This is a genomic window from Brachybacterium sillae (assembly GCF_025028335.1).
GTDB lineage: Bacteria > Actinomycetota > Actinomycetes > Actinomycetales > Dermabacteraceae > Brachybacterium > Brachybacterium sillae.
Genome location: NZ_JAFEUW010000001.1, coordinates 2168667 through 2225187, shown reverse-complemented (window position 1 = coordinate 2225187; position 56521 = coordinate 2168667). Strand labels below are relative to the sequence as shown.

The following is a 56521-nucleotide window of genomic DNA, read 5'->3' as shown; positions in this document are numbered from 1 at the left end:
GTGATCAACCCGTCGGGGACGGGCAGGCCCGTGCGGGCCCACCGGGCCGCGAAGAGTCGCTGCGTGCAGGAGGTGACGATGGTCCAGGTGGGGCGATCGAGGTCCCGCGCTGCGGCATCGAGTGCGGCGAGGAGGTCCTCCGTGCCGGGCAGGGCGTGGACCTCGTCGACGTCGGCGACCTCGAGATCCTCGATGCGGGTGAAGGCCCACTGCATCTCGGCGTCGTCCATGTCGGGGAACACCCGCCGCAGCACGCCCCGGGCGGGGGTGCCGTGGAAGCGATGGTCGAAGCGCTCGGCGCTTCCGAGTTCCTGGAACAGTCGGTTCCACGACCGCACCACCGCATCCCCGGAGTCGACGAGGGTGCCGTCCATGTCGAGCAGCAGAGCGGCGGCGGTGAGGTCGAGGGCTCCGGAGACAGACGTCATGGCGCCTACGCTCTCACGTCGTGGGGGTGGCCCGCGCATCGGGCGGCCCGACGGGCGCCGGACGCGAATCCCTAGCATGGGGGCGTGTCCCCCGCCGTGCCGCCCCGCTCCGCCACCTCATCCCCCGCCGGGCATGATGCGGCCGACGAGGCCGACGAGGCAGTCACCTCCCGCTCCGGCGTCGCGGGCGGGGGGAACGCGGATGCCTCGCAGCAGGAGGGCCTGCGGGCGATCCGGCACCGCGGACTGTCCGTCGGTCTCGCGACGGGCCTGTACGGCATCTCCTTCGGTGCCCTCGCCACCGCCTCCGGTCTGGACCTCGCGCAGGCCATGGTGTTGTCGATGGTGATGTTCACCGGTGGCGGACAGTTCGCCTTCGCCGGGGTGGTCGGCGCTGGCGGGTCGGAGGTCGGCGCGGTGGTGGCGACGCTGCTGCTGGGTCTGCGCAACACCGTCTACGGGGTGGTGATGTCCCGGGTGATGCCCCGCCGCCCGGCGCTGCGGGCACTCGCCGCGCAGCTGACGATCGACGAGTCCACCGCCACCGCTCTCAGTGGCCGCACCCCCCGGGAGCAGCGGGCCGGGTTCTGGGCCGCCGGGGTGGCGGTCTGGGTGTTCTGGGCGCTGTTCTCCCTGCTCGGGGCCCTCGCGGGGCAGGCGATCGCGGATCCCGCTGCCTGGGGTCTGGATGCCGCAGCGGCGGCCGCGTTCCTCGCGCTCCTCTGGCCGCGACTCGTCTCCCGTGACGCCGTGGCGGTGGCGGTGGCCGCCGCGTTCGTGGCGCTGCTGGTGACGCCGATGCTGCCCGCAGGCCTTCCCGTGCTTGCCGCCGGTGGGGCCGGGGTCGCCGCCGGGCTGCTGCTGGGCCGCCGCGCCACCGGGTCCCGGTCTGCGACGGAGGGGGCGGCATGAGTGCGCTGTGGGTGGCGGTGATCGTGGTGTCGGTGGCGTCGTTCCTGCAGAAGTGGATCGGCTATCAGGTGCCCGCCTCTCTGCTGGAGCGCCCGGTGGTCGCGCGGATCACGACGTTGCTGCCGCTGGCGCTGCTGGGGGCACTGGTGGCGGTGCAGACCGCCACGGCGGGGCCGCTGGTGGTGGCGGATGCCCGGCTGCTCGCCCTGGCGGTCGCGGCGGTTCTTCTGTGGCGCCGGGCGCCGTTCCTGGTGGTGGTGATCACCGCGGCCCTGACCGCCGCGGCTGCCTGGGCCCTCGGGCTGGGCTGAACCGCGGGTCACGCGGCGGTCAGCGGCGTGCCGTGCGCTCGAGCGCGATGGCGCGGCGCATGGCCTCGCGGGCGTGGCGACGGTCCCCCAGATCGTCGTAGGCGCGGGCCAGCCGCACCCAGTCCGGCCAGGTGGCGTCGGGCCCCGCGGCGACCTCCCGCGCCCGGTCGAACTCCTGTCGGGCGAGCTCCTGACGCTGCGGCCGCGGCAGATCGTGCCGCAGACCGCCCCGACCGGCCGCATGATCCACCGGCACCGCCGCCACCAGATGCGCGGAGGCGAGCCCGAACCGCACCTCCCGCCATGTCACCCACACGCTCAGCAGCAGGAACAGCAGGGTCGCGAGGGCGAGGCCCCCTCCGACCACTCCCCCGGCGCGCCAGAACCCCCAGGCGATCCAGCCGAGGCCCCAGCAGTAGGCGGCGGTGACGAGGACCAGACCCGCCACCAGCAGGGTGCCGCGCACCTCAGCCGAGGTCCATGTACTGATCGAGGCCGATGGTCAATCCCGGCCAGGAGCCGACCTCCCGCACCCCCAGCAGCACCCCGGGCATGAAGCTCACCCGGTCGAAGGAGTCGTGGCGCAGGGTGAACTGCTCACCCTCCCCGCCGAAGACGACCTCCTCGTGGGCGGTGAGACCCCGCAGCCGCACCGCATGCACGTGAATGCCGTCGAGCACGGCACCCCGGGCACCTTCCGGGTCCTGCCGGGTGGCGTCGGGCACCGGCCCGAGCCCGGCCTCCGCCCGACCGCGGGCGATCGCGGCGGCGGTGTGCCGGGCGGTGCCGGAGGGGGCGTCGAGCTTGTCGGGGTGATGCAGTTCGATGATCTCGGCGCTCTCGTAGTAGCGGGCGGCGATCTCCGCGAAGCGCATCGCCAGCACCGCACCGATGGCGAAGTTCGGCGCGATCAGCACTCCCACCTGCGGGTGGTCCTCGAGGGCGGTGCTGACCTGCTGCAGCCGCTCCTCGGTCCATCCGGTGGTGCCGACGACGACGTGGATGTCGTGGTCGATCGCCCAGAGCACGTTGTCGAGGGCGGCGTCCGGCACGGTGAGGTCCACCGCCACCTGGGCGTCGGCCTCGGTGAGGGCGGAGAGGTCATCCCCGTGGCCGATGCGCGCGACGAGGTCGAGATCCTCAGCGGTCTCGATCGCCCGGCAGGCGGCACTGCCCATGCGGCCGCGGGCGCCGAGCACGGCCACCCGCAGCGGGCTGCCACCGGCGGTTCCGGGTTCCTGGTCCTCAGCGGGGCGGGGGGCGGAGAGGCTGTCGGTCATGGGGATCCTTTCTAACGCGGAGGCCTCAGCGGGCCTCGGGGTCCGTCGCCTGCGGGCCGACGTCCACCCGGGTGGTGAAACGGCCGGCGAGGCGCTCGGCAAGCTCCTGCACCTGGTCACGCGTGACCGCGGCGATCGCGGCGATGGTCTCATCGACGGTGGAGTAGCGGCCGTGGACCAGTTCGGCGGTGCCGAGGCGGCCCATGCGGGAACTGGTGTCCTCCAGGCCCAGTGCCAGCGATCCGGTGATCTGCCCCAGGGCGCGGCGCATCTCCGCCTCGGTGACCCCGTGCCGGCCCATCTGGGCGAGTCCCTCACCGAGCAGCTCCACCACCTGGGCGGTGCTCTTGGGGCGACAGGCGGCGTACATGCCGAACAGGCCGCTCTCCCGGTACCCGGCGGTGAAGGAGTAGACGCTGTATGCCAGGCCCCGCTCCTCCCGCACATGCTGGAACAGGCGCGAGCTCATGCCGCCGCCGAGGATCGACATCAGCACCCCGAGGGCGTGGCGGTCCTCGCTGGTGGCCGGCAGACCCGGCCCACCGAGGTAGATGTGCGTCTGCTCGGTGTCGCGGTGCAGCACGTGCGCGGTGAGCTCGGTGACGTCGGCCAGGCCGTGCGGCTGGGCGGGGCGGGTCAGCGGATGCGCCGCGGGCAGGCGGCCCTCCTCCAGCTCCCACCCACCGGCGCGCAACCCCTCCAGCAGCATCGCGCGCAGCTGCTCGTGGTCGACGTCGCCGACGGCGGTCACGACGAGGTTGTCGGGCCGGTAGTGGCGCTCGTAGTGGGCGCGCACGTCCTCGGCGGTGAGGGCGGAGACCGTCGCGGGGGTGCCGCCGACGGGCCGCCCCAGGGGGGTGTCGGGGCCGAGCACCCGCGCCAGGAACGTCTCGTAGCCGACATCGGTGGGGTCGTCCTCCGCCATCGCCAGCTCCTCCAGGATGACCTCGCGTTCGGTGGCGAGGTGCTCTGCCGTGAGGGTGGAGGAGGTGACCATGTCGGTGAGGACGTCGACGGCGAGCGGTACGTCGGCGCTGCGCACCCGGCCGTAGTAGAAGGTGTGCTCCTTGGCCGTGACCGCGTTGGACTCCCCGCCGATCTCATCGAAGACGGTGGCGATGTCCAGGGCCGTGCGCCGCTGCGTCCCCTTGAACAGCAGATGCTCCAACACATGGGTGCTGCCGGCATGCTCGGGCGCCTCATCGCGTGATCCCACCGGCAGCCACAGTCCGATGCTGGCGCTGCGCACGGAGTCGTCGGTCTCGGTCAGCAGCCGCACGCCGCCGGGGAGAACACTGCGCCGCACCACGTGGGCGCCATCGGCGGACAGCACCACGTCACTGCGGGGGTCATCGAAGGGAAGGTCGCGAGGCATCGGTCGATTCTCCCACGACGCCGCCCCGCCCCGGGATTCCGGGACGGGGCGGCGTGCGATGTGGTGCGCGGGCGGTCACCGCGGAGGCGACTGCCCGGGGAGGGTCACTCCGCGGTGGGGGCGTCGTCCTCGACCGAGGCGGCCGTTGCGGTCTCCCCTGCCGGGGTCTCCGCGGCGGCGGACTCGTCCTCCGGCACGGCCAGGCTGATCTTGCCGCGGGCGTCGATCTCGCGGATCTCGACCTCGACCTTCTGGCCGACGGACACGACGTCGTCGACCTTCTCCACGCGCTTGCCGCCGTTGAGCTTGCGCAGCTGCGTCACGTGAAGCAGGCCGTCCTTGCCCGGGGTGAGGGAGACGAACGTCCCGAAGTCCACGACCCGCACGACGGTGCCGAGGTAGCGCTCGCCGACCTCCGGCACCATCGGGTTGGCGATGGCGTTGATCGCGCTGCGGGCGGCCTCGGCGGCGGGACCGTCGGTGGCGCCGATGTACACGGTGCCGTCGTCCTCAATGGTGATGTCGGCGCCGGTGTCGTCCTGGATCTGGTTGATGATCTGCCCCTTCGGGCCGATGACCGCACCGATCTTGTCAACCGGGATCGTCACGGCCAGGACGCGCGGGGCGTTCGGGCTCATCTCATCCGGGGTGTCGATCGCCTCGGCGAGGACGCCGAGGATGTGCAGCCGGGCCTCACGGGCCTGGGACAGCGCGCCGGCCAGCACCGAGGCGGGGATGCCGTCGAGCTTGGTGTCGAGCTGGATGGCGGTGACGAAGTCCTTGGTGCCGGCGACCTTGAAGTCCATGTCGCCGAAGGCGTCCTCGGCCCCGAGGATGTCGGTCAGGGCGGCGTACTTGGTCTCGCCGTCGACGGTGTCGGACACCAGACCCATGGCGATGCCCGCCACCGGCGCCTTCAGCGGCACACCGGCGTTGAGCAGCGACAGGGTGGAGGCGCAGACCGAGCCCATCGAGGTCGAGCCGTTGGACCCGAGGGCCTCGGAGACCTGACGGATCGCGTACGGGAACTCCTCGCGGCTGGGCAGCACCGGCACGATGGCGCGCTCGGCGAGCATGCCGTGGCCGATCTCGCGGCGCTTCGGGGAGCCGACGCGGCCGGTCTCACCGGTGGAGTACGGCGGGAAGTTGTAGTGGTGGATGTAGCGCTTCTTGTCGATCGGCGTGAGCGAATCGATCTGCTGCTCCATCTTCAGCATGTTCAGCGTGGTGACACCCAGGATCTGGGTCTCGCCGCGCTCGAACAGCGCCGAGCCGTGCACGCGCGGCAGCACCTCGACCTCGGCGGCCAGCTGACGGATGTCGCGCAGTCCGCGGCCGTCGATGCGGGTGCCCTCGGTGAGGATCCGCTGGCGCACGACCTTCTTGGTCAGAGCGCGGAACGCCCCGGTGATCTCCTTCTCACGGCCCTCGAGGGCCTTGCCCTCGCCGCCGAGCTCCTCGGTGACCGCGGCCAGCAGCTCCTCGGTCGAGGTCTCCCGCTCCTGCTTGCCGGCGATGCGCATGACCTCGGCGAGCCGGTCCGTGGCGGCACCCGCGACGATGTCGTAGGCGTCGTCCTGGTAGTCCAGGAACAGCGGGAACTCGCGCACCGGCTTGGCGGCCTTCGCGGCCAGCTCCTGCTGGGCCTCGCAGAGGCTGCGGATGAAGACCTTGGCGGCCTCCAGACCCTCGGCGACGACCTCCTCCGTCGGGGCGATCGCACCCTGCTCGGTGATCAGCGTCCAGGCGTGGTCGGTGGCCTCGGCCTCGACCATCATGATCGCGACGTCGTCACCGACGATGCGGCCGGCCACGACCATCGAGAACACGGCCTCCTCCAGCTGGGAGAAGGTCGGGAAGGCGACCCACTGGCCACCCTCGGCGGTCGGCATCAGGGCGATGCGCACGCCGCCGATCGGGCCGGAGAAGGGCAGGCCGGAGATCTGGGTGGAGGCGGAGGCGCCGTTGATGCCGACGACGTCGTAGGCATCGTCCGGGTTGACGGCCATCACCGTCAGCACGACCTGGACCTCGTTGCGCAGGCCCTTCACGAAGGCCGGGCGCAGGGGGCGGTCGGTGAGGCGGGCGGCGAGAATCGCGTCGGTGGTGGGGCGGCCCTCGCGGCGGAAGAACGAGCCGGGGATGCGGCCGGCGGCGTACATCCGCTCCTCGACATCCACGGTGAGGGGGAAGAAGTCGAACTGGTCCTTCGGGCGGTTCGACACCGCGGTGGCCGAGAAGACCATGGTGTCGTCGTCCAGGTAGACGCTGACCGCTCCGGCGGCCTGCTGGGCGAGACGACCCGTCTCGAAGCGGACCTCGCGGCGGCCGAAGGAGCCGTTGTCGATGACGGCGGTGGTGGCGGTGATCTCAGGGCCTTCCATGGCCATAAGGGTTCTCCTGTCAGGTGGGGTGGGTGCCCCGGTCCTGCACGGCCATCGCCAGTGGCTCTCGGAGCGCGGGGCTCCGCGGGTCACTGCCGAGGACCGGGCCCGATCCGGGGCGGGACGTGAGGTGGACGGCCGGACGGTCGCCCACACACAACCGCCGCCCGCCCCGAGGGGCGAGCGGCGGACGGGTTCAGCGGCGCAGACCCAGACGCTGGATCAGCGAGCGGTACCGCTCGATGTCGACCTGCTGAAGGTACTTCAGGTGACGCTTCCGCTGGCCGACCAGCAGCATCAGGCCGCGGCGGCTGTGGTGGTCATGCTTGTGGGTCTTGAGGTGCTCGGTGAGGTACTTGATGCGGTGCGTGAGCAGCGCGACCTGCACCTCCGGGGAGCCGGTGTCGCCCTCGGACGTCCCGAACTCCTTGATGATGTCCTGCTTGGTCGCGGAATCGAAGGCCACTGGCTCTCCTCATTCTGTCGTTGCGCGGCGCACCGGGGCCTGTTCACCCGGGCTCTCTCTGCGAGCCACCCCCGAACGAGGGCATGGCTCTCCGCGGCCGATCACACGGCCTTTCCAACCTACCAGGAGGGAGCGCCGGCCCGGGAGGCCCGCTCGGCCAGGGTGCGGCGGGTCACAGCCACGTCCTCGTGCATCTGTTCCACCAGTGCCTCCATCCCGTCGAAGCACAGGGTCGGGCGCTGATAGGCGATGAACTCCAGGCGCACGAGGTCGCCGTAGAGCTCGAGGTCGAGGTCGTCGAGCACATGCGCCTCGACCATCCGCGGGGCGGGATCGTCGGGGTTCTCCCGGAAGGTGGGGTTGGTGCCGATGGAGACGGTGCAGGCGCGGCGCTCCAGCGGCGGATGGGCCGCGGCGTTCGACGGGTGCTGCTCCAGCACCGTGAGGTAGGCGGCATAGACGCCGTCAGCGGGGACGAGACCCTCCGGGGCCGGGCCGAGGTTCGCGGTGGGGAAACCCATGGTGCGACCGCGACGGAAGCCACCGCGGACGGTGTCGGTCACCCGATGGGGCCGGCCCAACAGCTCCTCAGCACGCGCCACGTCTCCGCTGAGCAGTGCCTCGCGGATGATCGACGATGACACGCGGCCGTCGCAGTGGGCAGGGCCGACATCCTCCACCAGGAGCGCGTCGAAACCATGGCGCCGCCCGAGCTCCTGCATCATGTCGAAGCCGCCCTCGTTCCCCCGACCGAACCGCGTGTCACGTCCCAGCACGACGGCGCGGGCGCCGAGCCCCTCCACCAGGAACCGGAGGACGAACTCCTCGGCCGAGTGCTGCGCGAACTCCCACGTGAAGGGGAGGTCGAGGACGCCCTCCGCTCCGTTCTCCAGCAGCAGCCGGTCGCGTTCCGCATAGGAGGTGAGGAGCGGCGGGTCTCCGGGGGTGCCCATGACGTGGCGCGGATGCGGATGGAAGGTGACGGCCACGGGCCGCAGACCGCGCTCACGGGCGGCGCGTGCGAGAAGACCCAAGACCTCCTGGTGGCCTCGGTGGACGCCGTCGTAGTTGCCGATCGCCACCGCCGTGCCGCCCAGATCCGCGGGCACCTCGGGCACGCTGTGCCAGATCGGGGCAGGGGTCACCAGGGCGGGTTCCTTCCGGGAGGACATGGGGCCCCAGGGCATGGGGCGCAGTCACTGTAGCGCCCGCGGGTGGGCGGTGCCTGCGCGGCGGCCGGGAGATTGCGATGCGTTCCACGGCGCGGCCCCCTCACACCCGCGATGGTTCTCCGGTACCCTGCCAGAACCGCAGCGGCCATGGGAGAACGTCTCCCCGCACGCGCCACCCCCCGGCGCGCGTCCGGTCGCAGGAAGACCGGAGAGCATGTCGAACCTGAGTTCGGCGGGCCCCCTCCACGGCCCGTCCCCCGTGCACCGCGGTCGAGGCAAGCGCCTCGCCCTGGTGATCGCCGCGATCCTCGCCGTCCTCGCCCTGTCCCTGACGGGTGGCGCCTTCGCCTACGCCCAGAAGTTCAGCGGCCGCGCTCTGCCAGGCACCACCGTGCTGGGTCAGGACGTGTCGGGAAAGAGCGGTGAGGAGATCGCCGCCCTCGTGGACCGCACCGCCAAGGACGTCACCGTCACCGTGGACGCCGGTGGGACCGAACGTCAGGCCACGCTGGCCGACCTCGGTGTGACCGTCGACCCGACCGCGACCGCGGCCACCGCGGTGAACCACGACGGCTCCGTGCGCGAGGTCGTCGGCGCGACGTGGCGCGGTGAGCGTGTCGTCACCCCCGTGGTCTCGGTGGACGAGAAGGTCACCGCCGCCTATGCCTCCGGTCTGGTGCCGGAGGACCGCACCCGCCCGGTCGACGCCGCCGTCGTGTACGACGAGGAGACCGAGTCCTGGTCGGTGACCCCGGGCCGCGCCGGCCAGGGCGTGGACCCGTCCGCGTTCGTCGCCGCGGTGCGCGCCCAGGCCCCGGCACTGCAGGACTTCTCCGTGACGCAGGAGATCGCCGAGATCGCCCCGCGCATCACCGACGAGGAGGCCACCGCCATCGCCGACAAGGCCAACACCCTGCTGGAGCAGGAGATGGCCATCACGGGGCCCGACGGATCCACCCACCGCATCTCCAAGGACCGCCGCGCCGAATGGGTCTCCATCGCCCCGAACGCCGCCGGTGACGCGCTCGACATGACCGTGGACAAGGAGGCCGTGGCCGCCTGGGTGAAGGAACGCGCCGCCAAGGACACCGTGAAGCCGAAGGACGGCATCGAGCAGGTCGACGCCAACGGCAAGGTCGTCTCCGTCGTGGCGGAGAAGAAGGACGGCCGCGAGATCACCAACTCCGCCGCGGTCACCGACAAGGTCGTGGCGTCCCTGACCGGCGCCACCCCGCTGGAGGCGGCGTTCGAGGCGAAGACCCTCCCCGCGAAGGTGACGCAGGCGGCCGCACCGACCCCGACCCCGGCGCCGAGCCCCAGCCCGTCGGCGAGCCCGTCGGCCTCCCCCTCGCCGTCCGCATCTCCGAAGGCCTCCCCCTCGGAGACGCCCTCCGCTCCGGCGGAGACCGGTGGCGAGAAGTGGATCGACATCAATCTGACGACCAACACGATCACCGCCTACGAGGGGTCGAAGATCGTCTACGGGCCGCGGCTGATGGTCGATGGCGGCACCGGGCACGAGACCGTCGAGGGTTCGTTCGAGATCTACCTGCGCTACACGAAGCAGGACATGACCAACGCGTCCCGTTACGCGGAGGATGACCCGCGGTACTACTACACGCCGGACGTCCCCTACGTGCAGTACTTCAAGGGCGGCTACGGCATCCACGGCGCCCCGTGGCGCAAGACCTTCGGGCCGAGCGTGCCCGAGGCCAAGGGCTCCCACGGCTGCATCAACCTGCCGGTGTCGGACGCCAAGTGGTTCTACGAGTGGGCCTCCAAGGGCACCCGGGTGGAGTCGCACCGCTGACACCCGGCCCCGCGCCGGAGTCCCACACCCGGGTGAGGGCGCGGCACCGCTGGAGCGCCCTCCTCCCCACCTGCTCACCGCACTGAGTGACGACGCGCCCCTCCCCTCGTCGGGAGGGGCGCGTCGCGCTGTCCACCCACTCCACCCGAGCTTTCACCGCAGCCCGCCCTCGAACAGGACGACAACGGCGGGATCCAGGCCCCATCACGCCCCTCCCTCCCGCTCGACGAAGAGGACCCCACCGAGGTCGGCGTGGGATGCCCCGGAGCGACCGAGAGGGGCACGCATCGGGGCCCCATCCGTCAGCTGCGCGCGGGCTCCGGGACCACGAGCACAGGCCGGAAGCGCCGGCCGCGCTCCCGGGAGATGATCGCGACGAGACGGCCGTGGGTATCCACCGCCGCAACGGTGTCGCCCGTGGTCTCGTCGGCACCGGATCGCATCCCGTCTGCTTCCTCCCGCGGCGTGATGCTGCCTCGCTCGACCCCACGCACCTCGATCCGCTGACCGGTGCCGAGGGCTGCTGCCTGCTCCTCGCTCACGCTGAGCCCGGGCAGCACGCGGGTGGCGACCGCTCCCAACCCCAGGAGGGGCAGCGTGGACGGGTCAGGGTCCCCCTCGCCTCGGGCCGGGATGTGCGCGCCCTCCTCCACGGGGAAGGGGCCGACGCGGGTGCGGCGCAGCGCCGTGAGGTGTCCTCCCACGCCCAGGGCGGTTCCGAGGTCGCGGGCAATGGCGCGCACATACGTCCCGGAGGAGCAGGTGACGCGCACGTCGAGGTCGACGAACGGAGCAGCGTCGCGGCGCTCCAGCACCGTGAGCTCGCTGATCCGCACGGGCCGCGCAGCCAGCTGCACGTCCTCCCCGGCGCGGACGCGGGCGTACGCGCGCTGCCCGTCGATCTTGATGGCGCTGACGGTGGAGGGCACCTGCTGCACGTCTCCGCGCAGCGGCGCCAGCGCCGCCTCGAGGGTCTCGGCGCTCAGGTCTGTCACCGGCAGCACGGGCCCGAGAGGTTCACCCTCCCGGTCGTCGGTGGTGGTGGCCTGTCCCAGACGGATCGTGGCGAGGTAGGTCTTGTCGAGGCCCACCAGGTGGGTCAGCAGCCGGGTGCCCTGCCCGACCCCCAGCACCAGCACGCCCGTGGCCATGGGGTCGAGGGTTCCGGCGTGGCCGACCTTACGGGTGCCCAGCAGCCACCGCACCCGCGCGACGACGTCGTGGCTGGTGCGGTCGGGAGCCTTGTCGACCAGCAGCACCCCGTGGGGGCCGGCCGTGGGATCGGGTCGGCTCACCGGCCGCCGCGGGAGGGATCGTCGCCCTCGATGGCGTCGCCGTCGAGTTCCTCGTCGCCGTCGATGTCCTCGACGTCCTCGAGGTCCTCCTCATCGCGGGGGCGGCGGTACGGGTCGGCGTCCCCGGCGTAGCGGGCGCCCTCCTGCTGCCGGGCGAGTTCCGCGTCGCGGTGACGGGCCTCCACCAGCAGGTCCTCGATGGTGCGGGCACTCTCCGGCAGAGCGTCGGGAATGAACTCGAGGGTCGGGGTGAGGCGGACACCGGTCTGACGCCCGACCTCACTGCGCAGCATCCCCGTGGCGCTCTTCAGCGCGGCGGCGGTGCCCTCCCGCTCCTCATCGCTGCCGAAGACGGTGTAAAACACGGTGGCGTGCTGGAGATCGCCGCTGACCCGGACGTCGGTGATGGTCACGAAGCCGAGCCGCGGGTCCTTCACGCGGGTGTCGAGCTGCGTCGCGACGATCTGCTGGATGCGATCGGCGAGGCGGCGGGCGCGGGGGTTGTCGCTCATGCGAAGTCCTTCCAGGGGAATCCGGGCTCGGGATCCTGACGGCCCAGCCTATCGGGCCGACGCGGCAGGCTGGTCCGCCTGTCGCTGGTCCGCCTGTCGCTGGTCCGCCTGCAGCTGGTCCGCGAGCGCTGCGAGCCGCTCCCCCTCCGGGTGGTCGGCGGGTACGGCCAGCACGACATCCCGGTCGATGGACCGGTCGACGCGGTGGCGGAAGTCGTCACCGGTGGGCAGTACCCGGAATCCGGCGTCGGTGAGCACCTCGGCGGCCCGGGCGGGTGGGGTGCTGTGGCGGTTGATCGCCAGAGCCATCCCGGCGTCGCGGCGCAGGAGGCCGCGCCAGGCGGGAGCCGCGGCGGCCAGCAGGTCCAGCGGGGAGCGACGCCACACGCCGTCGGCGCGGCCGCCGTGCTGCACCCCGTACGGGAGGTCGGCGACGAGCGCGTCCACGGACCGGGCCGGCACCAGCGCGTCGAGGGCAGCGGTGTCGCAGCCGAGCACCGTGACGGTCTGCTCCTCGCCGCGGCGCTGCGCCGCGCGGTCGGTGGCGATCCGGACCTCGAGGCGGGTACCGAGGCGCTTGCGGGCGACGGTCAGAGCGCCGTGGTCGAGGTGGTGCGGCAGCCGCTGATCCTTCAGCCAGGTTCCGAGGAACACGCGGTACTGCTCGACGTCCTTGGCGTCGACCTCCGCCCCGAGGGGGCTCAGACCCAGGCGCAGCGCCCGGTTGAGGGTGGTGCCGCGCCCGCACAGGGGGTCGAGCAGACGCAGGGTGCCGTCGAGCAGCCCGGATCGGTGGCCGCTGAGGGCCGCGGCGAGAGCGATCAGCAGGGCGGTGAACTGCTCGTTCGTCTTGCCGGGGTATTTCAGGGTGGTCTCCAGCGCACTGGGGTGGCGCAGGCTCCAGGCGGGCTCGAGGGGTTCGAGCAGCTCGCGCTCGGCGTTCCCGGCGCCGACCGGGTGCGGCAGGAAGACCCCCTGCACGGCCGAGGTGGCGGGCAGCAGCTGCAGCACCTGGTCGCGCGGGGCGGGGGTCTCCACCGTCATCAGCTCCAGACCCGCCCGGGGGGCGTCCCGGACGAGGACAGGCTGGCCGAGGTGGGCACCGAGCACCCACCGCAGCTCGGCGGTGACCAGCGGCCCGGCGGTGTCGGCGTACACCCGGTTCGTCGACGGCGCCCGCAACACCCGCAGGGAGGTGCCACCGGGGCCACCGACGGGGCTGCTGTCGGCCGGGGTCGGGCCCCCTCTCGCGGGACGGTCCGCGGTCATATCAGGTTCCTCCGGGTCGGGCCGCTCGGGATCGCGCTCTTCCGGGGCGGACGCACCACCCGGACCGTGCCCGATGCGGTGACCGGGCGCGCGGACCGGCGGGGGCCTGCGCGCAGGCCCCCACCGGAGCGGTCACTTGGTGGTGACGCGCGGCTTCTCCCGCATCTCGTAGGTGGTGATGAGGTCCTCGACCTGGAGATCGTTGAACGACCCCAGGTTGATACCGCACTCGTAGCCCTCGCGGACCTCGGTGACGTCGTCCTTGAACCGCCGCAGACCGGCGATCTCGAGGTCCTCCGTGATGACCACACCGTTGCGGGTGATGCGGGCCTTCGCCCCACGGCGGATCTCGCCGCTGCGGACGATGGAGCCGGCGATGTTGCCGAACTTCGACGAACGGAAGATCTCGCGGATCTCCGCGGTGCCCAGCTCGGCCTCCTCGTACTCCGGCTTGAGCATGCCCTGCAGGGCCTGCTCCACCTCTTCGATGGCCCGGTATATCACCGAGTAGTACTTGATCTCGACGCCCTCGCGGTCGGCGTACTCGGCGTTCTGTCCCTCGGCACGCACGTTGAAACCGATGATCACGGCGTCCGAGGCGACGGCGAGGTTGATGTTGTTCATCGTGATCGCGCCGACGCCGCGGTCGATGATCCGCAGCTGGACGTCCTCGCCCACATCGATGCCGAGCAGCGCCTCCTCCAGGGCCTCCACCGAACCGGCGGCGTCGCCCTTGAGGATGAGGTTGAGGGTCTCGACCTTGCCCTCGGACATGGCCTTGTTGATGTCCTCGAGGCTGATGCGCTTGCGGGCCTTGGACAGGGCCGCGGCACGCTGCGCCGCCTCGCGCTTCTCGGCGATCTGCCGGGCGGTGCGCTCGTCCTGGGCGACCAGGAAGGAGTCGCCGGCCCCGGGCACGGAGGTCAGACCGAGCACCTGCACCGGACGCGACGGCCCGGCCTCGGTGACGTTCTCCCCGTGCTCGTCGAGCATGGCGCGCACACGACCGTGGCCGGTGCCGCAGACGATGGCGTCGCCCACGTGGAGTGTGCCCTGCTGCACCAGCACCGTGGCGACCGGGCCACGTCCGCGGTCCAGGTTCGCCTCGATGGCCACACCGCGCGCGTCCTTGTTCGGGTTCGCCCGCAGATCGAGGGCGGCGTCCGCCGTGAGCAGCACCGCCTCGAGCAGGCTGTCGATGTGCAGGTTCTCGCGGGCGGAGACGTCGACGAACATGGTGTCGCCGCCGTACTCCTCGGCGATCAGGTTGTACTCCGTCAGCTGCTGGCGGATCTTGTCGGGGTTCGCCTCGGGCTTGTCGATCTTGTTGACCGCCACGACGATCGGCACGTCGGCCGCCTGCGCGTGGTTCAGGGCCTCGATCGTCTGCGGCATCACGCCGTCATCCGCGGCGACCACGAGGATCGCGATGTCGGTGACCTGCGCACCACGGGCACGCATGGCGGTGAACGCCTCGTGACCCGGGGTGTCGATGAACGTAATGGCACGCTCTTCGCCCTCGTGGTCGACGCTCACCTGGTACGCACCGATGTGCTGGGTGATGCCGCCGGCCTCGCCTTCGACCACACGAGAGTGGCGGATGGCGTCGAGCAGGCGGGTCTTGCCGTGGTCGACGTGACCCATCACGGTGACGACCGGTGGACGCGGCAGGCGGTCCTCGTCGTCCTCGGCCTCCAGCTCGGCGTCGAGGTCGATGTCGAACTGCTCCAGCAGCTCGCGCTCCTCATCCTCCGGGGAGACGATCTCGATCCTGTAGCCGAGCTCCTCGCCGAGCAGCTGGAAGGTGTCCTCGTCGAGGGACTGGGTGGCCGTGGCCATCTCGCCCATGGCGAAGAGCACCGTGATCAACGACGCGGGGTTGACGTCGATGCGGTCGGCGAAATCGGTCAGCGAGGCACCGCGGCGCAGACGGATGACGGTGTTGCCGTCACCGCGCGGGATCTGCACACCACCCGGCGCCGGAGCCTGCATCTGCTCGAATTCCTGGCGCTTGGCGCGCTTCGACTTGCGCGAGCGGGCCGGCTTGCCACCGCGCCCGAAGGCACCCTGGGTGCTGCCGCGGCCACCGCGACCACCGCGGGGGCCACCCCCGGGGAAGCCACCGCCACCGCCGGGACCACCGCCGCTGCGCGGGCCACCGCCACCACCGGGCCGACCGCCGCCGCGGCCGCCACCGGGGCGACCACCACCGGGACGGGCATCGGCCAGGCCACCCTGGGCATGCTGACGCATGATCCCGGGCGTGGGCATGCCGGGGCGCGCACCGGGAAGGGGACCACCGGGACGGGGCGCACCATCACGCTGCTGCGGACGCGGACCTCCGGCGCCGGCACCGTCACGCTGCTGCGGACGCGGACCTCCGGCGCCGGCACCGTCACGCTGCTGCGGACGCGGGCCACCGGGCCGCGGCATCCCCTGGCTGGACGCGAAGGGATTGTTGCCGGGGCGGGGCGCCCCACTGCGCTGCTGCGGACGCGGGCCACCGGGCCGCGGCATCCCCTGGCTGGACGCGAAGGGGTTGTTACCGGGGCGGGCACCGCCGGGACGCGGGGCCGACTTCTCCTCCCCGCCGCGACCGGCGGACGGCGAGGTCCGACCACCGGGCTTCGGGGCACCCGGGGTGGGGGAACCACCGCGACCCGAGGACTCCTCGGAGGCGGGGGCTGCCGGCTGCTTGGCCGCAGCGCCGGGGGTGGGGGCACCGGGCTTGGAGGCGCCGGGCTTCGCGGCACCGGGCTTGGGGGCGGCCGGCGAGGCCGCACCGGGCGTCGGGGCACCGGGCTTCGTGGTGTCACCGCGCTGCGGGGCATCGCTCGCGGACGCGCCGACGGCGGGCTTGGCGGGGGATGCCTCGGGCTGCGGGGCCTTCGCGGCGGCATCAGCAGTGCCGCCGGGGGTGGCACCGGGCTTGGGGGCGCCGGGGCGGGCACCGCCGGTGGGCTTCGCCGCACCGGGCTTCGCCGCACCGGGCTTGGCGGGCGCGGCATCACCGGAGCCGCCGTCACCGGCGGCGGGGAACTGCTCCCGCAGACGTCGGGCGACGGGCGCCTCGATGGTCGACGAGGCCGACCGCACGAATTCGCCCATGTCCTGCAGCTTCTGCAGAACGATCTTGCTGGGCTGTCCGAGCTCCTTCGCGAGCTCGTGGACGCGGACCTTTGCCACTTCTCTCCTGTCTCGGTCCGCGCGACAGGAGGGCGCGGACCATTAGCTCCAGTGGGTGCTCATGATCGAGTACTCATCGGATGTCCATTGCTTCGTCTCCACGCTTCCGAGTGGGTGAGGTGATCACGGACTCGAGGTCCCGGGCCAGATGCCCGGTGTCCACCGCGGACCGGAAGGACCGGGCCGCGGCTCCGCGCCGCAGGGCGCGATCGAGACACGTGGCGTCCGGGTGCAGCCACGCCCCTCGCCCCGGCGCCGACCCCGTGGGGTCGTGCCGCAGCTGCGGCGTGCCGCCGTCCGGGCTGTCGACCCGGACCAGACGCACCAGCTGCTCGCGCTCGGTGACCTGTCGGCAACCGATGCACGTCCGCTGCGGACCCGCGGCGGTGGAGCGATCACTCACTCCCCCACCTCCGATCCGAGCGGCCCCGGGACCGACGCGACGGCGGGATCGCCGACGGGCGGGCACGGGGGCACAGCCCACCCAGCATAGCCCGAGGCCGTGCGCAGGCGGGGTGCCGAGGTCAGAACCGGGTGACGGGCCTCACCGACGGGCGGGCCGGTCGCCCGTCCCGTCGCCGCTGGTCGCCCCGGACGGGTCGGCCGTCGCGACAGCCCGGCTCTCCTCACCCTCGGCGCGGATGTCGATCCGCCAGCCGGTGAGCTTCGCAGCCAACCGCACGTTCTGCCCCTCCTTGCCGATGGCCAGGGAGAACTGGTCGGCGGGCACGACCGCCCGGACGGTGCGGCCGACCTCGTCGATCACGACGACGCTGCTCACCGTCGCCGGGGACAGAGCGTTGCGGACGTACGCGGCGGGGTCCTCATCGAAGTCGACGATGTCGATCTTCTCCCCGTCGAGTTCGTTCATCACCGCCCGCACGCGGGCGCCCATCGGCCCGATGCAGGCGCCCTTGGCGTTGACGCCCGGGACGGTGGCGCGCACGGCCATCTTGGTGCGGTGACCCGACTCACGGGCGAGACCGGCGATCTCGACGGTCCCGTCGGCCACCTCCGGCACTTCGAGGGCGAACAGGCGCCGCACCAGGTTCGGGTGGGTGCGGGAGAGGGTGATCTGCGGTCCCTTGGGGCCGCGACGCACCTCGGTGACGTACGCGCGCAGGCGGCGGCCGTGGGAGTAGTCCTCCCCCGGCACACGCTCATGCGGCGGCAGCACAGCCTCAACGCTGCCGAGGTCCACGAGCACCAGGCGCGGGTCGCGGCCCTGCTGGATGACGCCGGAGACGACGTCGTCGGCACGGTCGGCGTACTCCCCGAGCACCGCATCGTCCTCGAGGGCGCGGATGCGCTGGAAGATCACCTGCCGGGCGGTGGCGGCGGCGACCCGACCGAAGTCCTCCGGGGTGTCGTCCCATTCCTCGACCTCGCCGTTCTCGTCGAGGGCGCGGGCGATGACGCTGACGGTGCCGGTGCGCTCGTCGATCCGCACCTCGGCGTCCTTCACCGGGTGATCCGTGTGCTGATACGCCACCAGCAGCGCCTGCCGGATCGCGTCGATGAGCACATCGATCCGGATCTCCCGCTCCTGCTCCAGGGCGCGCAGCGCCCGCATGTCGATGTCCATCTCAGCGCTCCTTCGCCGGTGCGTCACCGGGCTCGTCGTCGTCAGGGGTCGGGGTGCCCCCGGTGGGGGCGGCGTCCGGGGAGGTGGCGCCGCTGAGGTCCACCTCGACGCGGGCGGAGGCGAGGTCGGCGAAGTCCACCTGTACCTGCGGCGGCAGCCTGCGGCCGATGGGTCGCCCCTTGGCGTCGCGGTCACGGCGCGGCGCGAGGGTCAGCACGCCGTCCTCGGTGGCGTCCTCCAGCCGGGCCAGGAACGGCTCCCCGGAGAGGTCGTGCCCGTCGCGCACCTGCACCCGCACGAGTCGGCCGCGGGAGCGGCGGGCGTGACGCAGGGTGGTCAGGGGGCGTTCCGCCCCGGGGGTGGTGACCTCGAGCAGGGAGGGGCCGGCGCCCAGGAGGTCCTCCGTCTCGACGAGGTCGGAGATCTCGCGGGAGACGTCGGCGAGGATGTCGGAGTCGACACCGCCGGGCTCGTCACCGGCGAGGTCCACGGTGATCACCGCAGTGGTGGTGGCGCCGGGTCGGACGGTCACGTCCTCGACGAGCAGACCCCGGTCCCGAAGGAGGGGGTCGACGCGTTCACGCAGCTGCGCAGCGGTCCCGTGCGGGTCATCAGAGGTCACGGCCCACTCTCCTTCGTCTCGATTGTGCGGGGGCACCGCGGGCCGGGCGAGGAATGGGGGTCCACGCGGTCGCTCTGCGGCCTGCGTCTACTCTAGCGCGGGTGACACAATCGGCGGGTGCCCCGACCCAGCCTCGTCACCACAAAGGACCCCTCGCGTCGCGGCCCGTCGTCACCCGACCCGTCGCGTCGTTCCCTCCTGCAGGGCGCAGTGGCGGGTGTCGTGACCATGCCGGTGCTGGCCGCCTGCGGATCGGTGCGGGTGGGCAGCCCCGCCCCGCAGACCCCTCCTCCGCCGGGGATCGATGACCTGTATCGGCGGGACCTGCTGGAGGCCGTGGAGTCGGCGTGGGCGGCGGCAGGCACCCCCGCAGGCGCCGCACCGGCGGTGGCGTCGGCCCTGGAGGAGTTGCGGGCGGCGCTGCAGAGGCATCGGGAGGCGCTGCGCACCGGGGCGGAGGCGGAGGCCGCCGCGTCGGCCGAGTCGTCCTCGGCGGCGGCGGGCTCCCCTGCGGCGAGTCCCGTGGCGACCGACCCGGCTGCGCTGCGGGGCCGCCTGGTGGCGCTGCGGGAGATGTGTGCCGATGCGGCCGTGCAGATCTCGGGGCGTCTGGCGCGCCCGGTCACCGCGGTGGGCGCCCACGCCACGTGGGCGGCGGTCCGGCTCGCGGCACTGGAAGCGCGTGCAGCAGGCGGAAGCTCGACCGCGGAACCGACCGTCCCGGCTCCGCGACCGGCGGAGCGACTCACCCCGACGCGGGAGGTGCCGGCGTGGGATCCGCCGTCGATCGGGGCGGAGCAGGACTACCACCACATGCTCGACCTGGCCCAGCAGGACGAGTGGTTCGCCGCCTGGCTGCACGAGGTCATCGCGGCGCGCTCCACCGGGCAGGCCCGCAACGACGCCCTGACCCTGAGAGACCGTCACCGGACGCGGGCGGAGGAGCTCGCGGGCATCGCCCGGGCCGATCAGGCACCGGTGGCGATGCCGCAGGCGGTGTACGCGCTGGGCGGGGACGACGCCGACGATGAGGCCCTGGCCCGGCGCGCAGTGAGCGTGTCGGCCGGGCTGATCGCCACGCATGTGGCACTGGCGGGCGCGGCGCCCTTCGAGCGCCGTGCCGTGGCTGTCGCCGCGGCGTATGAGGAGGCCACCTGGGCGGGGCCCAGGGTGCCGTCGCTCGCGCCGCTGCCGAGTCTGCGCCTCGGGGAGTAGGCCGGGGCGCTCCGCTGGCCGCTGTGCGCCTCGCCCGACCGTCCGCGGTGCCGGTCCGCCGCCCCGCCGGAGTGCACGGATTGCGCGTCTCGTGTCCAGAAAGTGGAAACGAGACGCGCAATCCGTGCAGGGTTGCGGTGTACGCCACCCGGCCGCGGCGTACTTCGCCCGGTCACCGCGTGTCGGGCGGGGTGCCCGGCTCAGGCGCCGCGCACGACCTCCTGCACCTGGGCGACGACCTCCTGCGAGGTGGTCTCGGTGACCTCGCCGGTGGCGCGGTCACGGATCTCCACGACTCCCTGCGCGAGCCCGCGGCCGACGACGATCGCGGTGGGCACGCCGAGGAGTTCAGCGTCCTTGAACTTCACGCCCGGGGAGACCTTGGGGCGGTCGTCGTAGATCACCTCGAGGCCGGCGTCCTCGAGTTCCTCGGCGATGCGCTCGGCCTCGGTGAAGACGGCCTCGTCCTTGCCGGTGGCGACGATGTGGACGTCGGCAGGCGCCACCGCCCGCGGCCACACCAGGCCCTTCTCGTCGTGGTAGGCCTCGGCGATCGCGGCGACGGCGCGGGTGACGCCGATGCCGTAGGAGCCCATGGTGACCGTGACCTGCTTGCCGTTCTCGTCGAGCACCTGCAGGCCGAGGGCGTCGGCGTACTTGCGGCCCAGCTGGAAGATGTGCCCCATCTCCATGCCGCGGGTCAGGCGCAGCGGCCCGGAGCCGTCGGGGGCGGGGTCGCCATCGCGGATCTCCGCCGCCTCGATGTAGCCATCGGGGGTGAAGTCCCGCCCGGGCACCACATCGAGGGTGTGGGTGTCCTGGGCACGCGAGCCGACCACCCAGCGGGTGCCGTGCGCTGCCCGCGGATCGATCAGCACCTTGACACCGCTCTCGCTGTCCTCCCCCAGGCCGATGGGACCGGTGAAGCCCTTCACCAGTGCGGGGTGCTTTGCGAAGTCCTCCTCGGTGAACGGCACCGCGACGGACGGGGCGAGGGCGACCTCGAGGCGCTTCTCATCGACCTGCCGATCGCCGGGGATCATCACCAGCAGCGGCTGGGTGGTCCCGTCAGGGTGGTGGAGCATGTAGATGAGGGCCTTGAGGGTGTCGGCGGCGTTCCAGGGGCGGCCGTCCTCACGGGGCTCGTGGGCATTGAGGTGCTCCACCAGGGCGTCGATGGTTCCGGCGCCGGGGGTGGTGACCTCCCGGGCGGCGGGCAGCTGCGCGATCTCCTCGGCGCTCAGGGGGGCGGGGGCGACTGTGGTGACGGCCTCCACGTTCGCGGCGTACCCGCCGTCGGAGACGACGAAGGTGTCCTCCCCCACCGGCGTCGGATGCAGGAACTCCTCGGAGCGAGAACCACCCATGGCCCCGGCATCGGCCTGGCAGATGACAGTCGGCAGACCCAGGCGCTCAAAGGTGCGGGTGTAGGCCTCGCGCTGTCGGTCGTAGCTGGCCGCGAGTCCGGCATCGTCGACGTCGAAGGAGTAGGCGTCCTTCATGACGAACTCCCGAACGCGCAGCAGGCCCGCACGGGGTCGGGCCTCGTCACGGAACTTCGTCTGGATCTGGTAGATCATCGCCGGGAGGTCCTTGTACGAGGAGTACAGGTCCTTCACCAGCAGGGTGAACATCTCCTCGTGGGTGGGGGCGAGGAGGTAGTCGGCGCGCTTGCGGTCCTGCAGACGGAAGATGCCATCGCCGTACTCGGTCCACCGACCGGTGGCGTCATAGGGCTCCTTCGGCTGCAGGGCCGAGAAGAGGATCTCCTGACCGCCGATGGCGTCCTGTTCCTCACGGACGATTTGCTCCACGCGGCGCAGCACGCGCAGGCCCAGGGGCAGCCAGGTGTAGATCCCGGGGGCGCTGCGACGGATGTACCCCGCCCGGACCAGGAGCTTGTGGCTGGCGACCTCGGCGTCCGCCGGGTCCTCCCTCAGGGTGCGGAGGAAGGCGGTGGACATGCGCAGCATCAGGGAGCCTCTCGACGACGGGAAGGGGTGGGTTCATCGTAGTGCGGGCAGCCCCGGGGCAGACTGGCGTCGGGGAGATCACCCCACCCCGGCTCTTCTGCCCCTCCACGCCGTGGTTCATCGCCGCGGCCGTCTGCGGCACCCTGCAGGCACTGATCAGTCTGTCCTGGGGTGCCGGAGGCACGGCCCCGTGGATTGACCGCGCTGCTGCAGTCCTGACGATCCTGCCCACCACCGCAGAGCCGTGGCTCCAGGCGGATTCCGACCGTGCACCGCACACGCCCTGCGATGCTGTCAGAACAGGATCGTCGACAGCTCTCCCACCTGGTCGAACCCTGCGGCGGTGTAGGCACGGCGCGCAGGCTCGTTGAAGTCGTTGACGTACAGGCAGACCCGGGGGGCATGGTCGCGGCGGACCATCGGCACGAGCGCCGCCATCGCCGCCCGGGCCAGGCCCCGGCCACGCAGCTGGGGGTGTGTCCACACACCGTGGATCTGCGCCACCCCGCTGAACACCGCCCCCACATCGGCTTTGAACACCACGGTGCCCGCCTGCTCCACCACATAGGTGCGTCCGGACTCCACCAGCCATCGCACCCGCGCGCGGTATCCGAGGCCACCGTCGCGGGCCGTCGGATCCACGCCGACCTCCTCGCGGAACATCGCGATCGCGGCGGGAGCCACCAGGTCGGCCTCTCCCGCCACCGCTGGTCGCAGCCCGGGGTGCGGGTCGACCCGCGGCTCCGCGAGGGCTTCGAGGACCGGCTGGGACCAGCGGTACTCCCGCACCCGGGGCTCCCAGACCGGGGCGAGCAGCCCCCACAGGGCCTCCGCCTCGGCGCGCGGCCCCACAAGCGAACTGGCCCGCAGCGGCTCGCCGAGCAGCAGGTCCGCGAACGCCCGGGCGGTTCCCTGCGTGGCCGGGTCGCCCCCGGTGATCCCCACGGGGAACACGTTCACCCCGTGCCACAGCACAGCAGGGTCCGCACCACGCTCCACCACCTGCGAGAACTCGCGGGACACGGCGGCGCTGTGACTGAGCTCCTCCAGCCGCGTCCCGGCGAGGGCGGTCTGTGCAGGATCGGCGGCGAGCCGCCGCAGCGCGTCGGCGGTGGCCCCGACCCTCACGGGCCGCACCCGCGGGCCGCGTCCGCGCAGCATGCCTTGGCCGATCCGACTCAGCGGACCGACACCGACGGGGCTCCCGCGTCGGTGTCCTCGCCCATCTCCGCGGCGATCCGGTTCGCCTCCGCCAGCAGGGTCTCGACGATCTCCGCCTCCGGAACGGTCTTGATGACCTCGCCCTTGACGAAGATCTGCCCCTTGCCGTTGCCGGAGGCGACCCCGAGGTCGGCCTCACGGGCCTCACCCGGTCCGTTCACCACGCAGCCCATCACCGCCACCCGCAGCGGCACGTCCAGATGCTTCAACCCCTCGGTGACCTTCTCGGCGAGGGTGTACACATCGACCTGGGCGCGGCCGCACGACGGGCACGAGACGATGTCGAGGGTGCGGGGGCGCAGGTTCAGGGACTGCAGAATCTGCACCCCCACCTTCACCTCCTCCACCGGCGGGGCCGACAGCGACACCCGGATGGTGTCGCCGATGCCCTCCGACAGCAGGATGCCGAACGCCACGGACGATTTGATGGTGCCCTGGAAGGCGGGCCCGGCCTCGGTGACACCGAGGTGCAGCGGCCAGTCGCCCTTCTCGGACAGCTGCCGGTAGGCCTCCACCATGATCACCGGGTCGTTGTGCTTCACGGAGATCCCGAAGTCGTGGAAGTCGTGCTCCTCGAACAGGCTCGCCTCCCACACGGCGGAGGCGACCAGCGCCTCCGGGGTTACCCGGTCGCCCTTGAGCATGCGCGGGTCGATCGACCCGGCGTTCACGCCGATCCGCAGGGCCGTGCCGTGGTCCTTCGCCGCCTGCGCGATGTCCTTCACCTGATCGTCGAACCGGCGGATGTTGCCCGGGTTCACCCGCACCCCGGCGCAGCCGGCCTCGATCGCGGCGAAGACGTACTTCGGCTGGAAATGGATGTCGGCGATCACCGGGATCGGGGACTTCGCGGCGATGGCCACCAGCGCGTCGGCGTCCTCCTGGCGCGGGCAGGCGACGCGCACGATATCGCACCCGGCTGCGGTGAGCTCCGCGATCTGCTGCAGCGTCGCGTTGATGTCATGCGTCGGGGTGGTGGTCATCGACTGCACGGTGATGGGGGCATCACCGCCGACGGCGATGGTGCCCAGCCTGACCTTGCGGGTGGGACGACGCGGCGCCAGCACCGGCGGCGGCGTCTTGACAGTGGGGATGCCGAGGCTCACGGAAGTCACGGCTCCATCATCGCAGGTACCGGCTCCGCCGTGGTGGTGGGCCGCGCCACCTCTACGCGACCTGCACAGGTGTCGCCCCGCGCGGGGCGGCGTCCCGTCAGCTCTCGCGATAAACGTCGCCGAAAGTCCGGTGCAGTCGGTCCCGCAACCGGGCCTCCTGCGCCTCGATCAGCGCCACCTCCGCCACCAGGTCGCGGTGCGCGTGGGACCGGAACCGCACCGTCGGAGGCGAGAGCAGCGTCGCACCGGTCAGGCGGACCTCCGTGATGTCGGCGCGGGGGCGTTCCTCCCGCACCCGCCACCGCAGCAGCCCTCGCACGACGCGCAGCACCCGCCGGTCGGTCACGATGAGGAACGGCGGATCATCGTCCGCGCTCGGGAGCGGCGCGGCCGCCACCAGCTGCTCCTGGTCGTCGAGCACCGTGGCCGCCCGCCTCAGGTCGAAGAACTCCGGCCCCTCCTGGCGGAGGAACTCGGCGACACTGCGCTCCGCAGAGGTCCTCGCCAAGGTCAGCGCAGCGTCCTGGAACTCGCGGTAGCGGCCGGTCATGACGCCAGGGTATGGAGTCGATGGACGACCCGGAGCCGGTGGGTGGTCGCGCCGTGCGCGGCTCTCACGGGAACAGGCGCACCGGCCGCACGATGTCCGCATAGAGCAGCAGCATGGTCATCACCAGGAACACCATGAACACCACGTTCGCCACTGGCAGCATCCGGGAGGTGTCGACCGGTCCGGGATCGGGCTGGCCACGCCAGCGGGCGATCATCCGCCGGGCACCCTCCACCAGCGCCCCGGCCATATGGCCACCGTCCAGCGGCAGCAGCGGCACCAGGTTGAACACGAACAGCGCCATGTTCAGCGACCCGAGCATCGACACCAGCAGAAACAGTTTCGCCTGCAGGTCGATGCCGGGTTCCCGGGCGGCCACCACCTCACCGGCGAGGCGGGAGACCCCCACCACGCCGATCGGTCCGTTCGGGTCGCGCTCCTCGGTGCCGAACGCCGCCTGGGCGACGTCCACCAGGCGCGCAGGCAGACCGATCACGAGATGCACCGTGCCGCTGAAGGTGCGCCACACCAGCCCGGGCACCTCCAGCGGGGACTGGCGCACGAACCCGCTGGACGGGGAGACGCCGAGGAACCCGGCGCGTTCGGTGACGACGCTGCCGTCGGCGCGACGCTGCACCTGCCCGTCGGCGTCGAGCACGGGGCGGTCGTCGAGGATCGGGGTGACCTGCAGGGTGCGCTGGGTGCCGTCCCGATCCACCACCACGGGGATGGTGCGGTCTCCGGCACCGCGGATTGCGGCGGTGGCATCGTCCCAGGTCTCGATGCGGTGGCCGTCGATGCTGAGCAACCGGTCCCCCGGGCGGATGCCCGCAGCGGCGGCCGGGGCGGCGGGGCGGCCCTCGCAACCGGCGTCGGCGGGAGCATCCACCGGGACGACGCACTGGGAGACGGAGTGCACGGTCGGGGTCAGCTGCGGCATGCCCACCCCGCAGGACAGCACCGTCAGCATCACCACGGAGATCAGAAGATTCATGGTGGGCCCGCCCACCATCACGATGAGCTTGCGCGGCACCGACAGCGCTGCGAAGGTGCGGTGCGCATCGGCCGGGTCGTACAGCGACGCGTCGTAGTCGCGGGCCTCGTCGCTCATCCGCTGCATCTGCTGCAGGAAGCCGGTGGAGTCCGCACGCACTCGCTGCTCGGGATCGTCGCGCCGCGGCGGGAACATCCCGATCATGCGGATGTACCCGCCCAGCGGGATCGCTTTGATGCCGTACTCCGTCTCCCCGCGGCGGCGGGAGAACAGCGTGGGGCCGAACCCGATCATGTACTGCGTGACCTTCACGCCGAAGCGTTTGGCCGGCACCAGATGCCCGATCTCGTGCAGGGCGATCGACAGCCCGAGCCCCAGCACCGCCAGCAGTACCCCGGCCGCGTAGGCGAGGGCGGTCACCGCGCCTCCCGGGCGCCGGTGCGACGGGCGATGTCCTCCCGGGCGGCGGTGCGGGCGCGCTCCTCGACCTCGAGGACACCCACGACCCCCTGCTCGACCCCGACGCGGGGGCGCTCGGGGTCCTCGACGGCGGCGCGGATCACCTCCAGGATGTCCAGGAACGGCAGCCGGCCATCGAGGAACGCCGCCACGGCCTCCTCGTTCGCCGCGTTGTAGGCGGCCATCGCCCCCTGGCCCTGGCGGTGCGCGGCACGGGCCAGCCGGATCGCCCCGAAGGTGTCCTCATCGACCGGTTCGAAGGTCCACTGCTGGGGGGCACGGAAGTCGAGCGCCGCCGCCAGACCGGGCAGTTTCTCCGGGTGCGCCAGGGCCCATCCGATCGCATGGCGCATGTCCGGCGGGCTGGCCTGCGCGATGGTGGAGCCGTCGACCAACGTGACCATGGAGTGCACGATCGACTGTGGGTGCACCACCACGTCGACGCGGTCCTCCGGCATGTCGAACAGCCAGCAGGCCTCGATCACCTCGAGGGCCTTGTTCACCAGGGTCGCGGAGTTGGTGGTGATCACCCGGCCCATCGCCCAGGTGGGATGGGCCAGGGCCTGCGCGGGGTCGACCTCCCGCAGCTGGTCGCGGGTACGGCCGCGGAACGGCCCCCCGGAGGCGGTGACCACCAGGCGACCCACCTGGTCGGGGCGCACCCCCGCGAGGGCCTGCGCGATCGCAGTGTGCTCGGAGTCGACCGGGAGCAGCTGCCCGGGCGCGGCCGCCCGCGTGACCAGCTCTCCGCCGACGATCAGCGATTCCTTGTTCGCCAGCGCCAGACGGGCCCCGGAGGCGAGGGCCGCGAGGGTGGGGCGCAGGCCGACGGAGCCGGTGATGCCGTTGACCACGGCGTCCTCGGGGCCGAGGGATCCGGCGAGGGCCTCGACTGCGGCGGCTCCGCCGTCGATCCGGGGCCGTGGCCCGTCCGGCAGGGCCTCGGCGACGGCCCGTTCCACGGCGTCGATGTCCTGCTCCTGCGCCACCGCGAGATGGTCGGGGCGGTGCCGGGCGACCTGCTCGGCCACCAGCTGAGGGCGGGAACCGCCGACGGCGAGGCCGTGGACGCGGCCGAGCTGCGGGTAGCGCTCCACCACATCCAAGGTCTGGGTGCCGATGGACCCGGTGGCCCCGAGCACCACGATCCGGCGCTCGGACGCGACCGGCGACGTCCTCTCCCGTCCGGTCACGGAACGGAGGCCATGATGTCGGCGACATGGTCGAGGTAGACATCGACCACGGCCTCCCGGTACCCGTCGGCACCCTTGCGACGCCGGAACGCGGCGCGACGCACATCATCCACGCTCATCGGCAGGCCGTCGGTGAAATAGGCGACGAGCTGGTCGCACAGGGCGTCGACGTCCTGCTTGTCGTAGCTCGGCTCCCCGTCGGCACCGGGGGCGAAACGCTGCCCGGCGGGCCGTTCCAACCGCTCCCGGAGCACCTCCGCGCGCTCGGTCAGACGCGCCACCCAGGCTTCCTCCCCCTCGGAGGCGATGGCGTGGTCGCGGGCACGCAGCGCGAACGCATCGGAGAGGCGGTCCAGGGCGTCATCCACCGCCCGCATGCTGTAACCGCCGCGCTCCATCGAGAACGTCACCGAGGAGATGTCGGAGGCGCGGAAGGACTCGTCGCGCCCCTCGTAGGCGCTGCGGGCACGGGCGAGGAAGTCGTCGACCTCCCCAACGGCGTAGCCGAGGCCGAAGCGGGAGACGCGCTCGAACGAAGTGCTCACGGGAGGTCCTTCCAGGGGCAGGGCGATCGCGTTCCACTGTAGTCGGCGGGGCCCCGCTGCCGCCGGTGCGGCACGGCCTCAGCCGGCGGTGCGTCCCGCCACGGCCTCGACCCGCGCCACGCGCGCTTCCCGGTCGGCCCGATGCGCATCGGATTCCAGAACCGTCGCGGCGAGCTGCCCGCAGGCACCGTCGATGTCGGAACCACGGGTGTCCCGCACCGTGGTGCGGATGCCGTGGGCGCGGAGGGTCTCCACGAAGCGTTTCTCCACCAGCGGGTCGGAGGCCGTCCACTTCGATCCCTTCACAGGGTTCAGTGGGATCGGATTGACGTGCACCCAGTGGGATCCGCCGCGGGCGATCAGCCGCTGTGCCAGGAGCTCCGCCCGTTCGGCCTGGTCGTTGATGTCGCGGATCAGGGCATATTCGATGCTGACGCGCCGGCCGGTGGCGTCGAAGTAGGCGCGGGCGGCGTCGAGGATCTCGTCCACGTCGTAGCGGGTGTTGATCGGCACCAGTTCATCGCGCAGGGCGTCGTCGGGAGCGTGCAGCGACACGGCGAGGGTCACGGGGATCTCCTCGGCGATGAGTTTGCGCACCGCCGGGGCCAGGCCGACGGTCGAGACGGTGATGTTGCGGGCGCTGATGCCGAAGCCCTCCGGGGCGGGCGCGTTCAGGCGGCGGCAGGCGGTGGCCACGGCCCGGTAGTTCGCCAGAGGCTCCCCCATCCCCATGAACACGATGTTCGTGACGCGCTGCGGCCCCGGGTCATCCCCGGCCGGGTCGGGGATCTCCCCCTCCGCGAGCATGCGGTCGGCGATCCGCACCTGCTCCAGGATCTCCGCGGCCGAGAGGTTGCGGGTCAGCCCCATCTGTCCGGTGGCGCAGAAGGGGCAGTTCATGCCGCATCCGGCCTCGGAGGAGATGCACAGCGTGATGCGCCCCGGGTAGCGCATGAGCACGGACTCCACCAGAGAGCCGTCGAACAGCCGCCACAGCATCTTCTGGGTGGCGCCATGATCGGCGCGCTGCCGGGAGACCAGCGTCAGCAGCGGCGGGAAGAATCGGTCGACGAGCTCCTGGCGCCGCGCCGCCGGCAGGTCCGTCATGTCCTCCGGCCGGGTGGTGGCGTGCTCGAAGTAGTGGGTGGACAGCTGGGAGGCGCGGAACGCGGGCAGACCCATCTCCTGCACGGCCTCGCGGCGTTCGGCGAGAGTGAGGTCCGCCAGGTGGGCGGGAGCCTTGCCGCGGCGGGTGGGACGCAGCTGCAGCTGGCCGGGCGCCAGCATCACCGGCTGGTCCGGCACCACCTCACGGGAGAGGTCCGGCAGGGCGCTGTTCGGTCGCGTGGGATCGGGTCGGCTCATGGCAGCAGCACCTCCAGCAGCACGTACGTGGTCGGGGCGGCCAGCAGCATCGAGTCGGTGCGGTCGAGGATCCCTCCGTGGCCCGGCAGCAGATGCCCCATGTCCTTGATGCCGAGGTCCCGCTTCAGCAGGGATTCGGCGAGGTCACCGACGGTGGAGACCACCACCAGCATCGCCCCGATCACTGCGCCGATCCACCAGGGCGCCTGCAGCGTGCCCTGCACCAGCAGCGACGCCACCACCACGCCGGTGATCAGGGAGCCGGCGAAACCCTCCCAGCTCTTCTTGGGGCTGATCCGTGGCGCCATCGGGTGGGCCCCCAGCAGCACTCCCACCAGGTAGCCACCGGTGTCGTTCGCGACGGGCACCAGCAGCGCCAGCAGCACCGCCCAGGCGCCCGCGTCGCGCTGCGACAGCAGGATCACGAAGCAGCCGAGGAACGCGATCCACGCCAGCGCGAACACCGCCGCGGAGACATCCCGCAGCGCGGAGCGGCCCCGCGACTCCGACAACCTCCACAGGATCACCGCGCAGACCACCACCGCCGTGGAGATCACCAGTCCCGCCGGGCCGAACACGGCGGTGGAGACGACCATCCCGATGGCGCCGACGAGCAGCGGCATGACGGGGATGCGCAGGTCCGCCTGGACGAGAGCCCGGGCGGCCTCCAGCAGACCGAGGCAGATCGCGAGGGCCACCAGTGCGGGCAGCGCCACCGGGACCACGAACAGCACCACCAGCAGCAGCACTAGCAGGCCGATGCCGACGGGGATCGCCCAGCGCAGGTCACGACCGGGGCCGCGACGCTTGGCGTGGCCGTCGGGTGGCGCGGAGTGGTCACCGTGCGAGGTGCGCGCCCCAGCCTCGGGCAGCACGTCGACGACCGACCGGGCCGGGGCCTGGTCGGTCGTCGCGCTGGAGGAGCCGGTGATGCTCACGGGCAGGTGGCGGGTGACGACGGGCGCGGTCTCTCAGACCGTCGCCAGCTCCGTCTCCTTGGCCTCGAGGGCCTGATCCACCTGCTCGATGTACTTCTTGGTGACGGCCTCGAGGTCCTTCTCGGCGCGCGTGCCCTCGTCCTCACCGATCAGCTTGTCCTTGACCAGCTTCTCGATGGCCTTCTTCGCCTGGCCGCGGGAGCCGCGCACGGCCACGCGACCCTCCTCGGCCTTGTTCTTGGCCTGCTTGATGTAGTCCTTGCGGCGCTCCTCGGTGAGGGCGGGCAGGACCAGGCGGAGGGTGTCACCGTTGTTGGTGGGGTTCACCCCGAGGTCGGACTCGCGCAGGGCGGTCTCGATCGCCGCCATCGCCCCCTTGTCATAGGGGGTGACGATGATCGTGCGGGCCTCGGGGAACTGGAAGGAGGCGAGCTGGTTCAGCGGCGTCGGGGCGCCGTAGTACTCGGCGGTGATGCCCTGGAACATCGCGGCGTTGGCGCGGCCGGTGCGGATGGCGGAGAACTCCTCCTTCGTCACCTCCACCGACTTGCCCATCTTGATCTCGGCGTCCTTCAGGATGCTGGCGATGTCCTCGCTCACGGGTTCCTCCTCGGATCGGGTGGCGTCGTAGGGGTGGCGGGCGGGGGCCCGCCGGAACGTCGCCGCCCATTCTCTCTCACATGCGGACCGGCCGCGCCCCGCCGCGTCGGCCCGGGCCACGACGGTGGCCGGGGCGGTGCCCGCGCGGGTGCGAACGCCGGGGGTCTCAGTCGCCGGTGACGACGGTGCCGATGCGGTCCCCGCGCATGGCGCGGGTGATGTTGCCCGGCTCGTCCATCCCGAACACCAGCATCGGCTGCGAGTTGTCCATGCACAGGCTGAAGGCGGTGGAGTCGACGACCTTCAGCCCACGCTGCAGCGCCTCCGCGTAGGTGATCGCGTCGATGCGCTCGGCTGACGGGTCGGTACGCGGGTCCGCGGTGTAGACCCCGTCCACGCCGTTCTTCGCCATCAGCACCTCGTGACAACCGATCTCCAGGGCGCGCTGCACGGCGACGGTGTCGGTGGAGAAGTACGGCATGCCGGCGCCGGCACCGAAGATCACCACGCGGCCCTTCTCGAGGTGCCGCACCGCCCGCAGGGGCAGGTACGGTTCGGCCACCTGGCTCATGCTGATCGCGGACTGGACGCGGGTGGAGACCTGCTTCTGCTCCAGGAAGTCCTGCAGCGCCAGGCAGTTCATGACGGTGCCGAGCATGCCCATGTAGTCGGCGCGGCGGCGGTCCATTCCGCGCTGCGACAGCTCGGCGCCGCGGAAGAAGTTCCCGCCGCCGACGACGACGGCGCACTCGACGCCCTGGGCGACACCCTCGGCGATCTCTCCCGCGATGCGGGAGACGACGTCGGGATCGACACCCACGCGGCCGCCGCCGAAGGCCTCCCCGGACAGCTTCAGCAACACGCGCCGGCCCTGCTCCTTTTTGGGGAGCACGGGGATCTGGGAGGTGAACGTCGCCTGGCTGGTCATCGGAGTCCTTCCGCAGGGTCGGGGTCGGATCGAGGATACCGGGGCGGTGGCGCCGCACCGGAGCGCTCGGGCCGCCGACGCGGACAGTGCGACATGCCCGACACACGCGGGCGGCAGCTGTGCGGGGACGACGACAGCCCCGGGACCGGGTCCCGGGGCTGTCGTGCGGTGTCGTCGCGCTGCCGTGGCGGCGCGTCGACGGTGGGGTCAGTTGCCGACGCGGAAGCGGACGAAGCCGGTGACCTTCGCGCCGGACTCCTCGAGGAACTGGCCCACGGACTTCTTGGAGTCCTTGGCGAACGGCTGGTCCAGCAGCACGTTCTCCTTGAAGAAGCCGTTCAGGCGCCCCTCGACGATCTTCGGCAGAGCCTGCTCGGGCTTGCCCTCGTTCTTCGCGGTTTCCTCGGCGATGCGGCGCTCATCGGCGACGGTCTGCTCCGGGACGTCCTCACGGGTGAGGTACGCCGGGGAGTAGGCGGCGATGTGCATCGCGACGTCGTACGCGGCGTCCTCGCCACCGGCGTTGGTCGCCACCAGCACGCCGACCTGCGGGGGCAGGTCCTTGTTGGTGCGGTGCATGTACTGCACGACCTTCTCGCCCTGCACACGGCCGATGCGGCGCACGACGATCTTCTCGCCCATGGTCGCGCCGGCGTTGGTCAGGGCCTCCCCGAACGGGGTGTTGGCGAGGTCGGCCGGATCGTTCGCGCCGGACTCGACGGCGGCGGCCACGGCCTCGTCACCGAGGGCGACGAACTTGGCGTTCTTGGCCACGAAGTCGGTCTCGGAGTTGATCTCCACGAGGGTGCCGACCTGGCCGCCCTCGGCGTCGCGGACGTCGACGGCGATGAGGCCCTCGGAGGCGGAGCGGCCCTCGCGCTTGGCGATGCCCTTGAGGCCCTTCACGCGGATGATCTCGACGGCCTTGGCCTTGTCGCCGTTGGCCTCGTCGAGCGCCTTCTTGACGTCGAGCATGCCGGCGCCGGTGGACTCGCGGATCTCCTTGATGTCAGCAGCCGTGTAGTTGGCCATGGTCATGTCCTTCCCAAGAGGGGTGCAAGCGGGGTGGTCGAGAGGGATTGTCGTCGAGGGGGGACGTCGCGCGGCCCCGACGGGCCGCGCGACCTGGTCACTCGGCGGCGGGCTGGGCCTCGGCCTGGCCCTCCGCAGCGGCATCGGAGGTGGACTCGCTCGACTCGGCGGCGGGGGTCTCGGCGGCACCGGCACCCTGCTCAGCCGGGGCGTCCTGCTGCTGGGACTCGGACTGCTGCAGCAGCTCACGCTCCCACTCGGCCAGCGGCTCGGCGTCGACGGCGGAGACGTTCTTCTCGCCGCCCTCGCTCTTGGCGTGGCGCTCCTGCAGACCGGCGGCGACGGCATCGCCGATCACCCGGGTCAGCAGGGTGACGGAGCGGATCGCGTCGTCGTTGCCGGGGATCGGGTAGGTGACCTCGTCGGGGTCGCAGTTGGTGTCGAGGATCGCGACGACCGGGATGCCGAGCTTCTGGGCCTCGTCGACGGCCAGGTGCTCCTTGTTGGTGTCGACGATCCACACCGCGCTGGGGGTGCGGGCCATGTCGCGGATGCCGCCGAGGGTCTTCTCCAGCTTCTCCTTCTCGCGGCGCATCATCAGCAGCTCCTTCTTGGTGCGGCCGGAGGAGGCCACATCCTCGAAGTCGATCTGCTCGAGCTCCTTGAGACGGTTCACGCGGGCGGAGACCGTCTGCAGGTTGGTCAGCATGCCGCCGAGCCAGCGCTGGTTCACGTAGGGCATGCCCACGCGGGTGGCCTGCTCACGGATGGACTCCTGCGCCTGCTTCTTGGTGCCGACGAACAGCACGGTGCCGCCGTGGGCGACCGTCTGCTTGACGAAGTCGTACGCCTTGTCGATGTAGGTGAGCGTCTGCATCAGATCGACGATGTAGATGCCGTTGCGCTCGGTGAAGATGAAGCGCTTCATCTTCGGGTTCCAGCGGCGGGTCTGGTGGCCGAAGTGGACGCCGCTCTCCAGGAGCTGGCGCATGGTGACGACTGCCATGAGGTTTCCTCTTCCTCGGGCCCTGGGCTCACGCGGCGCACCTCGGGGGCGTCCGCGGTCCTCGCGCAGGACCTGCTTTCTCGGTTGTCCCCCGGACCGGTCGGCCGGGGCCTGGCGCCCGGGTGTCCGCCCTCCCCTCCCACGCGGACGACGGGCGGGTGCCGTGGCGTCGCGGGTCGGGGACCGATGGGTGGACGCCCTGTCGGGCGCGCGAAGTCATCCGGATCCGCCGGATGCTGGTCTCAGAGTAGCCCACCTCACCGACAGCCCGGGCCGCCATGGGGTGTGAGATCCGGCGGGAGAACCCGGCGGGAGAGCACGGCAGCGTCTCCTCCCCAGGCGCTGGTCATCCACCGGGCGCAGCTCCGGGCGGCGCCCGCTCGGGGGAACGGGCAGGCTCCGGGCATGCCTCTGACCCAGACCTGCCCCGCCCCGTCGGCGCTCGTGCGGCATCTCCCGCGGCGTGTGCGGCCCTCGGCGCTCCTCGCACTCGTCGTGCTCGTGGCGTGTCTCCTTCCGGGAGCGACGGTGCGGGCCGCGCCGGACGTCGAACCGGGGTCGTGGTCGTGGCCCCTTGCGGCACCGCATCGCGTGGTGCATCCCTTCGAGGCGCCCCCGACGCCGTACGCGGCGGGTCACCGTGGGGCGGATCTGGCCGGCGCCGGGGTCCAGGTGCGGGCGGTCGACGACGGGGTCGTGCGGTTCGTGGGGCAGGTGGCGGGCCGGCCCGTGGTGTCGATCCAGCATGCCGGCGGGCTGCAATCGACCTACGAACCGGTGCGTAGCAGTGTGCAGGCCGGTCAACCGGTCCGCCGCGGCGACGTGATCGGCACGCTGGACGAGGCCTCGACCTCCGCCTCGCACTGCGCCCCGCAGCTGTGCCTGCACCTGGGGGCGCGGCTGGCCGGTGGCTATCTGGATCCCCTGCTGCTTCTCGGGGACCGGCGGGGTCCGAGCGTCCTGCTGCCTCTGGACGGCGCCGGGGGCGGGCCGGCGTCAGGCGCCGCGGCGGGCAGCGGTGCCGTGGATCGGGAGACGGGAGAGGCTGCGCGTGCTCCGGACGGGACTACCACGGGCCGCCGGCTCGCCGCCAGCCTGCTGGGGTGGGGAGCCCTCCCCATCGACGCCCCGGACGCCGGTCCTTAACGTCGATGCCGCCACCGCAGCCGCGAGCGGCGTCGACGTCCCCGGTGCCCCCGCACCGCGCCCCCTGAAAGGTCCGTCCCATGACCATCTCCCGTCGTTCCCTCATCCCCCTCACCGCGGCGGCACTGGCCGCTCCCGCCGTCGCCGCGCCGCTCGCCCAGGCCGTGGTCGACAACTGCGGACGCGACCTGCCCGCCATCACGGCCGCCGATCAGCAGGCGTTCTTCACCCGCGTGCCCCCCTGGGCACAGGCCGAGCGCGCCCGCTACCGGGTCCCCGTCTCCGTCGCCATGGGGCAGGCCGGGCTGGAGAGCTACTTCGGCCGCACGGAGATCGCCCGCGTGGCGCACAACCTCCACGGCATCAAAGCCCTGCGGTCCAACGTGCACGCCGTGGGCCAGCGGGATTTCCTCACCGGCGACTGGGTGAACGGCGAGATGGTCTGCCGTCTGCAGCCGTTCCAGGTGTTCGCCACCGAAGCGGAGTCCTTCCTGGGACACGGCGCGTTCCTGCAGCACACCAACTACTCCGCAGCGTTCCGGTACACCGACGATCCGTACCGGTTCCTGGTGGAGGTCGACAAGGGCGGTTACGGCGGCACCGGCGACTACGCCGACCGCGTCTGGGCGTTCATCACCAAGCACGGCCTCACCCGGTACGACGCCCTCACCGGTGGGACCTCCCCGGCGCCCTCCACCTTCAGCGCCGTGGTCACCACCCAGTGGCAGAGCTTCACGGCGTCCTCGAACTGGGGCACCTCCAGCTGGGGCACCCAGAAGCGGGGCAGCAGCTACCGCTATGCGAGCCCCGCGAAGGTCTCCGACGTCGCCTGGTTCTCGGCGAATCTGCCGGCTGCCGGCCGCTACCGGATCGAGGTGTGGTACCCGGCCGCGAGCGGGTACAACACCCAGACTCCGGGGTTGATCCCGGCCTCGACCGGCCAGGTCTCGGTGACGCTGGACCAGACCCGCAACGGCGGGGTGTGGCGGGACCTCGGCACGCACAGCTTCGGTGCGGGGACGCGGCTCCTGTTCGGGGTGAGCCGGTGGAGCGCCGCCCCCGGCTACGTCGTCGCCGACGCGATCCGCGTGACCCGCGTGGCCTGACTCCGGCCGTCGGCGCAGGCACCCCCGGGGGCGTCCGCGCATCGCGCTGACCCTGTCCGATGCCGTCCTCCCACCGGCGGCACCGGGCGGGGTCAGGCGCGGGGATGGGCCTGCTCGACCACGGCACGCAGCCGCTCCGGCGTGACGTGCGTGTAGATCTGCGTGGTGGCGAGTGAGGAGTGGCCGAGGAAGTCCTGGACGCTGCGCAGGTCGGCCCCGCCGTCGACCAGGTGCGTCGCGGCGGTGTGTCGCAGCGTGTGCGGGGTGACGTGACGGGAGATCCCGGCGGCGCGGGCGCGTCGGTCGATCATGCTGCGCACCGCCCGATCCCCCAGGCGGCGGCCTCGGGCCCCGAGGAACAGGGCGGAACCGGCCGGGTCCACGGCAGGGCTGGTGCAACCCGCTGCGTCCCCCGACGCCGGGCTCCCGGCCACGACGAGGTTCGGGCGCCCCTGCCGCAGGTACCTCTCCAGGGCGCGCAGGGCCGGCACCCCCACCGGGACCACGCGTTCCTTCGCGCCCTTGCCGAGCACCCGCACGGTGTGCTCCGTGGTGTCGACATCGCCGAGATCCAGCCCCACCAGTTCGGAGACGCGCAGTCCGCTGGAATACAGCAGCTCGAGGATCGCGGCGTCCCGCAGGTCGATCGGGGTGGGGGCGGTCTCGGCCGACGGGACCGAGGGACGCGGGCCCGCAGGGTCCTTTTCCGCGGGATCGCCGACGGGAGAGTGCGATCCCGCACCGCGCCGGCTCACGGCGGGTTCGGTGACCAGGCGCGCGGCCTGGTCACCGGTGAGGACGGTGGGAAGGTGGCGCCCCCGCCGCGGCGTCTGCAGGCGGCCACTGAGGTCGTGGGGAATCCGGCCGGTGGTGTGAAGCCAGGTGACGAAGGTCCGTACCGCGGCTGCGGAGCGTGCGAGGGTCGCAGGTGCCGCCCCGGTCTCCATCCGTGCCGCGAGGAAGGACCGCAGAGCCGCCACATCGAGGTCCTCCACCTCGATCCGTTCGCGGTCCCGCAGATGCTCCAGCAGCTGTGCGGCCTCCCGGCGGTAGGCGCGCACCGTGTGTGCCGAACGGCCGCGCTCCAGGGCGAGGTGCTCGGTGAACGCCTCGACCAGTGCCTCCTCGGCGGCCGGGTCCCTGGTGGTCATGCCCAGCAGTGTCGCAGACCGGGGCCCGCAGTGCCGGGGCGACGCCACGACACCGGGGGCGGGGCGTCTCAGCGGCGGCGGGCCCTCTCCTCCCGCAGCTCGACGCGGCCGAACAGCTGCAGATGGGCCAGCTGCGTGGTGACCTCGGCAGGCGGCAACCCCGTCTCCAGGGCGAGCGCTGCGACGGTGGCCCAGCCCCGCGGGGGCAGGGCATCGAGCACGCGGCGCGCCGCCGGTCCCAACAGATCCAGCTCATCCTGCCGCCGCTGCTCCTCCGGTGGCGCCTGCCCCGGCAGCAGGGCGCGCGCCTCCTCCGCACAGGTGATCGGCAGGACCGCGGCGTCACGCATCAGCTGGTGGCATCCGGCGGACGACGGGGCGGTGATGGGGCCGGGCACCGCACCCACCTCCCGTCCGATCTCCAGGGCGCGCCGGGCAGTGGACAGCGCCCCGGAGCGCCACGCCGCCTCCACCACCACCGTCGCCCCGGACAGCGCCGCGATCAACCGGTTCCGGGCGAGGAACCGCCACCGGGTGGGGGCCATGCCGGGTGGGCTCTCCGCCAGCAGCAGATGCTCATCGCCGATGCGCCGCAGCAGCTGTGCATTGCCCGGCGGATAGAGCGCGTCGAGGCCCCCGGCGAGCAGCGCCACGGTGGAGCCCCCTGCCTGCAGGGCGCCGCGGTGCGCCGCCGCGTCGATCCCGTAGGCGCCTCCGGAGACCACCGTGATCCCGCGCTGCGCGAGACCGGCGGCGAGTTCGTGGGCCGCATCCTCCCCGTACGGGGTGGAGGCGCGGGACCCGACGACCGCGAGGGACCGGTCGGTGGCGTTCAGTTCGGCCGCGTTGCCGGGCCCGATGGCCCACAGGCAGAACGGTGTGTGTGGTCCGAGGTCCCCGAGGGCCGTGGGCCATTCCGGGTCGTGGGGGACGATCAACCGCACCTCGGCCTCGGTGACCCGGCCCAGCGCCCGGTCAAGGTCGAGATCCGCCAGGCGCGCCCGCCAGCGGCGCAGGGCAGCGTCGGCGCGCTGCCGCGGGTCGGGGCTGGCGCTGCCGCGCGGGTCGAGACCGTCTGAGGGGATCTCCGGCAGCTCAGCGAGCAGCTGCGCACCGGTGCCACGGTGGACCCGGTCGAGGGCGGCACGGGCCCCGAGCTCGTCGACGGCAGCATGGGCGATGTCATCGCCCGGTTCGGCGAGCATCGACCACACGGCGCGGGCGAGGCGTTCCTCGTCCTCGGCGAGGGCGGCGCGCAGACCGGGCTGATGACCGGGGGTGGGCAGGGCGCTCATCGGCGATCACTCCCCCGCAGCTGCAGCGCCTGCCCGACGTGGTCGGCGCCGGGCCGATCCGCACCGGCCAGATCCGCCAGTGTCCAGGCCACCCGCATCACCCGGTCGTGACCGCGCAGGCTCAGCCTGCCGGCCTCCACGGCGTGCTGCAGCAGACGCTGCTCAGCCGGGGCGGCACGGAAGTCGCGGCGCAGCAGGGGTCCGGGGATCTCACAGTTGCGTCGGAAGGGGAGGTCCGCGAATCGGTCCTCCTGTCGGCGTCGGGCGGCGGCGACCCGTGCGGCGATCACGGCGCTGCTCTCCTCCCCTCCCCCGGTCATCACCCGCCGGGTGTCGGCCGGGGGCACGTCGATGCGCAGGTCGATGCGGTCCAACACCGGGCCCGACAGACGGGCCGCATAGCGGCGGCGCTGCAGGGAGGTGCAAGTGCAGCGTTCCCCTCGGCCGCCGCCGTGCCCGCAGGGGCAGGGGTTCGCCGCCATGACCAGTTGGAACCGTGCCGGGTAACGCACCACGGCACGGGAGCGGTGCAGGGTGATGTCCCCGCGTTCGAGGGGTTCACGCAGCGCCTCCAGCACTCCGGAGGGGAACTCGGGCGCCTCGTCGAGGAACAGCACCCCGCCGTGGGCGCGGGAGATCGCCCCCGGGGCGGCGGTGCCAGAGCCGCCGCCGACCACCGCGGCGGTGGTAGCGGTGTGGTGGGGTGCTTCGAACGGGGGCCGACGGATGAGACCGTCCGCCGCGCGGAATCTGCCGGCGAGGGAATGCAGGGAGCTGACCACCAGGGACTCCTCCATGCTGAGGTCCGGCAGGATCGACGGCAGCCGGGTCGCGATCATCGTCTTCCCGGCGCCGGGAGGGCCGACCAGCAGCAGGTGGTGCCCTCCGGCCGCGGCGACCTCCGCGGCGGCCCGGGCCTGCGCCTGCCCGATGACGTCGGCGAAATCGGGGCTCACCGCACCGAGGGCGGGGGTGTCCACGCCTCGGAGGGATGCACCGTGGGTGCCGCCGCGCACGGGCAGCCCGGCACGCCCGCGCATCCTCACCGGGGCCCCATGAACGCGCGCCACCGCCGCGAGGTCCTCCGCCGCGAGAACATTCATGCCTTCCACCAGGCGGGCCTCATCGAAGCAGTCCGCGGGGACAACCGCCCGTGTGACGCCTCGGTCGCGGGCGGCGACCAGCGCCGGCAGCACCCCGGGCACGGGCCGCAGCCGGGCGTCGAGTCCGAGCTCACCCAGGTGCAGGGTCTGCCGGGGTGAATCCGGGGGGATCACGCCCTGTGCGGTGAGCACCGCCACCGCGACGGCCAGGTCGAATCCGCTGCCGTGTTTGGGCAGCCATGCGGGCACCAGGTTCACGGTGATCCGCCGTGACGGCAGGGAGTGACCGATGTGGGCGGCGGCGGCACGGACCCGGTCCCGGGCCTGCAGCATCGAGGAATCCGGCAGCCCCACCACGGTGAAGGCGGGCAGGCCGGTGGCGACGTGCGCCTCGACCTCCACGACGGTGCCGTCGAGCCCCTGCAGGGCGACGGCGAGGGTGCGTCCGAGTGACATGTCACCACACCCCCTTCAGGTGCTCCATCTCCAGGGGACGCCCGGGAGGGGCGAGCACCGCGATCACGTCGAGCCGGACGTCGGTGTGGGGGACGGAGCGGGTGGTGAGGTAGCGGCCGATGAGTGCACGCAGCCGCCGCACCTTGGTGGCGGTGACGGAGGCCTGCGGGGCGCCGGTGACGAGGGTACGGCGGGTCTTGACCTCGACGAACACCAGGCTGGTGCCGTCGAGGGCGATGAGGTCGATCTCCCCGCGGTCCAGGCGGACGTTGCGTTCGAGCAGCGTCCAGCCCTGTTGCTCGAGGCGGGCGGCGGCCCAGTCCTCACCGAGCTCTCCGAGCTCACGGGCACTGAGGGAGGCGATGTGGTCGAGACGATCCAGGAGCGGTCGGGGCGGCGTCGTGGTGTGCATCGCCCCACCGTGCGGGACGGCCCCCGCGCGCGACCACGGGCGGCCGCGGATTCTGGACGACCGGCCCCGGTGGAGGAAACGTGGACGGGCGCCGCCCGTCAGGGCAGCGGCAGGTCCGGTTTCGCGAGCTCCTCGACGTTCACGTCCTTGAACGTCACCACCCTCACCGAACGCACGAAACGGTTGGAGCGGTAGACGTCCCACACCCACGCATCGGCCAGGGTCAGTTCGTAGAACACCTCACCGCCGGCGGTGCGCACCTGCAGGTCCACCTGATTGGCGAGGTAGAACCGCCGCTCGGTCTCCACCACATACGTGAACAACCCGACCACGTCGCGGTACTCGCGGTAGAGCTGCAGCTCCATGTCGGACTCGTAGTTCTCGAGATCCTGGGTGCTCACATCGACCTCCGCGTCCTGAGTGCGCTGTGTGACCGAACGCCGCCCCACACTACGCCAGCGGCAGAGTGGGTGCGTCCAGGCCCAGGTTCCAGCTGCGCCGGTGCTCCGGGTGGGCGCCGTACTCCCGCAGGGCCTGCCGGTGCGCCGCGGATCCGTACCCCTTGTTGCCCGCCCATCCGTACTGCGGGGCGTCGGCGTCCAGGCGCTGCATGTGGGCGTCACGTTCCACCTTCGCCACCACACTGGCGGCGGCGACGCTGGCGCAGTCACGGTCGGCCCCGACGCGGACGGTCACCGAGGCCTGCGCACCCAGGCCGTCGCGGGCGAGGACGTCCACGGAGCCGTCGAGGAGGATCGCATGGACGGGCAGCTCCAGTGCCGTGAGGGCACGGCGGGCGGCGCGGGCGAGAGCCGGGAGGATCCCCAGCTCGTCGATCTCCGCGGCGCTGGCCCATCCGCTGGCGGTGGGCGCGGCCTGGCGGATCCGCGGTGCGAGCGCCTCCCGGCGGCGGGGCGTGAGCAGTTTGGAGTCACGCACCTCCGGCGGCAGCACCGTCATCGGTTCCGCGTCGACCATCCGGATCGCGCAGGCGCCGATGACGACCGGTCCGGCGAGGGCGCCGCGGCCCACCTCGTCGAGGCCCACGATGATGGCCTCACCGTGAGGGCGCAGCTGCCGGGCGAGGCCCGTCTCCACCTGCAGGGTGGGGGCGGGGCGGGAGCGGGTGGTCACTGGGCGGCGGGGACGTCCGCAAAGGCGTCCCGGCCCTCGCCGAGGGTCTCCCACCGCGTCAGCGGCCAGAAGACGACGACGGCCCGCCCCGTGACGTCCTCCAGCGGGACGAAGCCGTTGCCGTTCTGCGCCTGATGCCAGGCGGAGTCTCCCGACTGGAAACGGTTGTCGCCGAGCACCCACACGGAGTCCTGCGGGACGGTGACATCGAAGGTGGTCTGGCAGGCGCCGGTGCCCGGCGCGATGTACGGCTCGGTGACGGGCGTGCCGTTGACGCTCACGTCGCCCCCGGTCTCCGTGCAGGTCACCCGGTCACCGGGAAGGCCGGCCAGTCGCTTCACCAGGAAGGACTGGGAGGGGTCCGGCACCAGGCCGACGAAACTGAGGACCTTCTGCGCCCGGTAGCGGGTCGAATCCGGCGGCATGGGGGCGCCCACCCAGTCCCCCGGGTCCTCGAACACGACGACATCGCCGCGCTCCAGGTCGAACACCCCCGGGCTGAGCTTGGAGACGAGGATCTTGTCGTTCTCCAGCAGCGTCGGATGCATCGAGGCGGAGGGGATGTAGAACGGCTGCACCAGGAAGGTCTTCACCAGCACCGCGATCAGCAGCGCCACGACCATAGTCAACAGGTACTCCAGCACGCTGCCCCGCCGAGCGGAACGGTCGGCGCGGCGGCCGCTCGCCGTCGACGCGCCGGTCGACCCCGGGGTCGCGTTCGGTGCCGACTCCGCGGTCGAGTCCGGAGTCGCATCCGGGGCGGGCTGAGAGACCGACTCCGGGACGGTGTCGGGGGAGGTCTCGTTCATCGGCTCGAGTCTATCGGCGGCAGGGACCGCGCACGCGCGGGCGGCCACACGATCCGCGTCACGGTTCCGACCACCCGTTCCTCGGGCACCATGCCGCCGCCGGGTGCCCCCAGCCGGTGCCGGGAGTCGGTCGAGTTCGCGCGGTCGTCGCCGAGCAGGAACACGCGGCCCTGCGGCACCTCGACATCGAAGTCGATGTCACTGGCGCGCTGGCCGCCGGGCACGTACGGCTCCGTCAGCGGGCGACCGTCGACCATCAGGCGACCATCCGCGGTGCAGCAGGTGATGCGCTGACCACCCACCCCGATCACCCGCTTGACCCAGTAGTGGCCGCCGGAATCGGCGTCGGCCAGGTACCCGCGGCCGTCGACGACCACGACATCGCCGGGCCGGGCCCGCCCCCGTGCGGTCCGGTCGGCGAGGATGACGTCGCCCCGCTGCAGCAGCGGTGACATGGAGCCGCTGGGGACGGTGAACGGCTGTGCCACGAGCTCGCGGATCCCCCACGCCGCCAGCAGAGCCACCACCGCGACGACGGCGACCGCCCCCAGCAGGGACGGCCGCCGTCGTGCGGTGCGTGCGGTCATGCGCGCTCAGGAGTGATCGCGCTTCTCCTTGATGCGGGCCTTCTTGCCGGTGAGGCCGCGCAGGTAGTACAGCTTCGCGCGGCGGACGTCGCCGCGGCTGACAACCTCGATCTTCTCGATGGTCGGGGCGTGCACGGGGAACACGCGCTCCACGCCGACACCGAAGGAGACCTTGCGGACGCGGAAGGTCTCGCGCACACCGTCACCCTGGCGGGCGATGACGTACCCCTGGAAGACCTGCACGCGGGAGCGGTTGCCCTCGATGACCTTCACGTGGACCTTGACGTTGTCGCCCGGGCGGAACGACGGGATGTCGTCGCGCAGGGACGCCTTGTCGAGCTCGTCGAGCTTCTGCATGGTGTGTCCTCCACCTCCCGCCCCAGGTCGGACGGTGTGTTCGCGGGGATGCCGGAGCATCCGGGAACCATGATCCGGCGGGGCGGAACCCCGTGCCGGTGTGCTGGGCCTCTGGCCGCGACTCCCATCGCGACGGACCTGCCCGGCCGCCTGCTGCACGGTCCCCCTGGGGCAGGACCGCGCGCGGCATGCACAGCGGACCATTGTGCCGCGGCCACGGCTCGCGTGCCAAGTGGGGTGCACGCAGGGTGCCGGACATCTCGTCGGCGGGCGACGATCGGGAACGGGCTGTCGGCGACCCGTCAGTGCTGTGGGTCGGTCCCCTGGGCGCGGCGGGCTGCGAGATCGGGGCGGCGCTGTGCGGTGCGCTGCTCCGACTGCTCCCTGCGCCACTGCGCGATGCGGGCGTGGTTCCCGGACAGCAGCACCTCCGGGGCGTCGCGGGTGATGCCCAGCGGATCGGTCCAGCTGGCCGGCCGGGTGTACAGCGGGTACTCCAGCAGACCGTCGGAGTGGGACTCCTCCACCAGGGACTCGGCATTGCCGACCACCCCGGGGATCAGCCGCACGACGGCCTCGGTCATCGCCAGGACCGCGACCTCGCCACCGTTGAGCACATAGTCACCGAGGCTCGCGAGGGCGACCTCATGACCGGCGTCGGCCAGGTGGTCGTACACCCGCTCGTCGATGCCCTCGTAACGACCGCAGGCGAACACGATCCACGGTCGAGCGGACCACTCCTGCGCGGTGGCCTGCGCGAACGGCGTCCCTGCGGGGTTCGGGAACACGATCAGCGGGCGCGCGCCGGCGCCGAGCTCCTCCCGGCCGGTGGCGACGACGGCGGCGAAGGCCTCCGCCCACGGTTCAGGTTTCATCACCATGCCCGCTCCCCCGCCCAGCGGCGTGTCATCGACGGTGCGGTGGCGATCATGGGTCCAGTCCCGCAGGTCGTGGACGTGGAGGTCGAGGACTCCCCGGCGGCGGGCCTTGCCGATGAGGGACAGGTCCAGCGGCTGCAGGTACTCCGGGAAGACGGTGAGGACGTCGATCCGCACCGGCTCAGCCCTCGTGACCGGGGTCGATCTCGGGGTCGCGCTCGGAGACGACGTCATCGTCGAAGAGGCCGCCGGGCGGGTCGGCCCGCACCACCCCCTGCTCCAGATCGACCTCGGGCACCAGTTCCTCCACGAACGGCAGCATCACGCGGCGACCATCGGCCCCTCGCACGATCAGCAGGTCCTGGGCGGGGTAGTGCTCCAGGTCGATGACCTCCCCGAGCACGCGATCATCGGCGACATGCCGCACCGTCAGGCCCTGCAGCTCGAAGGCGTACCAGGCGTCGGGGTCCTCCTCGGCCTCCGCCTCCGGGTCGACCTCGAGGGTCAGCTCGGCCCCGCGCAGCTGCTCGGCGGCCGTGCGGTCGGTGACCTCCACGAATTTGGCATACCAGCGGCCCTGCTGCACGCGGGTGCCGGCCACCGTGAGGGTGCGCGGCGCCCCGGGCACGTCCAGCGCGAAGGCGGTGCCGTCGGCGAGCCGTTCCTCGGGGCGGTCGGTGCGCAGCAACAGGGCGACCTCGCCGCGCAGCCCGTGCGCCTTGCCGATGGTCGCGACGGCGACCTCCACAGTGCTCACACCAGTCCTCCTTCGTCGCCGCCGGAAGGCTCCTGCCCGGAGCCCGTGGCGTACCCGGCGGCGGTGCACGCCGCAGTCAGATCCTCCAGGGGGGCCGCGATACCCGGAGAGTCGAGGTCACCGCCGAGGGCGTCCGCCACCGGGGTGCGGATGTCCAGCAGCGCCTTCCGCACGGCGTCGTCGTCGACCGCCCGGATCTCCTCCGTGAGCACGGTGTCGACCACGCGCAGCTGGTCCTCCCGGCCGTCCGGCACCGTCCGGGGGCTGCGGCCGACGAGCTGGAACAGCTCGGAGGTCAGCACGTTCGCGCTGCGCAGGTCCGTGCGGGTGAGGGGGGTGTCGAACACGTCCGCACACACGAGCGTGGCGGGCTTGGTGGCGTCGGCCCCCGGGGCGGCGGCCCACTGGGCGGCCGGTGAGGCGGGGGCGCAGGCGTCGGCGAGCTGCGCGTAGGCGGCGTCGAAGGCGTCCATGTCGGCGGCCGCGCCGCGCTGGGGCTGCTCCCGCATCCAGGTGGCCAGCGGCGCAGCCGCCTGCTGCAGGGCGGGAGGGGCGGAGGCGACGGCCGCCTCGATGTCGTCCCCGGTCATCGCGTAGAACATGGGGTCGTCAGGACCGTTCTCCCGCGCGGTGGCGGCGCGGTCGAGGATGTCCCGGGTCAGCGGTGCCCGGTAGTCAGGGTCGCCCCACAGCTCGGCACACGCCTCGCGGGTGGCGGGGTCGACGGCCGCGGAGGGCGCCGCGGAGCCCGACGGTGCCGCGGACGTCTCGGACCTCGCGGGGTCGGTCGGCGCCGCTGCGGGGTCCTGCGCTCCGGGGCCCTGTGTTCCGGGGGTGGTGCAGGCGCCCAACAGCAGCATCAGGGCCGCCGTCGTGGTGAGGATTCGCGGGGTGCGCACAGCACGAAGGCGGCGCCGCATCGCGGCGCCGCCTTCGTGGACGCGGGGTGGCGTCACCGACCGGTCAGCGACGGTCGACGTCGACGATGTCGACGCGCACGTCGTCGTCCGACAGTGCGGCCGTCACGGTGCGCAGGGCGCGGGCCGTGCGGCCGGAGCGGCCGATGACACGGCCGAGGTCCTCGGGGTGGACCCGCACCTCGAGCAGCGGCCCGCGGCGCGTGGACTTCTCCTTCACGTGCACGTCATCGGGGTGATCCACGATGCCGCGCACCAGATGGTCGAGGGCTTCGGCGCGTGCGCTCATCTCAGGCCTCGTCGGAGGTCTGGGCCTCGGCGTCCTCGGTGGACTCGCCCTGCTCGTTCGCCTGGTCGGCGCCCGGCTCGACGTCCTGGGTCTCGGACTCGGTGTTCTCGCCCTCGGTGCTGGTCACGTCGGACTCCTCCTTCTCCTTCGCCTTCTTGGCGCCCTCGCGGGACTCCGCGGCGGCCTTGTCGGCCTCGGCGATGAGATCCTCGGCGGAGGTCTTCGCCTCGGCGGACTTCAGGGTACCGGCGGTGTCACCCTCGCCCTTGAACTTCGCCCAGTCACCGGTGATCTTCAGGATGGCGGCGACCTGCTCAGTGGGCTGCGCGCCCACGCCCAGCCAGTACTGCGCGCGCTCGGAGTCGACCTCGATGAACGAGGGCTCCTCGGTGGGGTGGTACTTGCCGATCTCCTCGATCACGGCGCCGTCGCGCTTGGTGCGCGAGTCGGCCACAACGATGCGGTAGTACGGCGCGCGGATCTTGCCCAGGCGCTTGAGTCGGATCTTGACGGCCACGAGTGTGGACACTCCTTCGATGATGTTCGGGTGAGCCCCGCCGCGGCCTGTGGGGTCATGCGGGCGCCGGCGTCGCTCGGGGTTCGTGCACGGACGGTAGAGGGCCGGTCCGGGCACGCACGCACCTGATTATGCCAGCGTGGCGGGGCGCCGGGCCACCGCAGCCGGTGTGCCCCCACCCACAGCACGCGGGATGCACGGGGGCACGCTCGCCTCAGGCGACGCGGGCACCGCCGACGACGATCGCGGCGGGGCGGCGCAGCACGCGGTGGTCCTGGCGCGGGTCCGCCTCGAGCACCAGCAGGTCGGCGCGGGCACCATCCTCGAGGCCCGGCACGCCCAGGAACCGGTGGGGCTCCCAGGTGGCGGCGGTGAGGATCTCGGTGGGGGTCAGACCCGCGCGCGCGAGTTCGTCGAGTTCGTCGTGGATGATGCCGTGCCCCAGCACTCCCCCGGCGTCGGTGCCGACCATCAGCGGCACCCCGGCGTCGAGGGCGTCGCGGGTGCGGTCGTAGCGGGCTGCCCGCAGTCGGCGCATATGCGCGGCATAGTCGGGGAACTTCCGCTCCCCCTGACGGGCGTACTGCTCGAACTCCCCGACGTTCACCAGGGTCGTCACCACCGGGGTGCGGCTGTCGGCGGCCCGCCGGATCGTCTCGTCGGTCAGCCCGGTGGCGTGCTCGAGGCAGTCGAACCCCGCATCGAGCAGCAGCGGCAGCGTCTCCTCGGCGAAGGTGTGGGCGGTGATCCGCGCCCCTGCGGCGTGCGCGGCCTCAGCGGCCGCGGCGAGGGTCGGCCCGTCCCAGCAGGGCGTGAGGTCGCCGACGGGTCGGTCGATCCAGTCGCCGACGAGTTTGACCCAGCCGTCGCCGCGGCGGGCCTCGACGGTGACGGCGTCCGGCAGCTGCTCGGGCTCGAGCTCGTGGGCGTAGCCGATGAGGTACCGGCGGGTGCGGGCGAGGTGGCGGCCGCAGCGGATGATCCGCGGCAGGTCCTGCTGCTGCTGCAGCGGGGTGGTGTCGATGATGCTGCCGGCGTCGCGGATCAACAGCACCCCGGTGTCCCGGTCGGTGAGGGCCTGCCGGCGGGCCTCCTCGAGGGTGGTGCCGGCGCCGTCATCACCGATCCCCACATGGCAGTGGAGGTCGGCAAGACCCGGCACCACAGGACCGTCGAGGCGCTGCACCTCGACCCCGGCGGGAAGGTCGGGTCGCTCGTGATGGAGGCGGCCACCGACCACCCACGCCTGCGACAGCTCGGTGTGCTCGTCGACGAGGATCGGGCCGGTCAGGTGCAGGACGGTGTCGGTCATGCCTCCATCCTGGCACCGGTCACGGGCGCGGGCCGGGCCGATCGGCACCAGCCGGGGCGATCGGGCCCGTCAGCGACCCTTCCCGAACAGCTTGCGCATCTCCGGCGGCAGCTGGTCCGGGTCGAGGTCCTGCAGTGCCGACAGGTCGGGCATGCCGCCGCCGAAGGGGTTCTGGCCGCCGAACGCCCCGGCGGGGCCGCCACCGAACGCGGACCCGCTCTGCTCGGTGCCCTCGGCGCCCTCACCACCGGCTTCCAGCGCACGCTGCTGCTGGGCGGCCTTGCGCAGGGCCGCCTGGTTGCGGGCCTTCGCGGCCTTGCTCTTGCCCTTGGACTTCTTGGTGCCCGCGTAGGGGGACGCCATCTTGCCGCGGGACTTCTTGCCGTACCCCATGCCGGGCATGCCCGGCATCATCGGGGCGCCGCCACCGGCCCCACCCATCATGGAGCTGCCCATGGTGCGCATCATCTTCTGCGCCTGGGTGAAACGCTCCAGCAGCTGGTTCACCTCGGAGACGCTGGTGCCGGAGCCCTTGGCGATGCGGGCGCGGCGGGACCCGTTAATGATCTTCGAATCGGCGCGCTCCGCGGGGGTCATCGACTGGATGATCGCCTCGACGCGGCCGAGGTCCTTCTCGTCGAAGGCCTCGAGCTGCTCGCGGAACTGCCCCATGTTGGGCAGCATCCCCAGCATCTTCTTGATGCTGCCCATGTTCTTCAGCTGCTGCATCTGCCGCAGGAAGTCATCAAGGGTGAAGTCCTCACCGGAGGCGATCTTCTGTGCGGCCTTCTCGGCCTCGGCCCGGTCGAAGCTCTTCTCCGCCTGCTCGATGAGGGTGAGCACATCACCCATGTCGAGGATGCGGCTGGCCATCCGGTCCGGATGGAAGCGCTCGAAGTCGTCGAGCTGCTCACCGGTGGAGGCGAACAGGATCGGGCGCTGCGTGACACCGGTGATGGACAGGGCCGCGCCACCGCGGGCGTCACCGTCGAGCTTCGACAGCACCACACCGGTGAAACCGACGCCGTCGCGGAAGGCCTCCGCCACGCGGGCGGCGTCCTGACCGATCATCGCGTCGACGACGAACAGGGTCTCGTGGGGGTTGACGGCGTCGCGGATGTCCCGCGCCTGCTGCATCATCTCCTCGTCGATGCCGAGACGTCCGGCCGTATCGACGATGACCACGTCATGCTGCTGGAACTGGGCGGTGGAGACACCGTTCATCGCCACCAGCACCGGGTCACCGACACCGTTGCCGGGTTCGGGCGCGAACACCGGCACACCGGCGCGTTCACCGACGATCTGCAGCTGGTTGACGGCGTTGGGGCGCTGCAGGTCGGCGGCGACGAGCAGCGGGGTGTGACCCTCGCTCTTCATCCACCGGGCGAGCTTGCCGGCCAGGGTGGTCTTTCCGGCACCCTGCAGACCGGCCAGCATGATGACCGTCGGCGGGTGCTTCGCCCAGGTCAGTTCCCGGGTGTCGCCGCCGAGCACCTGCACCAGCTCGTCGTGGACGATCTTCACGACCTGCTGGGCGGGGTTCAGGGCCTTGGAGACCTCCTCGCCCAGGGCGCGCTCGCGCACCCGGCCGGTGAACTCACGGACCACCGGCACGGCGACGTCGGCGTCGAGCAGGGCGCGGCGGATCTCCCGGATGGTCCGGTCGACGTCGGCCTCGGTGAGGCGGCCGTGGCCGCGCAGCCCCCGCAGGGACGCGGTGATGCGGTCGGACAGATTGGTGAACACGCGGAGTTTCCCCTTGGTCGTGCGGACCGGCCCAGTCTAGTCGCGGCCCCGCGGGCCCCCGGGAGGTGAAGCGGCCGGGGCCGGGCGCAGATCACGTCGGGTCGCGGGTCGGGCGGGTGGCGGCCGGTCACCTGGAGGCGGCGTCGACGAGGTCGGCCAGCAGCGCCTCCAGGGCCGCCGGCGGCAGGGGCCGGCCACGCAGGTCGGTCAGGTGGAGGGTGTCGACGGCCCGGCCGCCGATGGTCAGCACGTGGGCGGCCCGCACCCGGGCGCGGTGGAGGGTGACGGTCTGCGCCACGTCCGCCAGCAGGCTCGGACGGTTGCGGGCGTTGACCTGCACGACGCTGTGCCCACCGGCGGGGTCGATGAGGATGCTGACGACGGGGATGTCGCCGACGCGGCGGGCGGGGGCAGTCGGGGGCACCTCCAGCACCCGGGCGGCCGGGTCCTCGCGTCGCTCCACCTCCCGCTGCAGCGCCTGCCGCAGTGCCGCGGGAGCGGGCAGGCCGCGGCCCGGCACGGTCACCCACCAGGTGGTCACCATCGCCTCGGGGGTCGAGGTGGCGGTGCCCCGCCGCACATCCAGATCGAAGCGCACCAGCACCCGCGTGATCGCCGCGAACACGCCGGGGGCGGGAGGGGCGGCGAGGGTGATCTCGGCGTCCCCGTGGTCGCGGACACCCGGCAACAGCACGTGGGGGCATCCGCTGCGGGCCACCTCCGCGCGTATCCGGGTGAGGGCGTCGCGGCGGGGTCGCAGCTCCTCAGCCGGGTCGGGGGCACCGCGGGTGAGTCGGCCGCGCAGACGGGCGGTGAGGTGGTCGACGAGGTCGGCGTGGCGGTCCGTCCAGGCGGCGGGCCCCGTGGCGCGCGCATCGGCCTCGGTGAGTGCCCGCAGCAGGGCCAGCTGCGCGGCGTCCCCGTCGACGGCGCGGTGCAGGGCCGTGAGGGTGGACTCGTCGTCGGGATCATGTTCGATGGCGAGGGCGAGCAGGGTCCGGTGCTCGGCGACCACCCGGCCGAGGCGGTCGGCATCGGGTGGGCGGCAGCCGAGGGCGAGGGCCGCCTCCCGTGCCAGCTCAGCCCCTCGCGTGGTGGCACTGGCCTCGGCCCCGGCGACCTGCCCGGCAGCGGCCCGGCCGAGATCATGCAGCAGGGCCGCGAGGAGCAGCAGGTCGGGCCTCTCGACGGTGCCGAGCAGGGCGGCGGCCTCCCGCACCGTCTCGATCTGGTGGCGGTCGACGGTGAAGCGATGGACGGTATCACGCTGAGGCAGATTCCGCACCTCGGACCAGTGCGGGATCAGCGGCGCCCAGGCACCGTGCACGTCGAGCGCCTCATACACGGTGGTGAGGTGTTCCCCGGCGAGGGCATCCACCAGGACGTCCCGCTGGGCAGGGTCCAGGGGATGGTGGGGCGGGTCGGCGGCGAGGCGCCGCAGTGTCGCGTCGGACAGCGGCAGACCGGTCACGGCGGCGTGGCGGATCGCGGCAAGATCCCGCAGCGGGTCTCGACTGGCGGGATCGACCGACACCTCGGCCGCCTGGACGATCACCCCGTGGTCGCGGCGCTCCAGGGCAGGGCGGCGCCCGGCACCCGATCCGACGGTGGCACGCCCACCGGGGGCGGCGGCCCCGGTGGCGGCGCGCAGGGACCTCTGCAGCTGCCACTGCACGACGCGGGAGGCCTGGGCGAGCTGGGTGAGGAGCTCGTCGGCGCCGCGCAGACCCATCAACGCGGCGACCGGCTCCTGGTCCTGCCGGCCCAGGCGGGTACTCGGCCGAGCCGTGACGATCTGCAGCGCGTCGCGGGCGCGGAGCAGCACCTGATCGGCATGGTCGACGACCGCGTGGTCGTGGTCGGCGAGCCAGGACTCCGCCAGAGCACGAATCAGGGCGATGTCCCGCAGACCTCCGCGGTCCGTGGCAAGGGTCGGTTCGGGGGCGTGCGCGAGTGCCGGATAGCGGGCGGCGAGGCTGTCGAGGAGGTCGGTGAGATCTCCCACCCGGCTGCGGGCGGTGGCGCGCCACCGGACTCGCACCGCCGCCACGGCCGACTCGGCGAGGTCGACATCCCCGGCGAGGAACCGCAGGTCCAGCAGCCGCACGCCGCTCTCGAGCGAGGTGGTGGCGGTGGCGACGGCCTGCTGCGGGGTGCTGACGGTCGCGTCGAGCCGCTCCCCCGTCGCCCACAGCGGATGCCAGAGGGAGGTCGCGAGCTGATCCCGCTCGGCGTCGGGGAGCTCGGGATCGACGATCAGGGCGAGGGTCAGGCCGGTGGCCGGTCCGGGGGTGCGACGGCCGAGGTCATCGAGCGCGAGGAGCGCCGCCCCGGTGGCGGGGCCGTCGGCGGTGCGCCACAGCTGCGCGAGACGGGCATCCAGGGTGTCGCTGCGGGACCGGCGCGCGGTGTCCCCGACGCGGGGGTCGGCGCTCACCTCACTCCCCGAGCAGGGCCTCCACGAACCCGTGGGGGTCGAAGGGAGCCAGATCGTCCATGCCCTCGCCGAGGCCGACCATCTTCACCGGCACGCCGAGTTCACGCTGCACGTTCACCACGATGCCGCCCTTGGCGGTGCCGTCGAGTTTGGTGAGGACGATGCCGGTGACGTCCACGGCCTCCCGGAACACGCGGGCCTGCTGCATGCCGTTCTGACCGGTGGTGGCGTCGATGACCAGCAGCACCTCGGCGACCTCGTCACCGTGCAGGGCCTTGGCGGCGACGCGACGGACCTTGCCGAGCTCGTCCATCAGGCCCTTCTTGTTCTGCAGGCGCCCGGCGGTGTCGATGACGACCACATCGACCCCGGCGTCGATGCCGCGCTGCACCGCATCGAAGGCGACGGCGGCGGGATCGGCGCCGTCCCGGTCGGACCGCACGGTCTCCACGCCGACGCGGGATCCCCAGGTGGTGAGCTGCTCGGCGGCGGCGGCACGGAAGGTGTCGGCGGCACCGAGGACGACGGTGCGGCCCTCGGCCACCAGCACCCGGGCGAGCTTGCCGACGGTGGTGGTCTTGCCGGTGCCGTTCACCCCGACCATGAGGATGACGGAGGGGACGTCGGTGCCGTCGGGCGCCTCGCGGCGGCTGGCGGCCAGGCGCCGGTCGGCGGACGGGTCGATCAGGGCCAGCAGCTCCTCGAAGAGGGCGTCACGCACCACGGCGGGTTCGCCGTCACCGATCACCTGCATGCGGCGGCGCAGGTTGGCCATGAGTTCGTCGGTGGCGTCGGGGCCGAGGTCGGCCAGCAGCAGCGTCTCCTCGATCTCCTCCCAGGTGGCCTCGTCGACGGTGTCGCGGGTGAGGAGGGTCAGCAGGCCCCGGCCGAGGGCGCCGGAGCGGGAGAGGCGCTCGCGCAGGCGACGCATGCGATCGCCGGCGGGCTCCGGCTGATCCAGGGCCGGGGTCTCACGGCGGGTGGGCGCAGCGGCAGGTTCCGGGCTCGCCTCGACGGGCGTTTCGGTGTCGGTCCCGGTCGCGGTCTCGACGGCCGGTTCCGCGGGGGCCTCGACGGCGGCCTGAGTGTCCGCCTCAGCCGGGGCCGTCGGGGTGGCTGCCGGAGCGGAGAGGGTGTCACCCCAGGTGGGGGCCGGGGGCCGCTCCTTCGTGGCGACTCCGCCGCGGCGGGTGCCATCGGTGTCGGTGTCGCGGGGGCGGGAGTCGTCCTTCGGGCGCCGCAGCAGGGCCCACCCGCCGGCACCGAGCACGGCGAGCCCTCCGAGCCCGCCCGCGACCAGCGCCACGATGTCATTGGGATCCACAGGTCACCTCCGAGGTCGTTCCATGCCGCCGGGCGGCTCGGCCATCGGCCAGTCTAGGGGCGGGCCGGGCTGCGCCCGCGACCTCAGCGGCGAGGGGCGGGGCGGCGACCGCGGCGGCGCGACGGCTTGTGCGGCTGCTTCTTCAGATGCGGCAGGGACACGGCGGTGACGACTCCGAGTCCGGTGGCGACGGCAACAGCGAGATAGGCGGCGGAGATCCCCAGGGTCATGTCTCCATTCTGAGGGGAACGCGGACGCGTTCCGGCCAGGTGGTCGCCGTGTCGGACACACCGCGGGACACGCGCCCGGGCCGGTGTGCGATTCGTCCTCCTGCGCGCCTCGGCCCCGTCACCGGGCGGTGACGGGGCCGAGGAACGGGTCCCCGCAGGCGCGGGGTCGGCGGGTCAGCCGAGTTCGGGGAACCAGATGCTGATCTCGCGGGCGGCGGACTCGGGAGAATCGGAGCCGTGCACCAGGTTCTGGATGACGGGCAGATCCCATTCGCGGCCGAGGTCACCGCGGATGGTGCCGGGTGCGGCCTGCGTCGGGTTGGTGGCGCCCGCCAGGGAGCGGAATCCGGCGATGACGTTCTCACCCTCCGCGACCACGGCGACCAGCGGGGCCGAGCCCATGTAGTCCACCAGCGACTGGTAGAAGGGCTTGCCCTCATGCTCGGCGTAGTGGGCGGCGAGCTCCTCCGCGGTGGCGGTGCGCTGCGACAGGGCGACGATGTCATACCCCTTGGCCTCGATGCGGCGCAGGATCTCGCCACGCAGGTGGCGCTGCACGGCATCGGGCTTGAGCAGGATCAGGGTGCGTTCGGTGGTCATGGCAGGGAGCCTAGCGAGATGCGCGGGGGTTCTGCGCGTCGTCGGCCTCAGCGCGGGCGGAGAGGACCTGTCGATCCACCTCGTCCTTCTCCCGGTCCCACTGGTTGCCCTTGACGAGTCCGTACAGGTAGAGCGCGGCGAACAGCAGGCCGAGCGCCCACATGGCGGAGACGACCGTGCCGAAGGCGATCACCGGGATCTGCAGCGCCAGCCCCACCAGGTACGGGGCGGCGCTGCAGCGGCGCATCCACCCGCTGCACAACAGCAGCGCTGCGGCGAGGGCCAGCCCCCACGTCCAGGCGAGGGTGCGGGTGTCGGGCTGCAGCTGGTGGGCGGCGAGGGTCGCGAAGACGATCACCAGCGCCTCGACGGTCAGGGTGGTGGCCGAGAGCATCCGCTGGGCGCCGTGGGCCCGGCCCGAGGGGGTCAGGTCGATCAGCGGCATCAGGCGTCGGTGTCCCGTCCGAACAGGGCCCGCACCTCGGCGGCGAGCGTGACGGATCCGGCGACGACGACGCCGCCGAACTGCTCACCCCGCTGCTCGGCGAGGTCGACGGCGGTCTGGATGGCATCGGGCAGGGACGCCTGCTCGTGGACCCTCTCGTCGTCATCGAAGATGTCCCGGGCGAGGTCGCCGAGACGGTCCGTGGGGATGGCGCGCGGCGAGCTGGACTGGGTGATCACCACATCGTCGAACAGGGGCTCCCAGATCGACAGGATCTCCTCGGCGTCCTTCTCCTGCAGGATGCCGACGAGCCCGACGGTGTGGGTGAAGCGGAAGTTCTCCCGGACGGTCGAGACGAGAGTGAGCGCCCCGGCGGGGTTGTGGGCGGCGTCGACCAGCACCGTGGGCGCCTGCCGGACGACCTCGGCGCGGCCCGGGGAGGAGACGTCGGTGAGGGCCGCGGCGAGCATCTCCCCGTCCAGCGGGCTGGTGCCATCGCCGAGCAGTCCCTCGCAGGCGGCGACCGCCACCAGGGCGTTGTGGGCCTGATGTTCGCCGAGCAGGGACAGGAACAGGTCTTCGTAGCGTCCGGCGATGCCCTGCAGGGTGATCTGCTGCCCACCGACCCCGGGGGTGCGGGAGAGCACGGCGATCTGCTCGTCCTCGATCGCCGCTTCCGCCCCGAGCTCCTGGACCTTCGCACGCAGCACGTCGGCGGCGTCCTGGTACGGCTGGGCGGCCAGGATCGCCAGGGCGTCCGAGCGCAGGATCCCGGCCTTCTCCCCGGCGATCTGCGCGACGGTGTCGCCGAGGTACTCCTGGTGGTCCAGCCCGATCGGGGTGATGACGGTGACGTCGGGGTCGACCACACCGGTGGCATCCCAGGTGCCGCCCAGGCCCGTCTCGACCACCGCGACGTCCACCGGGGCGCTGGCGAACGCCTGGAACGCCATCGCCGTGAGGTATTCGAAGAACGTCAGCGGCGGGCCCCCGGCGGCCCGGGACTCCTCGTCGACGATGAGGGCGAAGGGCTCCACATCGCGGTAGGCCTGCACGAAGTCCTCGTCGGCGATCGGCATCCCGTCCAGGGCGATGCGCTCGGTGGGGCTGTGCAGGTGCGGGCTGGTGGTGCGGCCGGTGCGCAGGCCCGCTTCCCGCAGGATCCGCTCGATGATGCGGGCGGTGGTGGTCTTCCCGTTGGTGCCGGCGATGCGGAGGGACCGGTAGCTGCGCTGCGGGTTGCCCATCAGGTCCATCACCCGGCGGATGCGGGAGAGGTCCGGCTCGATCTTGTTCTCGGGCGCGCGCGCCAGCAGAGCGGCGTACACCTCCCGCATCTCGGGCGACATCGGGGGGTGGGGCGGGCGCGGCACGGAGTCTCCTGGGGAGAGGTGGTCAGGGCGAGCGTCAGTCTACGAGCCGTGCGGGGAGGGTGACGGACCGGCCAGGGCCCGGGCAGGCGGCCCCGGGGGTGGTGTCGCAGGACTCGTGGACGCGGGTTTTCCTCCCCACGTCCCGGTTGTCCCCGACGGATCGTCGTCGGCGGCGCGGCGGCGACGAGATCCGCAGACTCGACGACGCCGGGGGCACATCGCCCCTGGGCACCGCCCGGTCATACCCGCACAGCCGAGGAGACCGACACCGTGCCACCGGTCGGCGGTGCCACCGTCCCGAGGAGGAGTTCCGATGACGCTCACCCTTGCGCTCCCCGAGGCCCTGGCCGTCCTGTGCTCGGAAGGGTCGGAACCTCACGCATGGAACCCGGTGTATCG

Annotated in this window: 56 protein-coding genes (2 of these 56 only partly in view); 7 read left to right on the top strand and 49 right to left on the bottom strand. The window is 72.5% G+C overall.

Annotation, left to right across the window (positions count from 1 at the left end):
* Nucleotides 1-428 carry the 5' portion of an HAD-IA family hydrolase gene (locus tag JSY14_RS10255; protein WP_259558860.1) on the bottom strand. 265 nt of this gene lie to the left of the window's left edge, so 428 of the gene's 693 nt are visible here — the first part of the coding sequence; the start codon lies at nucleotides 426-428; the stop codon falls past the left edge of the window.
* Between the two features lie 84 nt (nucleotides 429-512).
* Between JSY14_RS10255 and JSY14_RS10250 the strand changes: the two genes are divergently transcribed.
* Together JSY14_RS10250 and JSY14_RS10245 are read left to right on the top strand one after the other, a co-directional pair.
* Nucleotides 513-1340, top strand: coding sequence for an AzlC family ABC transporter permease (locus JSY14_RS10250; RefSeq protein ID WP_259558859.1), 828 nt, complete (start codon nucleotides 513-515; stop codon nucleotides 1338-1340).
* Nucleotides 1337-1651, top strand: coding sequence for an AzlD domain-containing protein (locus JSY14_RS10245; protein ID WP_259558857.1), 315 nt, complete (start codon nucleotides 1337-1339; stop codon nucleotides 1649-1651). The genes JSY14_RS10250 and JSY14_RS10245 overlap by 4 nt, the downstream gene beginning before the upstream one ends.
* Nucleotides 1652-1670: 19 nt before the next feature.
* On the opposite strand, the gene JSY14_RS10240 is transcribed toward JSY14_RS10245, so the two are convergent.
* The 6 genes from JSY14_RS10240 to JSY14_RS10215 form a co-directional block, all read right to left on the bottom strand.
* Complete coding sequence (locus tag JSY14_RS10240; RefSeq protein WP_259558855.1) at nucleotides 1671-2117, bottom strand: tetratricopeptide repeat protein; 447 nt, start codon at nucleotides 2115-2117, stop codon at nucleotides 1671-1673.
* A gap of 1 nt (nucleotide 2118) precedes the next feature.
* Nucleotides 2119-2931 (bottom strand): 4-hydroxy-tetrahydrodipicolinate reductase, encoded by an 813-nt coding sequence (gene dapB / locus JSY14_RS10235; protein ID WP_259558854.1) that lies wholly within the window; start codon nucleotides 2929-2931, stop codon nucleotides 2119-2121.
* 25 nt (nucleotides 2932-2956) lie between these two features.
* Complete coding sequence (locus tag JSY14_RS10230) at nucleotides 2957-4306, bottom strand: M16 family metallopeptidase (protein ID WP_259558853.1); 1350 nt, start codon at nucleotides 4304-4306, stop codon at nucleotides 2957-2959.
* Between the two features lie 104 nt (nucleotides 4307-4410).
* Complete coding sequence (locus JSY14_RS10225; RefSeq protein ID WP_259558851.1) at nucleotides 4411-6690, bottom strand: polyribonucleotide nucleotidyltransferase; 2280 nt, start codon at nucleotides 6688-6690, stop codon at nucleotides 4411-4413.
* 196 nt (nucleotides 6691-6886) lie between these two features.
* Nucleotides 6887-7156 carry a 30S ribosomal protein S15 gene (gene rpsO / locus JSY14_RS10220; RefSeq protein ID WP_259558850.1) on the bottom strand — a complete coding sequence of 90 codons (270 nt, stop codon included), beginning with the start codon at nucleotides 7154-7156 and terminating at the stop codon, nucleotides 6887-6889.
* A 119-nt stretch (nucleotides 7157-7275) separates the two neighbouring features.
* Nucleotides 7276-8328, bottom strand: coding sequence for a bifunctional riboflavin kinase/FAD synthetase (locus JSY14_RS10215; RefSeq protein ID WP_259558848.1), 1053 nt, complete (start codon nucleotides 8326-8328; stop codon nucleotides 7276-7278).
* Between the two features lie 214 nt (nucleotides 8329-8542).
* Here JSY14_RS10215 and JSY14_RS10210 point away from each other — a divergent pair, with 214 nt between their 5' ends.
* On the top strand, nucleotides 8543-10138 hold the full coding sequence (locus JSY14_RS10210) for a L,D-transpeptidase family protein (protein WP_259558846.1): 1596 nt from the start codon (nucleotides 8543-8545) through the stop codon (nucleotides 10136-10138).
* A 302-nt stretch (nucleotides 10139-10440) separates the two neighbouring features.
* On the opposite strand, the gene truB is transcribed toward JSY14_RS10210, so the two are convergent.
* The 7 genes from truB to rimP form a co-directional block, all read right to left on the bottom strand.
* Entirely contained in the window at nucleotides 10441-11433 is a 993-nt protein-coding gene (truB, locus tag JSY14_RS10205; RefSeq protein ID WP_259558845.1) for a tRNA pseudouridine(55) synthase TruB, read from the bottom strand.
* Complete coding sequence (gene rbfA / locus JSY14_RS10200) at nucleotides 11430-11945, bottom strand: 30S ribosome-binding factor RbfA (protein WP_259558843.1); 516 nt, start codon at nucleotides 11943-11945, stop codon at nucleotides 11430-11432. Before rbfA ends, truB begins: the two co-directional genes overlap by 4 nt.
* A gap of 48 nt (nucleotides 11946-11993) precedes the next feature.
* On the bottom strand, nucleotides 11994-13214 hold the full coding sequence (locus JSY14_RS10195; protein WP_259558841.1) for a TRM11 family methyltransferase: 1221 nt from the start codon (nucleotides 13212-13214) through the stop codon (nucleotides 11994-11996).
* A gap of 132 nt (nucleotides 13215-13346) precedes the next feature.
* Nucleotides 13347-16400, bottom strand: coding sequence for a translation initiation factor IF-2 (infB, locus tag JSY14_RS10190; protein WP_259558838.1), 3054 nt, complete (start codon nucleotides 16398-16400; stop codon nucleotides 13347-13349).
* A 73-nt stretch (nucleotides 16401-16473) separates the two neighbouring features.
* Nucleotides 16474-16803 (bottom strand): YlxR family protein, encoded by a 330-nt coding sequence (locus JSY14_RS10185; protein WP_259558835.1) that lies wholly within the window; start codon nucleotides 16801-16803, stop codon nucleotides 16474-16476.
* A 141-nt stretch (nucleotides 16804-16944) separates the two neighbouring features.
* Complete coding sequence (nusA, locus tag JSY14_RS10180; RefSeq protein WP_259558833.1) at nucleotides 16945-17985, bottom strand: transcription termination factor NusA; 1041 nt, start codon at nucleotides 17983-17985, stop codon at nucleotides 16945-16947.
* 1 nt (nucleotide 17986) lies between these two features.
* A complete protein-coding gene (gene rimP / locus JSY14_RS10175) occupies nucleotides 17987-18607 on the bottom strand; it encodes a ribosome maturation factor RimP (protein ID WP_259558832.1) in 621 nt (206 codons plus the stop codon).
* 117 nt (nucleotides 18608-18724) lie between these two features.
* Between rimP and JSY14_RS10170 the strand changes: the two genes are divergently transcribed.
* Nucleotides 18725-19822 (top strand): ferritin-like domain-containing protein, encoded by a 1098-nt coding sequence (locus tag JSY14_RS10170; RefSeq protein ID WP_259558830.1) that lies wholly within the window; start codon nucleotides 18725-18727, stop codon nucleotides 19820-19822.
* A 200-nt stretch (nucleotides 19823-20022) separates the two neighbouring features.
* Here JSY14_RS10170 and JSY14_RS10165 read toward each other — a convergent pair whose 3' ends face one another.
* From JSY14_RS10165 to rpsB, 13 genes are all read right to left on the bottom strand, one after another.
* Entirely contained in the window at nucleotides 20023-21795 is a 1773-nt protein-coding gene (locus tag JSY14_RS10165) for a proline--tRNA ligase (RefSeq protein WP_259558828.1), read from the bottom strand.
* A 294-nt stretch (nucleotides 21796-22089) separates the two neighbouring features.
* Nucleotides 22090-22956: a GNAT family N-acetyltransferase gene (locus JSY14_RS10160; protein WP_259558827.1), complete on the bottom strand. Its 867-nt coding sequence runs from the start codon at nucleotides 22954-22956 to the stop codon at nucleotides 22090-22092.
* 17 nt (nucleotides 22957-22973) lie between these two features.
* Nucleotides 22974-24131 carry a flavodoxin-dependent (E)-4-hydroxy-3-methylbut-2-enyl-diphosphate synthase gene (gene ispG, locus JSY14_RS10155; RefSeq protein WP_259558825.1) on the bottom strand — a complete coding sequence of 386 codons (1158 nt, stop codon included), beginning with the start codon at nucleotides 24129-24131 and terminating at the stop codon, nucleotides 22974-22976.
* 97 nt (nucleotides 24132-24228) lie between these two features.
* Nucleotides 24229-24681, bottom strand: a complete 453-nt coding sequence (locus JSY14_RS10150; RefSeq protein ID WP_259559710.1) for a hypothetical protein — start codon at nucleotides 24679-24681, stop codon at nucleotides 24229-24231.
* A 64-nt stretch (nucleotides 24682-24745) separates the two neighbouring features.
* On the bottom strand, nucleotides 24746-26095 hold the full coding sequence (locus JSY14_RS10145) for a M50 family metallopeptidase (RefSeq protein ID WP_259558823.1): 1350 nt from the start codon (nucleotides 26093-26095) through the stop codon (nucleotides 24746-24748).
* A complete protein-coding gene (dxr, locus tag JSY14_RS10140; RefSeq protein WP_259558821.1) occupies nucleotides 26092-27327 on the bottom strand; it encodes a 1-deoxy-D-xylulose-5-phosphate reductoisomerase in 1236 nt (411 codons plus the stop codon). Before dxr ends, JSY14_RS10145 begins: the two co-directional genes overlap by 4 nt.
* Nucleotides 27324-27872 (bottom strand): DivIVA domain-containing protein, encoded by a 549-nt coding sequence (locus JSY14_RS10135; RefSeq protein WP_259558819.1) that lies wholly within the window; start codon nucleotides 27870-27872, stop codon nucleotides 27324-27326. Before JSY14_RS10135 ends, dxr begins: the two co-directional genes overlap by 4 nt.
* A 78-nt stretch (nucleotides 27873-27950) precedes the next feature.
* Nucleotides 27951-29237, bottom strand: a complete 1287-nt coding sequence (rlmN, locus tag JSY14_RS10130; protein ID WP_259558818.1) for a dual-specificity RNA methyltransferase RlmN — start codon at nucleotides 29235-29237, stop codon at nucleotides 27951-27953.
* A complete protein-coding gene (locus JSY14_RS10125) occupies nucleotides 29234-30175 on the bottom strand; it encodes a phosphatidate cytidylyltransferase (protein ID WP_259558816.1) in 942 nt (313 codons plus the stop codon). The genes rlmN and JSY14_RS10125 overlap by 4 nt, the downstream gene beginning before the upstream one ends.
* Nucleotides 30176-30208: 33 nt before the next feature.
* The gene (frr, locus tag JSY14_RS10120; RefSeq protein ID WP_259558815.1) at nucleotides 30209-30775 is read right to left on the bottom strand and encodes a ribosome recycling factor; all 567 of its coding nucleotides are present in this window, start codon (nucleotides 30773-30775) and stop codon (nucleotides 30209-30211) included.
* A 166-nt stretch (nucleotides 30776-30941) separates the two neighbouring features.
* Nucleotides 30942-31703 (bottom strand): UMP kinase, encoded by a 762-nt coding sequence (gene pyrH, locus JSY14_RS10115; protein ID WP_259558813.1) that lies wholly within the window; start codon nucleotides 31701-31703, stop codon nucleotides 30942-30944.
* A 207-nt stretch (nucleotides 31704-31910) separates the two neighbouring features.
* Nucleotides 31911-32735 (bottom strand): translation elongation factor Ts, encoded by an 825-nt coding sequence (gene tsf / locus JSY14_RS10110; protein WP_259558812.1) that lies wholly within the window; start codon nucleotides 32733-32735, stop codon nucleotides 31911-31913.
* 97 nt (nucleotides 32736-32832) lie between these two features.
* Entirely contained in the window at nucleotides 32833-33741 is a 909-nt protein-coding gene (gene rpsB / locus JSY14_RS10105) for a 30S ribosomal protein S2 (protein WP_259558811.1), read from the bottom strand.
* 405 nt (nucleotides 33742-34146) lie between these two features.
* On the opposite strand from rpsB, the gene JSY14_RS10100 reads away from it, so the two are divergent.
* Nucleotides 34147-34887, top strand: a complete 741-nt coding sequence (locus JSY14_RS10100; RefSeq protein ID WP_259558809.1) for a M23 family metallopeptidase — start codon at nucleotides 34147-34149, stop codon at nucleotides 34885-34887.
* 80 nt (nucleotides 34888-34967) lie between these two features.
* Complete coding sequence (locus tag JSY14_RS10095) at nucleotides 34968-35993, top strand: golvesin C-terminal-like domain-containing protein (protein WP_259558807.1); 1026 nt, start codon at nucleotides 34968-34970, stop codon at nucleotides 35991-35993.
* Nucleotides 35994-36085: 92 nt separating this feature from the next.
* On the opposite strand, the gene JSY14_RS10090 is transcribed toward JSY14_RS10095, so the two are convergent.
* The 22 genes from JSY14_RS10090 to JSY14_RS09985 form a co-directional block, all read right to left on the bottom strand.
* The gene (locus JSY14_RS10090) at nucleotides 36086-37144 is read right to left on the bottom strand and encodes a tyrosine recombinase XerC (protein ID WP_259558805.1); all 1059 of its coding nucleotides are present in this window, start codon (nucleotides 37142-37144) and stop codon (nucleotides 36086-36088) included.
* Nucleotides 37145-37212: 68 nt separating this feature from the next.
* A complete protein-coding gene (dprA, locus tag JSY14_RS10085; protein WP_259558804.1) occupies nucleotides 37213-38439 on the bottom strand; it encodes a DNA-processing protein DprA in 1227 nt (408 codons plus the stop codon).
* Nucleotides 38436-39998, bottom strand: coding sequence for a YifB family Mg chelatase-like AAA ATPase (locus JSY14_RS10080; protein ID WP_259558803.1), 1563 nt, complete (start codon nucleotides 39996-39998; stop codon nucleotides 38436-38438). The genes dprA and JSY14_RS10080 overlap by 4 nt, the downstream gene beginning before the upstream one ends.
* A 1-nt stretch (nucleotide 39999) precedes the next feature.
* Nucleotides 40000-40410 carry a YraN family protein gene (locus JSY14_RS10075; RefSeq protein WP_259558801.1) on the bottom strand — a complete coding sequence of 137 codons (411 nt, stop codon included), beginning with the start codon at nucleotides 40408-40410 and terminating at the stop codon, nucleotides 40000-40002.
* Between the two features lie 98 nt (nucleotides 40411-40508).
* Entirely contained in the window at nucleotides 40509-40811 is a 303-nt protein-coding gene (locus JSY14_RS10070; RefSeq protein WP_259558799.1) for a DUF2469 domain-containing protein, read from the bottom strand.
* A 49-nt stretch (nucleotides 40812-40860) separates the two neighbouring features.
* Nucleotides 40861-41544 (bottom strand): ribonuclease HII, encoded by a 684-nt coding sequence (rnhB, locus tag JSY14_RS10065; RefSeq protein ID WP_259558798.1) that lies wholly within the window; start codon nucleotides 41542-41544, stop codon nucleotides 40861-40863.
* The gene (gene lepB, locus JSY14_RS10060) at nucleotides 41541-42353 is read right to left on the bottom strand and encodes a signal peptidase I (protein ID WP_259558796.1); all 813 of its coding nucleotides are present in this window, start codon (nucleotides 42351-42353) and stop codon (nucleotides 41541-41543) included. Before lepB (JSY14_RS10060) ends, rnhB begins: the two co-directional genes overlap by 4 nt.
* A complete protein-coding gene (gene lepB / locus JSY14_RS10055; protein ID WP_259558794.1) occupies nucleotides 42350-42940 on the bottom strand; it encodes a signal peptidase I in 591 nt (196 codons plus the stop codon). The genes lepB (JSY14_RS10060) and lepB (JSY14_RS10055) overlap by 4 nt, the downstream gene beginning before the upstream one ends.
* 6 nt (nucleotides 42941-42946) lie before the next feature.
* Nucleotides 42947-43297, bottom strand: coding sequence for a 50S ribosomal protein L19 (gene rplS, locus JSY14_RS10050; RefSeq protein WP_259558791.1), 351 nt, complete (start codon nucleotides 43295-43297; stop codon nucleotides 42947-42949).
* Nucleotides 43298-43599: 302 nt separating this feature from the next.
* A complete protein-coding gene (gene trmD, locus JSY14_RS10045; RefSeq protein ID WP_259558789.1) occupies nucleotides 43600-44352 on the bottom strand; it encodes a tRNA (guanosine(37)-N1)-methyltransferase TrmD in 753 nt (250 codons plus the stop codon).
* 4 nt (nucleotides 44353-44356) lie between these two features.
* Nucleotides 44357-44932, bottom strand: a complete 576-nt coding sequence (gene rimM / locus JSY14_RS10040; protein ID WP_259558786.1) for a ribosome maturation factor RimM — start codon at nucleotides 44930-44932, stop codon at nucleotides 44357-44359.
* Nucleotides 44929-45831: a hypothetical protein gene (locus tag JSY14_RS10035; RefSeq protein ID WP_259558783.1), complete on the bottom strand. Its 903-nt coding sequence runs from the start codon at nucleotides 45829-45831 to the stop codon at nucleotides 44929-44931. Before JSY14_RS10035 ends, rimM begins: the two co-directional genes overlap by 4 nt.
* A 64-nt stretch (nucleotides 45832-45895) precedes the next feature.
* On the bottom strand, nucleotides 45896-46138 hold the full coding sequence (locus tag JSY14_RS10030; protein ID WP_259558780.1) for an RNA-binding protein: 243 nt from the start codon (nucleotides 46136-46138) through the stop codon (nucleotides 45896-45898).
* Between the two features lies 1 nt (nucleotide 46139).
* Nucleotides 46140-46655, bottom strand: coding sequence for a 30S ribosomal protein S16 (gene rpsP / locus JSY14_RS10025; protein WP_259559661.1), 516 nt, complete (start codon nucleotides 46653-46655; stop codon nucleotides 46140-46142).
* Nucleotides 46656-46869: 214 nt separating this feature from the next.
* Nucleotides 46870-47967 carry an amidohydrolase family protein gene (locus JSY14_RS10020; protein ID WP_259558778.1) on the bottom strand — a complete coding sequence of 366 codons (1098 nt, stop codon included), beginning with the start codon at nucleotides 47965-47967 and terminating at the stop codon, nucleotides 46870-46872.
* A gap of 69 nt (nucleotides 47968-48036) precedes the next feature.
* Complete coding sequence (gene ffh, locus JSY14_RS10015) at nucleotides 48037-49713, bottom strand: signal recognition particle protein (RefSeq protein WP_259558776.1); 1677 nt, start codon at nucleotides 49711-49713, stop codon at nucleotides 48037-48039.
* A gap of 127 nt (nucleotides 49714-49840) precedes the next feature.
* Nucleotides 49841-52150: a [protein-PII] uridylyltransferase family protein gene (locus JSY14_RS10010; protein WP_259558774.1), complete on the bottom strand. Its 2310-nt coding sequence runs from the start codon at nucleotides 52148-52150 to the stop codon at nucleotides 49841-49843.
* Nucleotide 52151: 1 nt separating this feature from the next.
* The gene (ftsY, locus tag JSY14_RS10005) at nucleotides 52152-53474 is read right to left on the bottom strand and encodes a signal recognition particle-docking protein FtsY (RefSeq protein ID WP_259558772.1); all 1323 of its coding nucleotides are present in this window, start codon (nucleotides 53472-53474) and stop codon (nucleotides 52152-52154) included.
* An 83-nt stretch (nucleotides 53475-53557) separates the two neighbouring features.
* Nucleotides 53558-53704 (bottom strand): hypothetical protein, encoded by a 147-nt coding sequence (locus JSY14_RS10000; protein ID WP_259558770.1) that lies wholly within the window; start codon nucleotides 53702-53704, stop codon nucleotides 53558-53560.
* A gap of 174 nt (nucleotides 53705-53878) precedes the next feature.
* Nucleotides 53879-54304, bottom strand: coding sequence for a nucleoside-diphosphate kinase (ndk, locus tag JSY14_RS09995; RefSeq protein ID WP_259558769.1), 426 nt, complete (start codon nucleotides 54302-54304; stop codon nucleotides 53879-53881).
* Between the two features lie 10 nt (nucleotides 54305-54314).
* The gene (locus JSY14_RS09990) at nucleotides 54315-54749 is read right to left on the bottom strand and encodes a DUF4233 domain-containing protein (RefSeq protein WP_259558767.1); all 435 of its coding nucleotides are present in this window, start codon (nucleotides 54747-54749) and stop codon (nucleotides 54315-54317) included.
* Nucleotides 54749-56098 carry a bifunctional folylpolyglutamate synthase/dihydrofolate synthase gene (locus tag JSY14_RS09985; RefSeq protein ID WP_259559659.1) on the bottom strand — a complete coding sequence of 450 codons (1350 nt, stop codon included), beginning with the start codon at nucleotides 56096-56098 and terminating at the stop codon, nucleotides 54749-54751. The genes JSY14_RS09990 and JSY14_RS09985 overlap by 1 nt, the downstream gene beginning before the upstream one ends.
* A gap of 337 nt (nucleotides 56099-56435) precedes the next feature.
* On the opposite strand from JSY14_RS09985, the gene JSY14_RS09980 reads away from it, so the two are divergent.
* On the top strand, nucleotides 56436-56521 hold the start of the coding sequence (locus tag JSY14_RS09980) for a hypothetical protein (protein WP_259558765.1). Its footprint extends 688 nt past the window's final position; the window shows 86 of its 774 coding nt (coding positions 1-86); its start codon is at nucleotides 56436-56438; its stop codon lies off the right edge, out of view.

Excerpts from the sequence above, each read along its gene's own strand:
- JSY14_RS10245 (WP_259558857.1), top strand. The coding sequence starts at position 1,337 with ATGAGTGCGCTGTGGGTGGCGGTGATCGTGGTGTCGGTGGCGTCGTTC.
- dapB (WP_259558854.1), bottom strand. The coding sequence starts at position 2,931 with ATGACCGACAGCCTCTCCGCCCCCCGCCCCGCTGAGGACCAGGAACCC.
- JSY14_RS10230 (WP_259558853.1), bottom strand. The coding sequence starts at position 4,306 with ATGCCTCGCGACCTTCCCTTCGATGACCCCCGCAGTGACGTGGTGCTG.
- JSY14_RS10225 (WP_259558851.1), bottom strand. The coding sequence starts at position 6,690 with ATGGAAGGCCCTGAGATCACCGCCACCACCGCCGTCATCGACAACGGC.
- JSY14_RS10215 (WP_259558848.1), bottom strand. The coding sequence starts at position 8,328 with ATGTCCTCCCGGAAGGAACCCGCCCTGGTGACCCCTGCCCCGATCTGG.
- JSY14_RS10210 (WP_259558846.1), top strand. The coding sequence starts at position 8,543 with ATGTCGAACCTGAGTTCGGCGGGCCCCCTCCACGGCCCGTCCCCCGTG.
- rbfA (WP_259558843.1), bottom strand. The coding sequence starts at position 11,945 with ATGAGCGACAACCCCCGCGCCCGCCGCCTCGCCGATCGCATCCAGCAG.
- JSY14_RS10195 (WP_259558841.1), bottom strand. The coding sequence starts at position 13,214 with ATGACCGCGGACCGTCCCGCGAGAGGGGGCCCGACCCCGGCCGACAGC.
- nusA (WP_259558833.1), bottom strand. The coding sequence starts at position 17,985 with ATGGACATCGACATGCGGGCGCTGCGCGCCCTGGAGCAGGAGCGGGAG.
- JSY14_RS10165 (WP_259558828.1), bottom strand. The coding sequence starts at position 21,795 with ATGCTGCGCATGTCCACCGCCTTCCTCCGCACCCTGAGGGAGGACCCG.
- JSY14_RS10160 (WP_259558827.1), bottom strand. The coding sequence starts at position 22,956 with ATGCTGCGCGGACGCGGCCCGCGGGTGCGGCCCGTGAGGGTCGGGGCC.
- JSY14_RS10150 (WP_259559710.1), bottom strand. The coding sequence starts at position 24,681 with ATGACCGGCCGCTACCGCGAGTTCCAGGACGCTGCGCTGACCTTGGCG.
- rlmN (WP_259558818.1), bottom strand. The coding sequence starts at position 29,237 with ATGAGCCGACCCGATCCCACGCGACCGAACAGCGCCCTGCCGGACCTC.
- pyrH (WP_259558813.1), bottom strand. The coding sequence starts at position 31,703 with ATGACCAGCCAGGCGACGTTCACCTCCCAGATCCCCGTGCTCCCCAAA.
- tsf (WP_259558812.1), bottom strand. The coding sequence starts at position 32,735 with ATGGCCAACTACACGGCTGCTGACATCAAGGAGATCCGCGAGTCCACC.
- rpsB (WP_259558811.1), bottom strand. The coding sequence starts at position 33,741 with ATGGCAGTCGTCACCATGCGCCAGCTCCTGGAGAGCGGCGTCCACTTC.
- JSY14_RS10100 (WP_259558809.1), top strand. The coding sequence starts at position 34,147 with ATGCCTCTGACCCAGACCTGCCCCGCCCCGTCGGCGCTCGTGCGGCAT.
- JSY14_RS10095 (WP_259558807.1), top strand. The coding sequence starts at position 34,968 with ATGACCATCTCCCGTCGTTCCCTCATCCCCCTCACCGCGGCGGCACTG.
- JSY14_RS10090 (WP_259558805.1), bottom strand. The coding sequence starts at position 37,144 with ATGACCACCAGGGACCCGGCCGCCGAGGAGGCACTGGTCGAGGCGTTC.
- dprA (WP_259558804.1), bottom strand. The coding sequence starts at position 38,439 with ATGAGCGCCCTGCCCACCCCCGGTCATCAGCCCGGTCTGCGCGCCGCC.
- JSY14_RS10080 (WP_259558803.1), bottom strand. The coding sequence starts at position 39,998 with ATGTCACTCGGACGCACCCTCGCCGTCGCCCTGCAGGGGCTCGACGGC.
- JSY14_RS10075 (WP_259558801.1), bottom strand. The coding sequence starts at position 40,410 with ATGCACACCACGACGCCGCCCCGACCGCTCCTGGATCGTCTCGACCAC.
- lepB (WP_259558796.1), bottom strand. The coding sequence starts at position 42,353 with ATGAACGAGACCTCCCCCGACACCGTCCCGGAGTCGGTCTCTCAGCCC.
- lepB (WP_259558794.1), bottom strand. The coding sequence starts at position 42,940 with ATGACCGCACGCACCGCACGACGGCGGCCGTCCCTGCTGGGGGCGGTC.
- rplS (WP_259558791.1), bottom strand. The coding sequence starts at position 43,297 with ATGCAGAAGCTCGACGAGCTCGACAAGGCGTCCCTGCGCGACGACATC.
- JSY14_RS10030 (WP_259558780.1), bottom strand. The coding sequence starts at position 46,138 with ATGAGCGCACGCGCCGAAGCCCTCGACCATCTGGTGCGCGGCATCGTG.
- JSY14_RS10020 (WP_259558778.1), bottom strand. The coding sequence starts at position 47,967 with ATGACCGACACCGTCCTGCACCTGACCGGCCCGATCCTCGTCGACGAG.
- JSY14_RS10000 (WP_259558770.1), bottom strand. The coding sequence starts at position 53,704 with ATGACCCTGGGGATCTCCGCCGCCTATCTCGCTGTTGCCGTCGCCACC.
- ndk (WP_259558769.1), bottom strand. The coding sequence starts at position 54,304 with ATGACCACCGAACGCACCCTGATCCTGCTCAAGCCCGATGCCGTGCAG.
- JSY14_RS09990 (WP_259558767.1), bottom strand. The coding sequence starts at position 54,749 with ATGCCGCTGATCGACCTGACCCCCTCGGGCCGGGCCCACGGCGCCCAG.
- JSY14_RS09985 (WP_259559659.1), bottom strand. The coding sequence starts at position 56,098 with ATGTCGCCCGAGATGCGGGAGGTGTACGCCGCTCTGCTGGCGCGCGCG.